Genomic DNA, 56,458 nt, shown 5'->3' on the forward strand with positions numbered 1-56,458 from the left:
CCCCGAAATGGTGGCGTCGCTGAAAAAGACCGACGGCAAGGTCGCCGACGCCGAGTCCAAACGCAATCCCGAAGAATTCACGCCCGAATACGCCCGCAACGAATGGCGCTCGCGCAAACCCGACATCCTGGTCGCCGTCGGCATCTGTACCCACCTCGGCTGTTCGCCCTCGTCCAAGTTCGCCCCCGGTCCGCAGCCGTCGCTGCCGGACGACTGGGAGGGCGGCTTCCTGTGCCCGTGCCACGGCTCGACCTTCGACATGGCCGGCCGCGTCTTTAAAAACAAGCCGGCGCCGGACAATCTGCAGGTTCCGCGCTACATGTTCTTGAGCGACAACAAGCTGGTCATTGGCAAAGACGAGAAAGGCGAGGCGTAAATCATGGCGGCTTTCAAAGAGACAAAACTGCCGGCGAACGCGCCGGTGGCACAAAAAGCACTAGGCTGGGTCGACGACCGCTTCCCCCTGACCAAACTGTGGAACGATCAATGGGGCAAATACTACGCCCCGAAAAATTTCAACTTCTGGTACATCTTCGGCTCGCTGGCGATGCTGGTGCTGGTGCTGCAGATCGTCACCGGCATCTTCCTGACCATGCACTACAAGCCGGACGCCAACCTGGCCTTCGGCTCGGTCGAATACATCATGCGCGAAGTGCCGTGGGGCTGGCTGGTGCGCTACATGCACTCGACCGGCGCCTCCGCCTTCTTCATCATCATCTACCTGCACATGACGCGCGGCTTGCTGTACGGCTCGTACCGCAAACCCCGTGAACTGATCTGGCTGTTCGGCTTCGCCATCTTCCTGTGCCTGATGGCCGAGGCCTTCTTCGGCTACCTGCTGCCATGGGGCCAGATGTCGTACTGGGGCGCCCAGGTGATCGTCAACCTGTTCGGCGCCATCCCGCTGATCGGACCGGACCTGTCGCTGTGGATCCGCGGCGACTACGTCGTCTCGGACGCCACCCTGAACCGCTTCTTCGCCTTCCACGTGATCGCCATTCCGCTGGTGCTGCTGGGCCTGGTTGCCGCGCACTTGATCGCGCTGCACGAAGTCGGCTCGAGCAACCCGGACGGCATCGAAGTCAAAGAGAACCTGGGCCCGGACGGCCACCCGGTCGACTCGATCCCGTCGCACCCGTACTACACGGTGCACGACCTGTTCGGCGTGTCGGTGTTCCTGCTGATCTTCAGCACCGTGGTGTTCTTCGCGCCGGAAATGGGCGGCTACTTCCTCGAGTACAACAACTTCCTGCCGGGCGACTCGCTGAAGACCCCGCTGCACATCGCCCCGACCTGGTACTTCACCGCGTTCTACTCGGTGTTGCGCGCCACCACCGCCGACTTCATGTGGGTGCTGATGTTCTTCGTGGCCGCCTACGTGGTGTTCGTCTGGCTCAAGTCCAACCTGCCGCGCCTGGTGAAGATCGCCATCGCCGTCATCGCGCTGGTGGCCATCATCGGCATGCTGCCGCAGATCCTCGACGCCAAGTTCTGGGGCGTGGTGTTCTTCGGCAGCTCGGTCGTGATCCTGGCCTTCCTGCCGTGGCTAGACAAGTCGCCGGTCAAATCGATCCGCTACCGTCCGACCTGGCACAAGTATGTGTATGCCGTGTTCTTCCTGTCGTTCCTGACCTTGGGCTACCTCGGCACCCTGGCGCCGACCGACGGCCGCACCCTGGTGTCGCAAGTGTGCACCCTGCTGTACTTTAGCTTCTTCCTGTTCATGCCATGGTGGAGCGCCATGGGCACATTCAAAAAAGTGCCCGACCGCGTCGTCTTCCACGCGCACTGACCGTACCTTGGCTAAAGTATATAAAGGACATGACATGAATTTTGCAAAGAAACTGCTCGCCGCGCTGGCCCTGCTGCCGGCCCTGGCGTTCGCCAACGAAGGCGGCGTCGCGCTCGACAAGGCACCGGACCGGTCGAACAACATGGCCGCGTTGCAACATGGCGCCAAGCTGTTCGTCAACTATTGCCTGAACTGCCACAATGCCTCATCGATGCGCTACAACCGCCTCAAGGACCTGGGCCTGAGCGAGGAGCAGATCAAATCGCACCTGCTGTTCACCGGCGAGAAGGTCGGCGAAATGATGACCACCACCATGCATCCGAAGGATGCCAAGGTCTGGTTCGGCGTCGTGCCGCCGGATCTGTCGGTCATTTCGCGGGCGAAATCGTCGGGCGCCGGTACCGGCGGTGACTACCTGTATACTTACCTGCGCAATTTCTACCAGGACGACACCCGCCCGACCGGCTGGAACAACCGCGTGCTGGAAAACGTGGCGATGCCGCACGTGCTGTGGGAGTTGCAGGGTGTGCAAAAGATCAAGATGGAAACGGTGCCCGATCCGCACGATCCGGCCAAAACGATCCATCAGTTCGCCGGCTTCGAGCAGGTCAAGGCCGGCAGCATGAACAAGTTGGAATTCGACACCGCGGTAGCCGACCTGGTCGGTTACATGGAGTGGATGGCGGAGCCTGCGGCGCAGACCCGCAAAAAATTGGGCGTGGCGGTGGTATTGTTCATGTCCCTGTTCGTCTTGCTGGCATGGCGCCTGAACGCGTCGTTCTGGAAAGAAGTTAAATAATCGAGAGCGCCGGCTGGCCCGGCGCTTGTTTTGCGATGCCCGCCGCTGGCGGGCGATCGATCCGGGGTGATCCGTTCGCGGGTTCACCCCCTTAGTTTTTAAGGAACTACAAAAAATGATGGTTCTCTACTCGGGTACAACCTGCCCATTTTCGCAGCGCTGCCGTCTGGTCCTGTTCGAAAAAGGCATGGACTTTGAAGTGCGCGACGTCGACTTGTTCAACAAGCCGGAAGATATCTCGACCATGAATCCGTATGGTCAGGTACCGATTCTGGTCGAGCGTGAATTGATTCTGTACGAATCGAATATCATCAACGAATACATCGACGAGCGCTTCCCGCATCCGCAGCTGATGCCGGCCGATCCGCTGATGCGCGCGCGCGCGCGCCTGATGCTGTTCAATTTCGAGAAGGAATTGTTCGTCCATGTGCACGTGCTCGAAAGCGAACGCGCCAAGGGCAACGACAAGAGCCACGACAAGGCGCGCGCGGAAATCCGCGACCGCCTGACGACCCTGGCGCCGCTGTTCCTGAAGAACAAGTACATGCTCGGCGACGAATTCTCGATGCTCGACGTGGCCGTCGCGCCGCTGCTGTGGCGTCTGGACCACTACGGCATCGAACTGTCGAAGACCGCCGCCCCGCTGATGAAGTACGCCGAGCGCATCTTCTCGCGCCCGGCCTACATCGAAGCGCTGACGCCGTCGGAAAAGGTCATGCGCCGCTGATCGGTTCGATCGCGGAAACGCCGATGTTTAGTTGAAATTATCGGCGCGCCCACCGTGTTGAACCGGGGGCGTGCCGTGTTTTACCGTAGTCTGGAATACCATGTCCGAAATCTCTACCAAGCCCTACATGCTGCGCGCCATTTATGAGTGGTGCACCGACAGCGGCTACACGCCCTACCTGGCCGTCAAGGTCGACGCCTCGACCACTGTGCCGATGGAATATGTGAAGAAAGGCGAAATCGTCCTCAACATCAGTTTCGGCGCCACGTCGGGGCTGAAGATGGACAACGACAGCATCCGCTTCCACGCCCGCTTCGGCGGTGTCTCGCGCGAAATCTACGTCCCGGTCAACAACGTGATGGCGATCTACGCCAACGAAAACGGCCAGGGCATGGCGTTCGAACCGCAGACCGGCGGGACCGAAGCGCCGCCGCAGGCCGAGGAGACGAGCGTGCCGGGACCGTCCTTGGCGGCCGTGCCGACGCCGGCGCCGGAGGGCAAAAACGAGGCGCCAAGCGCCCCGCAGGACGACAACGACCCACCCAAAAAGGGCGGGCGCCCCACCCTGACGCGGATTAAATAGCGTATAATTTGCCCCGTACAAGTTTCGCCGACTTAGCTCATTTGGTAGAGCAGTTGATTTGTAATCATCAGGTGGCCAGTTCGAAACCGGCAGTCGGCACCAATAAAATCAAGGGCTTACAGCGATGTAAGCCCTTTTTCTTTGTTAAGTGTCAACGGAATGTCAACGCCAGTTTGGCATCGACCGCTTGGCGTGCAAAAGCTATTTCAATTTTCACCCGACCCCGCCGGCGAGATGAGCTCGAGTCGATCAGGCAGCGCGGACCACGAGCATACAACAACCAAATTGGATTTTTATGAGCCGAGGATACCCTACGTACAGCAAGGCAGCACAAAAAGGCGACCGTGGCGTTGATCTAGTTTCTCGCGTGTTCAATGAGGAGTTTGGTTGGTTGTTTAAGAGAAATCATCAAGAGCATGATTTTGGCATCGACGCTCAAGTGGATATTGTTCTGGAAGATGGAACCGTGACAGGGCAACTACTTGCCCTGCAAATCAAATATGGAAAATCTTTTTTTGAAGAAAAAAATCAGTGGGGATACGTATTTAGAGGGGAAGTGAAGCATTTTAACTATCTCTCCAATTATCCGACACCTGTCCTAATTACAATTTGCCATCCGGACACGAAAGACATTTACTGGGTCGTTTTTGCCGCAGAGACGACTTCTAGAGCAGGCAGTAATTGGAAAATTACCATCCCTTTTGAAAACAAATTAAATGGGGCAAAACAACGAATCTCTTCATTGCTTCCTCCTCCGTCTGACATTCTCGATGAGATGCAAGATTTTTGGAACATCAACGAAGTTCTCGTAACTCATGAACATATCCATTTCATCATTACCCGCGACGAAGTAAAGAGTCTTGACGTTACTTCGATACGAAGATTCTTTGACCGGATACGTAGTACAAAAGAGCTTGCCTACCACTGCCAAGGAAAGGTGGAAATAAGCTTCCATGGCTATGACAGCGATCTGAGGGAATTGTTCGAGATCCCGGAAATGCGACGATTCGCACCTGTACTAGTGACAGCACTTCCTGAACTTTTATTCTTTGCCTATACGGGAGAACGTGCGGAAACACTTAAAGCATTAGCTCTATGCTTAACCACGGTGGAGGTTCGCTCACGAACACCAAACGAACACAAAAAAATACCTATTGAAGTAACAACAAAAGAAATTGGTGATTTCCTGTTTAGCCAGTTTCCTGGCTTAAATGAAATGACCGAATGGCTCGGCATGTCGGTTGAGGAAAATAAGCGCATCTCTTACAGAACCACGCGTGCAACGGGAATTAATCTTCCCGAAGATTTTGAAACTCTGTAAATTTAAACGACAATCGCCCGTGAACATTGAATACAGTGGGCTATAAATCTAAATTTTCTGCCGTCTTCTTGGTCCGCAGGCACAGACAGCAAGCAACAGACGGATCTTGTACTCGTGGTGTCTGTAATGACCCAACGAAATCTGCTCAACTTACGCGGCTAATGCAAAAGTAGCCGCCGGGGTTTGCATCCGCAGCGCCTGGTGCGGGCGCTTGTGGTTGTAAACTGTATCCAGTCGCCGATCACGCGGCTGGCGTGCTGCAATGTCTCGAAACGATGCCGGTGCGTGCATTGTTCCTTCAAAGTTCGGATTACCCGTTCCACCATGCCATTTTGCTGCGGACAGTGCGGCGTGATGAACTCCTGCTTGAGGCCATAGCCACGCACCAGGGCCGTGAAGCTGCGGCTGGTGAAGACCAAGCCGTTGTCACTGCGCAGCAGGAACGGCGCCGGCACACGGCCCAGCGTGCCAAAGCGGGCAATCAGAGCGTGTTCCAGCGCGCTTAAGGCCGTGCAGGCCTTGCCGCGCTTGACGGCCCAGGCCAGCGTTACGGCGCTGATGTACTCAGGGCCGTTATCGCACAACGAATGACCAGTGGCTTGCCTCGCCATTCAATGATCCTGTCGAGCGATCGGATCACCCGTTCAGAGGGCGGCGAAAAGTCGACCTCGATCCCGAGTCCTTCGCGGTTGTAGTCGTCGATCACGTTGAACAAACGGATGCTGCGGCATTCAGCAAGTTGGTCGTGCATAAAGTCCATCGACCAGGTCTGGTTGATCTGCGTGGGCACGGCCAACGGTAATGGTTTTTCCCGCACAAGGCGATGCCGCGGCTTGATCCGTAGGTTCAGTTCCAGTTCGCGGTAAATCCGGTAGACGCGCTTATGGTTCCAACTGAACGACTTCACGTTGCGCAGGTAGAGGAAGCACAGTCCGAAGCCCCAATTACGCTGACTGGTGGTCAGCCGCACCAGCCAATCGGCAATGACCTCATTGTGCGCGTTCAGCTTGGCTTCGTAGCGATAGCAGGTTTGGCTGATGCCGAAGGCCAGACAAGCGACCTTGACGCTCATGCGGCCGGCCTCAACGTAGTGACGCGCCATCTCACGCCGGCGAGATGGCTTCACCACTTTTTTGCCAAAGCCTCCGCAACGATCTCGGCCTTCAGGCGCTCCTCGGCGTACATCTTTTTCAGACGACGATTTTCGTCTTCCAACTCCTTCATGCGGGCCATCAGCGAGGTGTCCATGCCGCCGAATTTGGAGCGCCATTTGTAGAACGTAGCGTTGCTGATGCCGTGCTCGCGGCACAGTTCAGGGACTGGCGAGCCGCCCTCGGCTTGCTTGAGGATGGCGATGATCTGGCTATCGGTAAAGCGGGACGTCTTCATGCAGAACTTTCCAAATCTGAGTTTGGAAAATTCTACTTTTAAACGCGATCATTTGCTGGGGGATTACCAGATGAAGCGACAACTACGTTGACAAACACCGACTGTTAGCTGCGAAAATCAAATTTGGATTTTATCTAACTTCCCCTTTTGATTTGGGGAAGATTTGAAATGTCATGCAGTCTGAAACGGAAAGCGCACATGTCGTCCCGGCGGAGCCCGCGCCTACGGGCTTCTAACCCCCACTACTGCGCACTTTTTCTCGGCTCAGGAAGCTCATGCGAACCACATACCGCCAAACATGCGCACCGGTGAATTTTTCTTGCAAAGCACATGAATGCAAGATAATCTTGCGTTGTGGATGAATGCAAGATACAATGCCGGGGTTAACTTGGGGGTATTCAATGGACTCGACAGCAATCCGCTTTCGACTGCAAGCGTTGCGGGACAAAAACAAGATGACGCAGAGTCAACTTGCCGACGCTCTTGGCTTTAAAGATCGCCAGACGCTGTCGCAAATTGAGACTGGCGATCGAAAGCTTGGATTCGAAGAAATGGTCCGAGCCGCTGAAGTTTTCGGTGTCGGAGTGGATTACTTTACTGATCCCTTTGAACTCGCAGGCGAAGGCAAGTTTTCTTGGAGGCAAACGAATGCGGATGCTCAAGAGCTTGTTGAGTTTGAGCACACCGCCGGGAAATGGATTGCCGCGTTCAGGCATTTGGCGAGAGTACGGGGCGACTCAATTCACTCTTCATTGAAGCGAGTTGCGCTTACTCAAAAATCGACATTCGAAGATGCAGTGGCTGAGGGCGAGGCGATAGGGGCCGCCCTTGGGTTGGGCGACACACCGTCTTCTCGCCTCGCTGCCGCCGTGGAAGAAAAGCTGGACACCCTAGTTCTGTATGTCGATACAGTTACTGGTGTTTCGGGGGCGGCATGTCAACTGGATCAACTCAATGCAGTAATCGTTAATCGAAGAGAGCATGCCTCCCGAAGAGTTTTTGACCTTGCGCATGAGCTATTCCACCTTCTGACATGGCACACAATGCCTCCAAAGCATGTTGAGTCTGTTTCGCTTCCCACTGATAAAGGCGAAAAACGTGTGGAACAGCTGGCAGAAAATTTTGCTGCGGGGCTTCTGATGCCAACTAGGGTAATCAAAAGTTATATCGGAAGCAACCCAATGCCACAAGGTGTTGCGCTTGCTGCTTGGATTCGCGCGCTTGCATCCCACTTTGGCGTTAGTGGTCTCGCATTGAAGTGGCGCCTCGTAAATATGGGGCTTATAAAGAAGACAGATGTAGCGGATGAGTTTCTGCGAGGGAACGGGGACGATAACACCTCACATTTGCCAGCTCGGTACAGCAAGCGATTCGTCTCCGCTATTTTATGGGGCATTGATGAGGGGCATGTATCTACACGACGCGTTGCGCAGCTATTGAGGATTTCCGTGGACGACCTGCAAGATCTTTTTGCAGAGCATGGACTTTCCGCTCCATTTGACTTATAAGTGGTCGCATGACTTTCAGTTCAAAACAACGAGTTCTTGTCGATACCAATGTCATCATTGAAGCCCACCGAACAGGTTGTTGGAAGACGATTGCCGGATATTTCAGCCTAGAGACAGTAGAGAAGGTAATTGAAGAGACGCAAACAGGTTCTCAAAATCGGTCGCCGGAAACTCATATTGATGAAGCAACTCTGCGAAGTTCGATTCGTCACGTACAAATTATAACCAGCGAGATGCGTGCCAAATTTCACCAAACCTACCCAAACGTGCTGCTCGACGACGGGGAGCGTGATCTGTTGATCTATGCCGGCAGTCTTCCAGTCGGCGAAGTCTGGCTGCTGAACAGCCCCGATATGGCGGCCGTGCGGCACGCACATTCGCGTGGATGGATAGATCGGCTCGTCTCGTTAGAGACCTTGAACGGGCACTTGAAAGGCAAGCTTGGTGCCACGCTCAAGGAAAACTATGGTGAACGCTGGCTGAGTGTCCGCCGAACCCAGCTTCTTTTAGGGTAGTGGCAAAAAATTGCCATCTGAAGCTGCAACCCCTTGAAACTTATCGAACTTCGATTCAGGCAGTCGGCATCAGCAAAAACAATCACTTAGCCCAGCCCTTACCGGCTGGCTTTGTGTTCTAAAATCCGATGGATGCATCGTGCAGCTTTTTTTTTGCACGCCGGCCTCGATTGCGCTGATGTGAGCAAACCAGCGTGTTCAGCGCGCGCGTAACAGTAGGATCCGGCAGGCTCAAGCCGCCAAAGGCGCAGGTTGGACTTGCAACGGAGTTTTCGCGAAGCGCTGTTCAGCTTGCCACAAATCATATGCGCTCTGCTCCGCCAGCCACAGCCGCGCTTCGCCGCCCCGCTCTATGCCCAGCCATGCCTCGATACGCAAAGCCATCTCCGGCGAAATAGCAGCGTGCCCGTTTAGGACACGAGACAGCGTGACACGATTGACGTCCAGCTGCTGCGCGGCTTCAGTCACTGACAGACCCAGCGCTGGTAGCACGTCATCACGTAAAGTCAGTCCCGGATGTGGTGGGTTAAACATGCGTGCCATGATATTCCTAATGATAATCTTGATAGTCGACAAGGATGGCATCCGTCCCCTCGAATCTGAAGGTCAACCGCCAGGAATTAGCGCTTGCCATCCGAACTAGCCGCGCCGACACGCGCCAAACTTGCGCGCGCTCCGGCCACGGCTTGCAAGCGCTCTTGCAGGTAGGTGCTCAGGCGTGGATGCTGGCTAAAAGCGACGTTGAAACGGATGTGCCGGTCGGGTGTGTCATTCACCGAGAAGGCGGCGCCACGCATGAGCAGGATCTTGTTGCGGTAGGCGTCTTGCACCAGCAGATCAACGTCCAGGCCTTCCGGCATCGTACCCCACAAGAAAATGCCGGCGTCCCCAGGCTGCTCGAAACGCACGCCCGCCGCGCTCAATTGGCGCGTGCTAGCGTTGCGTGCCACCATGATCTTGCGTTGTAGACGATCCAGATGTTTGCGCAAGTTGCCGGCTCTGAGCACTTCCAGCAGCACATATTCATTCAGCGCCGGCGTCGTCATGATGGAATGGATCTTGGTCCGCATCAGCACTCTGAGCAAGGCGGGGGCGGCGGCGAGATAGCCCATGCGCAAGGCGGGGCTCAGCGCCTTGCAAAAGCTGGAGTAATAAATCACACCATCAAGCCCGGAGAGGGATGCCAGCCGCGTACTATGGCCTTGCTGAAAATGGCCATGCACGTCGTCTTCGGCGATCAAGAAACCGTATTGCTGCGCCAACATCAAGACCTTGTGCAAATTGGCGGCGCTGCTGCTCCAGCCTGTGGGATTATGCAAGGCCGTTTGCATGAACAGCAGGCGTGGACGGTGCTCGCGGCAGGCGGCCTCCAATTCGTCCAGATCGAGTCCATCGGGGCGCCGCTTGATGGACACCAAACGAATGCCGTCCTGGCGTAACCTGCCAAACATCAGAAAATAACCCGGGTCTTCCACTAACACGGTGTCGCCAGCTTGCAAAAAACTTCGGCAAATCAAGTCGATCGCATGGGTGCCGCCAAAGGTGGTGAGTATGTGGCCGGCGTCAAAGGGGGCGCCGATGCCGCGCAACAGCAGCGCGATGTGCTCGCGTAATTCCGGAAGTCCCTGAGGCGGACAGCGCGAGGCCATGCCGGCGGCGCTACGCGCCAAGGCCCTCTGCACGGCGGTGGCCGGTACCGCGTCTTGCAGCCAGGTCGGCGGCAATGCGCCACTGCTTGCCAGCAATATACCAGCGCGTTGGTCGTTTCCTTGCTGCGCCAACCAGACCGGCTCTTGCTCCTCGCCCGCTTCCAGCGCGACCTCATCGGGAAGCGATTTGCTGGTGTCGTTCCTTGTGGAGACAAAAAATCCCGCCGTGCCATGGGAATCAATGACGCCTGCCGCGACCAACCTGTCATAGGCCACCACGACGGTATTCGTGCTGACCGCCAACTGGGCGGCCAGCTGGCGTATCGACAACAGTTTGGCGCCTCCAGCCAGGGCCCGGCTCTCGACCATGTGGCGCAACTTTGCCTCAATCTGCTTGGACAAGGCGATGGGAGAGGAGCGGTCGATGGCGAACATGATGAAAGTCTAGCGTAAAAACATCGCGGCCAGCACGAGCAAGGTTGCGCCCATCGTTAAATTGAAGACGCGCTGCTTGCGCGGATCTTTTAGCAAGCGACGAATCGAGACGCCAAACAAGGCCCACATGACATTGCAAGGCATTCCCACCAGGGTGCCAATCACCGCCACCAGTAGCGCGCTACCGACCGTGTTGTGCCCCGCAGGCATGAAAACCGATGCCACGGTTATGGCCTTCAGCCAGCTCTTGGGGTTAAGCGCTTGAAATGCCGTAGCCTGGGCAAATGACACCGCCTTGGGTGCATGCGCTCCCCCCACCGATGCTCCACTGAGTTTCCATGCCAAAAACACCAGGTACAACGATCCCGCGATACGCAGCGCTTGTTGCGCCCACGGGTAGGCTATAAAAACACTTCCCAGCCCCACGCACATCAGCATGGTTTGCACGAACATGCCGACCTGGATGCCCAGAATGGCTGGCAGCGCGCCGCGCGCACCAAAATTGGCGCCAGTGGTGGCGAGCATGACGTTGTTCGGCCCGGGGGAGGCCGACATTACGAGGCAATAGCTCATCAAGGGCAAGAGTTCGATCATGGTGTGCAATTCGCGGCATGGGAATGGCACAAGTCTAGAAGTGCGGCGCGGCGGGGACAAGGCACAAGACAAAGGGGACAGACCCATGCTGTATCAATCGATGTACAGCTACAGTTGCCTCATCGATGGATGGCCCATCACACAAAACATTTCCTTCGCGGGCCAGCCACGCACGATTGACGACCGCCTGATCAGCATCTGCCAATTAATACTGATTCGGCCTCACCTCCCGCAATCTTGCTACAATCGTCCCATGCGACAGTTCCTTGCCATGATCATCGCGCTGGTCTTCGTGCTGCACAGCTCCCTGCTGGCGGCCGCGCCCGCTCGCATGTGCTGCAAGAACGCCGATTGTCCAGTGACGCAATGCGTGGCGATGGATTGTCTGCCGGCCGCGATGCCCGCCATCGCCGCCGATATCGCACTGTCCGCGCCGACGCTGACGCGCCTGCCAGCCCACTGCCCCGCCCCGACCATCTCTCCGGCACCGGTGAGAGATGTGTGGTGCCCGCCCGATTAGCACGCCGAAGTGATGTTACGAGCAGCTCAACTTCTAGCTAATAAAGGAAACACCATGAAATCAATCATCATCAAAGCAAGCGCCGTGACGGCCATCCTGCTGGCTTCGGCTGGCGCCTATGCGGCGACCACCATGGACTGCTGCGGCAGCCTGGAATGCTGCCTGAAGATGCTCGCCTGCTGCTTCTAACAGGTAGCAATTAAAAGGCCCGCCGGCGAGGGATCGCCGGCGGGCCTTTCGCCAATCTGCAAACACCTCGCGGGTTACTTGGCGCCGTCATCCGGGCATGGCATTCCCCCATCCGCCCATTTCTCCAATACCTGCACAAACTCCTCGTGCGACATCGGCGGTTGCGTGCGGTTGGCGCCGGGATTCCAGGCCCACAACACCAACGGATCGGTTTTCATATGTTCGATGACCTGCTCGCCGGTTTTGCGGTTGCCGTTGCGGACCGGATCGCGCATCTGCCGGCAGACTGCTTTCTTGTCCAACCCCTGCCAGCGCATGCTGAGCGGCGCCAGATGCCAGTTCGGCGCGCCAGGCACCTTGCCCTGCGCGGTGTTGGTAGCCTGGTGACAGGCGGCGCATTGCAGCACCGCCGAGCCATGGCCGTCTTTTCCCCGCACCACCTGCTGCGCGTGGAGCACCGCGAAATCCTTCTGGCGCGGGGCGTCGGCCTGATGGCAATTCACGCAGCGCGGCGTCATCACCACGCTGGCGACCGGGTCGAACAGCGCGCCGGGAGCCTTCTCCGGCGCGGCATGAGCCACGCCCACCGACCCAACCAGACCCACTCCCAAGGCCAGAAACAGCGCCAAACCCGCATGCCGCATCATGCCTGCCCCGCCGCCTTGTGGATCGCCGCGCGGATGCGCGGGTAGGTGCCGCAGCGGCAGATGTTGCCCGACATCGCCTGGTCGATATCCTTGTCGCTGGGTTTGGGGATCGCGCGCAACAGCGCGGTCGCCGCCATGATCTGGCCGGACTGGCAATAGCCACATTGCGGCACGTCGATCTCGGCCCAGGCGAGCGCCACGCGCTTGCCCACCGGCGTGGCGCCGATCGCCTCGATGGTCGTCACCTTCTTGCCCGCCGCCGCCGACACCGGCAGCACGCACGCGCGCGTCGGCTGGCCGTCGATGTGGACGGTGCAGGCACCGCACAGCGCCATGCCGCAGCCGAACTTGGTGCCGGACAGGTGCAGCTCGTCGCGCAGCACCCACAACAGCGGTGTGTCGGGTTCGGCGTGCACGGGGACGGCCTTGCCGTTGATGTTCAGTGAAATCATGTCTGCTCCTGTGGGGTTGCCTGCAACGCCGTGGCGATCGGCAGTTTGCGGATGCGTCGGCCGGTGGCGGCGTAGACGGCGTTGGCCAGCGCCGGCATCAGCGCCGAGGTGCCCGGTTCGCCCATGCCGCCGGGCGCTTCGTCGCTGGCGACGATGTGGGTTTCGATGACCGGCGTTTCGTGCATGCGCAGCACGCGGTAATCGTGGAAGTTGCTTTGTTCGACGCGGCCGTTCCGGAACGTGATGTCGCCCCACAGCGCGCCGGAGATGCCGAAGACGACGGCGCTTTCGACCTGCGCCCGCACGGTGTCGGGATTGACCACGATGCCGCAGTCGAGCGCGCAGACGACGCGCTGGACGCGCACCTCGCCATCCGCGATACGCGCGTCGACCACCATCGCCATATAGGTGCCAAAGGCGAATTGAAACGACAGGCCGCGGCCAATGTCGCCGTCGCGCGGGCCCCGCCAGTTGGCCTTCTCCGCCGCCAGCTTCAACACCCTTTCCGCGCGCGGATTCTTGTCCAGCAACGCCAGCCGGTAGCGCAGCGGATCGGCCTTGGCGGCAGCCGCCAGTTCGTCGATGAAGCTCTCGACCACGAACACATTGTGGCTCGGGCCGACGCCGCGCCAGAACGCGGTCGGTATCATCGGCGGTTCGTGCCGCGTGTACGCCACCTTGATGGCCTTGAAGGCGTAGGGTGGCGCCTCGGCGCCGTCGACGGTTTCCGTGTCGAAGCCGTTGTTGAAGGCCGGCGGCAGGAAGCGCGCCAGGATCGACGAACCCGTCACGTGATGCGACCACGCCACCGGCATGCCCTGCTCGTCGAGGCCGGCGCGCATGCGGTCGTAGAAGTACGGACGGTACATGTCGTGCTGGATATCCTCCTCGCGGCTCCAGATCACCTTGACCGGATGCCGGACCGCGCGCGCGATGCGCACGGCGCGCTCGACGCCGTCGATTTCCAGCCGACGCCCGAAGCCTCCGCCGAGCAGAAAGTTATGGACGGTGACGTTCGCTTCCGGCAGGCCTGTGACCTTGGCGGCCACGGCCACGGCACGGGTGACGACCTGGGTGCCGGTCCAGACGTCGCAGCGGTCCGCCTGCACGTGCACGGTGCAGTTCATCGGTTCCATCGGCGCGTGCGCCAGGAAGGGCAGCTCGTAGACCGCTTCCACCACGTGCGCCGCTTTGGCAAAGGCCTGTTCCGGTTCGCCGTCGCTGCGCACCTTGGCCGCGCCCTGGCCGGCGGCACGGGCCATGTCGGCGACGATGTCGGCGGTGGACAGATGCGCGTTCGGGCCATCGTCCCAGCGCAACGCCAGCAGCGACAAACCCTTCTGCGCCGCGCCGTAGTTGTCCGCGACCACGGCGGCGCAGTCTTCCAGGCGCACCACCTGGCGTACGCCGGGCACCTTGAGCGCTGCCGCCTCGTCCAGGTCCAGCAAGCGGCCGCCATAGGCCGGCGTGATGGCCAGCGCCGCCACCTTCATGCCCGGCAGCTGTACGTCGATGCCGTACCGTGCCGAGCCATCGAGCTTGCCCGGCGTGTCGAGGCGGCGCGCGGCCGTGCCGATCAGGCGGAAGTCCTTCGGCTGCTTCAATACGATCGCCTCGGGCGCGGGCAATGGCAGTTTGGCCGCCGCCGCCGTCAGCGCCCCATAACGCAGCCTGCGGCCGCTGGCCGCGTGGATCACCGCGCCCTTCTGCGCGCGACAGCTTGCGGGATCGACGCGCCACGCTTCGGCCGCCGCCCGCACCAGCAGCATGCGCGCGGCGGCGCCGGCCTGGCGCATCGGCAGCCAGGCGGCGCGGATCGTGGTCGAACCGCCCGTCACCTGGAAGCCCAGCGCCGGATTGATGTAACGCTTATCGTCGGCGCCGGCGTGTTCAAGTACGACGTCGCGCAAATCGACCTCAAGCTCCTCGGCAATCAGCATCGGGATCGAGGTATACGTGCCCTGTCCCATCTCGACATAGGGCATCGTCATGTGGACCTTGCCGTCGGCGGCGATGCGCACCACCGCGTTGGCTTCCCAGTCCGCAGTGGCGGCGCTGTCGCGCGCGCGGACGGACGGGATGGCGACCTGCAGCAGCAGGCCGCTCCCCGCCGCCACGGCTTTGAGAAATAAACGGCGATCGGTCATGCAAACTCCTTGCGCGGCGCGCTCATACTTTGGTGGGTGCTCAATGGCCAACGGGGATCGGATTGTCTTTGAGCGACTGGTTGAAGGCGTTGACGAACGCGTGTTCACCGGAGCCCGGGTTGTCGCGCAGCGCCCGCACCTGCTCGACGTAGACCTCATCCTTGCCGCTGGCCAGGCCCGCCATGGTGGCGGCGACGAAATCCGGCAGCGGCATGGCGCGCGCATCGCCGCTCTTGTAGACCAGGTCGGTATCGACCCACGGCGGCGAAATCTCCACCACGCGCACACCGCTGCCGGCCAGCATGAAGCGCTGCGACAGCGCATACGAATGCATCGCGGCCTTGGTGGCGGAGTAAACGGCCGTGCTGGCCAGCGGCACGAAGGCGAGCACCGACGAGTTGTGGATCACCAATGCGTCCTTCTGCCGCTTGAGGTGCGGCAGCAGCGCCGATGTCATGCGCACCGGACCGAGCAGGTTGGTGGTGACCGTCTGCACGGCGGCGGCGTCGTCGATCTCGCCGGCGGCGTCGTCGAAGGGCATGATGCCGGCGTTATTGAACAACACGTTCAGTGCGGGGAAGTCCTTGACCAATTGGGCGGCCACCGCCCTGATCTGTTGCGGATTCTGGATGTCCAGTTGCACGCCGTGCATGCCAGGGTTGGCCTTGGTCACTTCGTCGAGCAGCGCCGCGCGGCGGCCGCTGATGATGACCTGGTTGCCGAGGCGATGGAATGCTTCGGCGATGCCGCGTCCGATGCCCGACGTGCCGCCGGTGATGAAGATCGTATTGCCGCTCGGTTTCATGATGCCTGCCTTCGTTCGGTTGGTTGGGTGCTTGCAATTCTGAACGCACTTCACCGCCCGCAGCGGACGTACTTCCCGCAATAAAAGACATCTTGGAATCAATGTCCGAAAGCGAGGGTTTCCTGTCCGTTTCGGTGGCGCGGGCGCTCCTATAATCGGTGGCACTATCGATTCGAAAGGAAATCATGCACACGCTGCTCGACAAAATCATCGAAGCACACGGCGGCACGGCGCGCTGGAACGGATTCAGCACCTTGTCGGCGCATCTGTCGCAGGGGGGTGTCATCTGGCCGCTCAAAGGCAAGCCGGGCTTGCTCGACGAAGTGGACGTCCAAATCAAACTGCATCAACCGTGGACGTCGCACAGCCCGTTCGGCGCTGCGGCGCGCACCGAAGTGACGCCGCAGCGTGTCGCGCTGGTCGGCGCGGACGGCGCGCTCATCGAAGAAGCCCTGGCGCCACGCTCCAGCTTTGCCGGCCACCAGCTCGACACGCCGTGGAGCAATACGCAGTTGGCTTATTTTGTTGGCTATGCGATCTGGAACTATTTCACGATGCCTTTCATGCTTGCTGGTCCCGGTTTTTCACTATCGGAGCTGTCTTCCTGGGAAGAAAACGGCCAAGTGTGGCGCCGGTTGCAGGCCACCTTCCCAACCGACCTGGCGACCCACAGCCCGGTACAGACGTTCTATTTTTCCGACGACGGCTTGCTGCGCAGGCATGACTACGACGTCGACATCAGCGGCGGCGCGCCGGCGGTGCACTATCTGTCCGAACATGTGGTGGCGCAAGGCATCACGGTGCCGACGCGGCACATGATTTACGTGCGCGACGCCGACGGCGGCCATCAACCCGAGCCCCTGGTGGTATCGATCAGTGCCAGCGACATCCGGTTTGCCTGAATCGGCGGCGCGGCTGGTCCACGTCCACATCCGCCACCCGGAGGCCATCGTCAGCGCCGGCCTGGCCGCGCTGCTGGCGGATTGCCCGCATGCCCGGATTGCGGACCAACCGCCCGGTCGGCGCGGCGGTGTGGACGTGGTCGTCACCGATTACGCCGATGCCATGAACCGCTTGCCCGGCGCGATCGAGCGCGGCGAGCGCATCATGATCATCAGCCAGCGCGAGCGCGAATGGGATGTGCGCGCCGCGATGGCGGCCGGTGTCCATGGCTATGTTCCCCAGCGCTGCGATGTGGCCGAGCTGCATGCCGCCTTGCGCGCGCTCGGCGAGGGGCAACGGTATTTCAACAAGGAGCTGCTGGCGCGCGCGACGCAGAATCTCTCCGCCGGCGCGCTGACGTCGCGCGAGGGCGAAGTGTTGGAGCTGCTCGCCCTGGGATCGTCCAACAAGCGCATCGCCATCACGCTCGACATCGGCGTCGGCACGGTCAAGAGCCACATCAAATCACTGTTTTGCAAGCTAGGCGCCACGGCGCGGACCCATGCGGTCGTGCTGGCAACGCAGCGCGGGTTGGTGTCCTACCGGAGCGGTCTTTCCCTGCAAGCGTCGGTGGTCAGACTGCCGGATTGAAGCGCGTAGAATATGGCGTTCATCTTATCAACTTACCGGTTTCCAGCGAGGCATCCGTGGCAGCAAAAGTGGCATTGGTGGTGTTCCCCGATTTTCACATACTCGACTTGTCGATCCTGTCGGTGCTTGGCATCGCCAATCATTTCGTTCCGGACAGCTACGACGTCGAAATTGTGTCGATGACGGGCGGGCTGATCCCCAGCAAGACCGGCCTGAGCATCGATACCAAGGTCTTCGCCGACCAGGTGTACGACACGGTGATCGTGGGCAGCTCGCCCGGCATACCGGCGGCGTACCCGCTCATGGTGGAGCGGCTGAAAGCCGCCGCGGCCACGTCGCGCCGGATCGCCAGCATTTGCACCGGTGCCTTCATTCTGGCCGAGGCCGGCGTGTTGAACGGCCGCTCGGTGACCACCCACTGGTACTTCGCGGACGCCTTGAAGGCCCAGTTTCCCCACACCAAGGTCGATCCCGACAAGATATTCATCCGCGATGGGAACGTCTGGAGCTCGGCCGGCATGACCGCCTGCATCGACCTGGTGCTGGGGTTGGTGGAGGCCGACCTCGGACACGATGTCACCAAGCAGATTTGCAAGACGATGGTCCTCTACCATCGCCGCTCCGGCGGGCAGAGCCAGTTCTCCTTGCTTGCCGAGATCGACCCGAAACAGGAGCGCATTCGCCGCATACTGTCCTTCATCAAGGATAATTTGAGCGAACCGCTGAGCATCCAGCAGCTGGCCGACCAGGTCAACTGGAGTCCGCGCCATTTCAGCCGCGCGTTCCAGGCCGAAACCGGGATGTCGCCCGCCAAGGCGATCGAGAAGCTGCGAGTGGAAGCGGCGCAGGCGCTGATCGAGAGCGGCCACACGTCGGCGTCGCGCATCGCGGTGCAAACGGGGTTTGGCGACGACGAGCGAATGCGCCGCGCCTTCGCACGCGTGCTGGGCGCGTCGCCCCGCGACCTCGTGCGGGAGTCACGTTCGAGCAAGATCGCGGTCGGCCGCTGACGGCGGCCTTTGCACGCGAGCTCCCTTTTTACGATCCGCCATCGATGATCGTCCCGATTCATCCGGCCGCCACAGCGCAGCCAGCATCCGCCCGCCTGCGTCGCGTTGATTAACGAGTTCTTAAAAACTCGAATAATTCATTAATCCCACCTCGGCAATATCCATCTGGTAGGCGTGTCTTCCCGACCAACGCCTATGGCTTCGACACGCCCGCTAACCTCATTCGCCATGGGTACCCTGCCTATGGCAAAGGATCTTTCAGATGAAAATTATCCAATCCCTCGTGCTTGCGGCGATCGTGCTGGGCACCAGCGCATGCGCCAGCACTGCCACCAAGCAGCAACCGACGGCTTCCCCATCCGTCATGGAATCCGCCGCCGTGACGCCCGCCGCCACCCCGGCCGACGCCACCCAAGCCAACGATCCGTGGGAAGGCTACAACCGCAGCATGTACAGCTTTAACACCAAGGTGGACAAGTACGTCATGCGTCCCATCGGCGTGGCCTACGACAAGGTGATGCCGGACGTGGTGCAGCGCCGGATCACGTCCTTCTTCGCCAACCTGCAGGAACCGCGCACGATGGTCAACCAGGTCCTCCAGGGACGCCCCGTCGGCGCCGCCAAAACGCTGGGCCGCTTCGTGGTCAACACCACCGCCGGCGTCGGCGGCATCTTCGACCCGGCCAGCGACTTGAAACTCGACCGCGCCAACGAGGATCTGGGCCAGACGCTGGCGGTGTGGGGATGGGAAGACTCAAGATACTTTGTCGCGCCACTCCAGGGTCCAAAGACGGTGCGGGACTTCGTCAGCGGGTTCGGCGACAAACCATTGAACCCCACCGGATACATCGACGATAGCGGCGTAAGCATGGCCGTCACGCTGCTCAAGATCGGCAGCATGCGGGCCGCCGCCCTACCGCTGGACGAGATGCGCGCCGGCGCGCTTGACGAGTACGCGTTTGTGCGCGACATGTGGATGAAGAAACGCCAGTCCCAGATTCAAGCGCACTGACTATTCGGCGCTACCGCTGTTGCGGCGGGCGGCGGCGCCGTTCCCGGCGCCATGTCCGCCAACGTCTCCGCCAGCTCAAGCGTGAGCGTCGCCAGCTGCGGCCTCACCGTGTCCAGCTCGCCGGCATCAGCCAATTGCTCGATCAGCGCGCATCGCGCACGCAATGCATCCGCGCCGAGAAACGCGGCCCCGCCCAACAAGCTGTGCGCGGCCAGCGCGACCGCCAAGGCATCGCCCTCGTCCAGCCCCTGCCACGCCACCGCCAGCAGGCGCGGCCCTTCGATCACGAAGGCCGAGCGCATGGCGCGGTGCAACCTGGCGTCCGCCTCCGCCGATCGCACGCCGGCGGCGGGCAACTCCGCCACGCCGAACATGTCGTCCAACTCGCTCAACGCCGGCGCGCCCGCCGCCATGGCGCGCTGCTCGCCGATCAATGGCCTGCCGTTCGCCAGCAGCGCTTCGAGCTGGCGCGCGATCTCGGTGTGCAGTGCGATCTCATCGATAGGCTTGGCGAGGAAGCCGCTGGCGCCGGCCGCCAGGAAGCGTTGCCGCTCCTCGGCCGTCGCGTTGGCAGTCAGCGCGATCACGGGCACGGCGGCGTCGCGCACGCCGTCCAGCCCGGCGCGCAGGCGCTGCAACGCGGCCATGCCGTCCATGCGCGGCATGCGGCCGTCCATGATCACCAGGTCGTAGTTGCGCGCGGCCAGTTCCTCCAGCGCCGCCAAGCCATCCTCGACGATGGTGAGGGTGTGGCCCATATTGCTCAACAGCTCGGTCAAGATAACCTGGTTGGTGCTGCCGTCCTCCGCGCACAGCACGGCCAGGCGGGCCGCGTGCGGGCGGCGCGCTTCCTCCTCCTGCACAGCAACCGGCGCGCCGCGCTCCAGCGGCAGGCGCACGCGGAACACGCTGCCGAAGCCGGGTTCGCTAGTCGCCTCGATGCGTCCGCCCATGGCGGTGACGATGTTCTTGCAGATGGCCAGGCCCAATCCGGCGCCGCCGTATTTGCGGGACGTGGCGGCGTCGGCCTGCTCGAACTTCTGGAACAGCCGTCCGAGCGCCTCGGCCTCGATGCCGATGCCGGTGTCGCGCACGGTCAGGACGATGCCCCGCGCGCCGTCCTCCGCCACGTTTACGCGCACCTCGCCGCGCTCGGTGAACTTGACGCCGTTGCCGACCAGGTTCACCACCACCTGCCGCAGCCGCGTCGGGTCGCCGCGCCACCAGGCGGGCATCCCGGGGGCGAACTCGGCGATGAGCGAAACGCCCTTGGCCTCGGCGCGGTCGGCCAGCAGGCCCACCACGTCGTTGAGCAGCCCGGCGAGGTCGAAGTCCAGCACCTCCAGCGGCATCTTGCCAGCCTCCAAGCGGGAGAAGTCGAGGATGTCGTTGATGATTTGCAGCAGCACCTCGGCGTTGCTCAGACTTAGGCGCAGCTTGTCGCGGGTGTTGGGCGCCACGCCGGCGTCCTTCATGGCCGAGCGCAGCATGCCGATGACGCCGCCCAGCGGGGTGCGCACTTCGTGGCTGATCATCGCCAGGAAGTCGCTCTTGAGCTGGTTCGACACTTCCGCCGCCCGCTGCGCCGCCAGCGATTCGGCCTGGCTCACCTGCGAGGCGCGCAGGTCCGCCTCGCGTGCATGCAGGGTGGCGATCTGCGCCTCGAGGATTTGCCGGTAGCGGATTTCATTGTCGTGGCTGCGGGCATGGATGACGCGCTGGCGCGCCAGGGCGCCGTCGAGCCCGTGCAGCAGGTAGGTGCACGACACCGTCAACACGGACGAGACCAGCAGGAAATTCACGCTCAGGATGAACCAGTGCGCCAACATGCCGACCTCCACCACGGCCAGGCCGGGCTCTATCCCGCCCATATAGCCGGCCAGGAACAAGGTGGCGCCACACCACAGCAGCGCCAGGATGGCGGCCCTGCTGCCGATCAGCACCGTGCACAGCACCGGGACGGCCATCAGATAAATCTGCGACAACGGCCCGAGGGAAAACAGCAGCACCACGGCGATCATGTAGGCGATGCCGAGAAGCAAGCCCGCGCGCCACTGATACGCGATGCCGCGCTGATAGTGCAGCCAGCCTATGCCGGCCAGGGCGATGACATCCGTCGCCACCATGGGCAAGCGGCCTTGTTGCAAGCCGGCCCACATGCTGGGCACGAAGGCCATCAGGCCCAGCCAGAAGGCGACGGCGCACAAGCCGTTCAGCAGCCGGTTGCGCCAGCCCTGCAAGTCCTGGTCGCCGTGCTCCGGCCGTTCCATGCGCCGGTACAAGGCGGCACGCAGGGCGCGTACCGATGGGCTGTCGATCAAGGGGCTCTCGCAGTAAATGGAAATTGGCGCGATTCTACTACTTTTCGTCACCAATTATCATTTCGATATGAAATCCGCGACGATGATTGCCCCGATGACCTCACTTGTCGAGAATGACGATCGGCTTGTTCTTTTCCACCAAGTAGGTGGCCAGTTCCGACGTGGTGCCGGTGTCGATGTTCTTCGCCGAATGTACCGCGCCGGCCGGGATGTAAATCGACTCGCCCGCCTTGAGGCGAACGACCTTGCCTTCCAGTTCGTATTCTATGGCGCCGGTCAGCACATAGGCGATCTCGACACCCGGGTGGGAGTGTTTCGGGAACGCCGCGCCCTTGGCGAAATCGACGCGCACCTGGATCGCCTCCCTCGTGCTGTCGAACTGGCTGCGCACGGTTTCGGTACGGGCGATGCCCTTGGCATCGAACTTGGGGGCGCCCAGCGGCGCGGCCGACACGTGGTCGTGGGCGGCGGCCGGCGATTGCGCCTGGGCTTGCTGACAGAATACCGAGGCAGCGGCGATGGCGATTGCGGCGATTGATTTCATGATGTTTCCTTGATGAGTGAGCGGCATGACGCCGAAAGCTACTTCTGGTTATATGGCACGATACGACGACCGGTCGTCGATTGCCGCTGTTGTACAACTTGTATTACACTGCGCGCAGCCCACCCGCCACCCCCACGGAGCACACGTGTCGAGCAGTACCGAACCAAGCAGCAAGCCAGTCCGCATCCTCCTCGTCGACGACCATCCGATGATCCTGGCGGGACTGGCCGACACCATCGCCAACCAGCCCGATCTGCAAGTGGTGGGCGAACTCGACGATGGCGCCGGCGTGCTCGAGTCATACGAGGCCTTGCGGCCGGACCTGACGATCATGGATATCGCCATGCCCGGGCTGGACGGCCTGCAGGCGCTCGAAGCGCTGCGTCGGCGGCACGGCCAGGCGCGCGTGATCATGCTGACGACGCTGAGCGGCGACCACCAGATGCGCCGCGCGCTCGAACTGGGCGCGGCCGGCTTCCTGATGAAACACAGCCTGCGCAAGGACCTGGTCGACGCGATCCGGGCGGTACATGCCGGCCGTCGCTGGATACCCGCCGACGTGGCGCGCACCCTGGTCGAACGCCTGGGCCAGCCAAACCTGAGCGAGCGGGAGATGGCGGTGCTGTCGAGCGCCGCCGCCGGCAACGGCAACAAGCAAATCGGCGTGCACCTCGGCATCGCCGAGGACACCGTCAAAGCCCACATCCGCACCATCCTCGCCAAGCTTGACGCGCATGACCGCACCCATGCGGTCGCCATCGCGGTCAAGCGCGGCATCATCTCCCTCTAGCGCCGGGCTTAGCCCTTGATGAACGCCAGCAGGTCGTTGTTGACGCGGTCCTTGTGGGTGTCGGTCAAGCCGTGCGGCGCGCCCGGATACACCAGCAGCTTGGCGTGCTTGACGATCGCGGCGGCGGCTTTGCCGGAGGCGTCGATCGGCACGATCTGGTCGTCGTCGCCGTGGATGATCAGGGTCGGCTTGTCGAACTTTTTCAGGTCGGCGCGGAAGTCGGTCTCCGAGAACGCCTTGATCGAGTCGTAGGTGTTCTTGTGGCCGGCCTGCATGCCCTGCGCCGTCCACGAGTTGATCAAGCCTTGCGAGACCTTGGCGCCCGGACGGTTGAAGCCGAAGAACGGCCCCGACGCGATGTCGATGTAGAGCTGGGCGCGGTTGGCGGTGGAGCCGGCGCGGATGCCGTCGAACACTTCCATCGGCAAACCGCCTGGATAATCCGCCTTCTTGAGCATCAGCGGCGGCACGGCCGACACCAGGGCCAGCCCGGCGACGCGTTTGGTGCCATGGCGGCCGACGTAGCGCGCCACCTCTCCGCCACCGGTAGAAAAGCCCACCAGCACCGCGTTCTTCAGATCCAGCGCCTCGATCACCTGGGCCAGGTCGTCGGCGTAGTGGTCCATGTCGTTGCCGTCCCATGGCTGGCTCGAGCGGCCGTGGCCACGGCGGTCGTGGGCGATGCAGCGGTAGCCGCGATCGGCCAGGAAGATCATTTGCGATTCCCAGCTGTCCGAGTTCAGCGGCCAACCGTGGCTGAAGACGACCGGCTGGCCGTTCTTCGGCCCCCAATCCTTGTAGTACAGCTCGACGCCGTCGCGCGTGGTCAGCGTGGAGACCTGGCGGGTCTGCTGTTTCGATGGCGTGGCGGCGGACGCGTTGAGCGAGACGCCGGCGGCGGCAGTGCCGGCTGCTGCCGCCGCCGTGGCGGCGCTCATCAGCACATTGCGGCGGCGCTGGTCGGGATTGGTGTGGTTGGTCATGCTTTCCTCTCTTCGGGTATCAATGGTGGGCACGATGAACATGCCAGCCAAAGCGTACCGTGGAGCGTCGCCGCCGCCATCGCCATGACGGGCGCAGACGCGCTAGCTCTTTCGAGCTAGCGTCCGCTAAGCGGCCTTCGCCTGGGGTCGCCGGCGCTGGCGCAACCGGGCGAACAGGGCCGCCGAGCGGCCTCCCGCGTAAGCGTGTTCGGCCGGGATGTCCAGTTGCATCGCGGTGCCCTCGCCGGGCGCCGAGACCAGCTGGTAGCGCGCACCGATGGCCTTGGCGCGCTCGCCCATGCCGACGATGCCGTAGTGGTTCGGCCGCCCCGTGCCGCATGACAAGGCCGCCGGCATGCCGCAACCGTCGTCGCGCACCAGCACCGACAGGCCGTCGGCACGGTAATCGATGATCAGCTCCACCTTGTCCGCCCGGGCATGGCGCGAGGCGTTGAACAAGGCTTCGCGCGCGATCGCCTGCACCTCGTCGCGCAGCCGTGGACAGAGCGCGCGCGGCGTGCCGTGGATGCCCGCGCTGAAGCGCTGCTGCAGCAGCACTTGGCCATATTGCGCGAGCGCCTGGCCCAGCTCGCCCGGTTCGCCGCCGGTACGCAGGTCCGCGATGCAGTCGCGCCCCTCCGCCATCAACTCGTCGGCCAGGTCCAGGGTTTGTTCGAGCTTGCCGCGCTCGTCGGCGCTGATCGGCAGGCTGCGTGCTTGCTGGTGGAACAGCATGATCAGGCCCTGCACGCTTTGCAGCACGGTGTCGTGCAGGCCGCGCGCGATGCGCTCGCGCTCGGCCAGGCGCTGCTGCATGCGGTCGCGCATGCGCGCGGTCAGATGCCGGACCCGCAGCCGATACAGCCCGCCCAGCAACAGCGCCGCCAGCACCGCCATCAGCGCCGTGAACCAGCCGGTCTCGACGAAGCGCGGCGGCAAGGTCAACGCCAGCGTGGCGCCGGTCTCGTTCCACACGCCGTCCTCGTTGGCGGCGATCACGCGGAAGCGGTAGTCGCCGGGACCGAGGTTGGTGTAGACCGCTTCGCGGCGCATGCCGGCTTCCTGCCAGTCCTCGTCATAGCCTTCGAGCTTGTAGCGGAAGCGCACCCGTTCCGGCAGCGCCAGGGCCAGCGCCGTGTAGGCGATGCGCAGGTCGCGCCGGCCGCTCGGCAGCCGCAAATCCGGCGGCGCCGAATAAGTGAAGGAATGGCTAACATCGCCCGCGCGCAGCGACAGCACCTGCACCGGCGGCGCCAGCGGATTGCGCGCGATGGCGGCCGGATCGAGTACGGCCACTTCGCTGCCGGTGGTGAACCACAGCCGGCCGTCGGTGCTCTGCGCCATCGACGGCAAGGGACGGTACTGCTCGGCGCCGCCGACCAAACCGTCGAGCGCGTCGAAGCGCTCATATGGCAGCGGCCATTCCGGCTCGCGCAGCAGCCGCTCGACATCCCCGGCGGCGATGCGGCTAATGCCCTCGGAACCGTACAGCCACAGCTCGCCAGTACCGGTCCGCACCATGCCGGACAAGCCGCGCAACTGCCGCCCGCCGGCCGGGGTCACGCTGTGCCAGCGCTGGCCGTCGTGCCACGCCAGCCCGTTCTGGCCGCCGGCCCAGACGCGCGGACCGTCCACCAGCAGCGATTGCACGTTGCCCAGCCGCATACCGTCGGCCTCGCCGAAGACCCGCGACCGCTGGCCGTCGATCAGCGCGACCCGGTTGTGCAGATAGCCCGCCCACACGCGCCCGGCGCGGTCGGTCGCCAGCGACAACGCGAGCTGTTCGGGCAGTCCGGGCAAGCCGCCGTCCTTGCGCCAGGCGCCGTCCTCGATCATGAACAAACCCTGGCGCGACAGCGAGATCCACATGCGGCCCCTGGCGTCGATGGTGATGGCCTGGGTGTCATGGCCGACCAGGTGCGGCGGATGCGGGAAGCGTGTCAGCGCGCCCGACGTGGCGCGGTGCCAGCGCTCTGCGTTATTGGCCAGCCACAGGCTGCCGTCGGCGGCGCGGTAGGCGCCGGTGAGCTTGAACCGCCCCACCTCCTCCTGCGGGCCGGCGGCGGCGGTGTAGCGGCGCAGCGGGTGGCGCCAGTCGCCGATGATCACGCCGCCTCGATCGTCGGCGATCACGCCGGGACGATCGAAGGCGGTGGCGACCGGCACCCCGCGCAGGCGGGTACGGCGCAGGCGGTCCAGGCCGGCCGAGGTGCCGATCCACAGGTTGCCTTCGCGGTCCTCGAACGCCGTTTGCGGCAGCGGGCCGCTCATGCCGTTTTCCCTGGTCATCTGGCGCGCGTCGGCGGCCTTGCCGACATACGGCGCCTGGCGGCGCTCCAGCGCGTTCACCTTCAAAATCCACATGTTGCCATCGCGGTCGAACAGCGCGCCGTTGCCGCCCAGTTCCGCGCGCGGCGCCGGATTGCCCGGTGGCGGCGCGGACAACACGCGGTAATGTTTGTTGACGCCGTCCGATCCCCACAAGGTGCCGTCCGGCGCCTCGGCCATCGCCATCATGTCGATATACGGCCATGCGCGCCGGTAGCGCGGCTGGCCTGGATCGCGGAAATAGATCCCCCCTTCGACCGAGACCCACTGGCGGCCGTCGCGGCCATACAAAACCTGCCGCGCGTGTTTTTCCGGCAGGCCTTCCCTTTCGCCGACCCGGCGAAAGCGCGTCGCGCCGGGCGCCAGATGGCCAAGGCCGCTGCTGGTCGCGGCCCAGACGCCGCCATCGGGTCCCTCCGTCATGGTGAAAATGGCGCCCTTCGGCAAGCCGTCCGCCTCGGTGAACAGGCGCGCGCTGTTCGAGCCGTTCGCGCCGAACACGCTGATGCCGCCGAAGCGTCCGCCCACCCACAAGCGCCCGTCGCGCGTGGTGAGCAATCCGAGCGTGCTGTTGGTGTGCAGCCGATGGCCTTGCACGCTGTCCATCCGTTCGAAATCGACGCCGTCAAAGCGGAACAGGCCATTGGGCGAGCTGATCCACAGCCAGCCGTCCAGGGTCTGCGTGAACTGCAGGACGTCGGCGGGCGCGCCGCGCTGGCCGTTCCAGCCGGTGTGGGCGTAATTGACCAGCGCGGGCATGGCGGCGACGGCCGCCTGAGACAGCGCGAGCGCGAGCGCGCCCAGCATGATCACGTGGCGCGGCCAGGCCGGGGCAAAGGTCGCGAAGCGGCGCACCAAAGCGATCGCGCTCTTCAACGAGGGTCCGTTTTCATAAGGTTATTCAGGGGATGGGAACCGCGTCGAGTGCGCGATATGCCGCAGTGTTGCTTCAATTATAAGTTGATCGGCGGTTTGGGTAAAGCCGCCGCCCGCCGGCGGGCCTGTTCACTTCTGCTGCGGGTAATTCTTGAGCAATTCGACCAGCTTGCGGGTCGAGTTCTCGCCCCACCAGTTCCACAACGCCTCCATTTGTTCGCCGTTCCGCTCGAAGTAGGCATTGCTGGCCGACAGCCACAAGGTCGAGGTCCGCACCGGCATCGCCATCCGGGTCAGGCTGGTGCCGTAGCGCGCGGCGATGGCGGCTTCCATCGCCGCGATGTTGGCGATCGAAAAGGCGAAGCCGTCGGCGCGCCGCAACGCCACCTTGTCCATATTGCTGTACGTGTCGAGCGAGCCGTCGTCGACTTTGAAGCCTTCGTCCCTGAGCTGCTCGCCCAGCGGCGAACCCTGGTTGGTCACCAAGGTGCGGCCCTTGAAATAGGTGCGTGGATCGGTGTGGGGTGCCAGGCCATCGGCCGTGCGCACATACACCACCGCCGTCATTCGCAAACCACGGCGAATGTCGAGCTGACCCGCCCTCATGGGCAGGGCCGAGTATGGCTGCTCGCCGTCGCGAAGATCGACCGGGGCCAGGTCTGCGCTGCCATTGATCAGCGCCAGCTTGATTCTCGCGTTCGGCAAGCGGATCATTTCAGGCGTGCAGCCGACACTGCGGACCGCCAATCGGAGCAGATCGACGCCGGCGCCGGGGGGCTCCGGCACCACCGCGCCGTTACCGAAGTAGTAAGGCGGGCGCTCGCGATCGGGATAGGCAACACGGATCACGCAGTCGCGGGCATAAGTCTGACCACACAGCAGCAGCAAGGTAGCGGCACATGCCATGACATTCATGCAAAACTCCGGTTGACAGGCTGGAGTATAACGTCACAGCGGCGGACTTCGATCACTCGAAGCCCGCCGAGCCCGGATTTGCGACAAATCAGGATTTGGCGAACGCCAGGAAATCGGCGTTGAACTTGTCCTTATGCGTGTCGGTCAGGCCGTGCGGCGCGCCGGGGTAGACGATCAGCTTGGCGTGCTTGACGATCGCTGCGGAGGCCTTGCCGGCGGCGTCGATCGGCACGATCTGGTCGTCGTCGCCGTGGATGATCAGGGTCGGCTTGTCGAACTTTTTCAGGTCGTCGCGGAAGTCGGTCTCCGAGAACGCCTTGATCGAATCGTAGGTGTTCTTGTGGCCGGCCTGCATGCCCTGGGCGTACCAGGCGTTGATGATGCCTTGCGACGGCTTGGCGCCAGGGCGGTTGTAGCCGTAGAACGGACCCGAGGCGATGTCCAGATACAACTGGGCGCGGTTGGCGACCGAGCCGGCGCGAATGCCGTCGAACACTTCGATCGGCAGGCCGCCGGGGTTGGTGGCGGTCTTGAGCATCAGCGGCGGCACCGCCGAGATCAGGCCCAGCTTGGCGATGCGCTTGGTGCCGTGGCGGCCGACGTAACGGGCCACCTCGCCGCCACCGGTCGAGAAACCGGCCAGGATGATGTTTTTCAGGTCCAGCTTTTCGATCAGCTGCGCCAGGTCGTCGGCGTAGTGGTCCATGTCGTTGCCGTCCCATGGCTGGCTCGAGCGGCCGTGGCCGCGGCGGTCGTGGGTGATGACGCGGAAGCCGTTGTTGGCCAGGTGGAAGGCGGCCGATTCCCAGCTGTCGGCGTTCAGCGGCCAGCCGTGGCTGAGCACGACAGGTTGGCCGGTGCGCGGACCCCAATCCTTGTAGTAGATCTCGACGCCGTCGCGGGTGGTGATGGTGCTCACCGAGTGGGCTACCGGGCCGCCTTTGACGACCGGCGCGGCTTCGGCGGCGGCGGAGGTGCTGAGCGCGGCCAGCGGCACGGCCACGGCAGCGGCGGCCGCGCCGACACTGCTGAACAGGGCGGTACGACGGGAAAGGCTGACTGCTTGGTTTTGGGTGTCTTTGCTCATGATTGGCTCCTGGTTTATTTAGATAACTGACGATTTAGTAGCTCACTATGCGATTCCTGCTTGTTTCGCTGTTGAGCCGCCGATGTGAGAACTATATATCGCTCGCTATTCGATAGCAAGCGATATTTGTAAATATTTTTACCTGTCCTTTGGGGTGGGCCGCCACCGGGCGGCCCACCCGCCGCGATCAGGACTTGGCGAACGCCAGGAAATCGGCGTTGAACTTCTCTTTATGCGTGTCGGTCAGGCCGTGCGGCGCGCCCGGATAGACGATCAGCTTGGCGTGCTTGACGATGGCGGCCGAGGCTTTGCCGGCGGCGTCGATCGGCACGATCTGGTCGTCGTCGCCGTGGATGATCAGGGTCGGCTTGTCGAACTTCTTCAAGTCGTCGCGGAAGTCGGTCTCCGAGAACGCCTTGATCGAGTCGTAGGTGTTCTTGTGGCCGCCCTGCATGCCCTGGGCGTACCAGGCGTTGATGATGCCTTGCGACGGCTTGGCACCCGGACGGTTGTAGCCGTAGAACGGGCCCGAGGCGATGTCCAGATACAACTGGGCGCGGTTGGCGACCGAGCCGGCGCGGATGCCGTCGAACACTTCGATCGGCAGGCCGCCGGGGTTGGTGGCGGTCTTGAGCATCAGCGGCGGCACCGCCGAGATCAGGCCCAGCTTGGCGATGCGCTTGGTGCCGTGGCGGCCGACGTAACGGGCCACCTCGCCGCCACCGGTGGAGAAGCCGGCCAGGATGATGTTTTTCAGGTCCAGTTTTTCGATCAGCTGCGCCAGGTCGTCGGCGTAGTGGTCCATGTCGTTGCCGTCCCATGGCTGGCTCGAGCGGCCGTGGCCACGGCGGTCGTGGGTGATGACGCGGAAGCCGTTGTTGGCCAGGTGGAAGGCGGCCGATTCCCAGCTGTCGGCGTTCAGCGGCCAGCCGTGGCTGAGCACGACAGGTTGGCCGGTGCGCGGCCCCCAATCCTTGTAGTAGATCTCGACGCCGTCGCGGGTGGTGATGGTGCTGACCGAGTGGGCCACCGGGCCGCCTTTGGCGACCGGTGCGGCCTCGGCGGCGCCGCCCATCGTTGCCAGCGGCACGGCGACGGCGGCGACAGCGGCTGCGGCGGCCCCGGCGCTGCTGAACAAGGCGGTGCGGCGGGACAGGTTGACAGTAGTGGTTTCAGCGGCGTTGTTCATGATGGTCTTCCTTTTAGTTGATGTTTGGATATAAATGTCTGTGCTACGATTCTTTGCAAGTTTGGCCTTGCGATGGGATGAATCTTAGGCCCGCCACCGCGTTTGTGGAACAGACAGCCATGCAAGCCCACTTTGCAGAAATGCACAGCCCCCCACATCACCCCTACGCCGACACAGATGCCAAGCAGTAACGACTTCGACTGGAACGACATCCCGCTGATCCTGGCGCTGGCCCGCAGCGGCAGCATGAGCGCCACCGGGCGCCAGCTGGGCGTGGACGCGTCGACCATCAGCCGCCGCATCGCCGCCGCCGAGAAGGCCCTGAAACTGCGCCTGTTCATCCGCGACAACACCGGCTACCAGCTGACCGACGCCGGCCGCGTCTTCGTCGCGCACGGCGAAACCGTCTACGGCAACGTCGAGGGCATGCTGCAAGCCTCGTCGCAGGAGGCGGACGCCACCGCCGGTCCGGTCAACATCACCTCGATCGATTTCCTGTTCGACTACTGGCTGCTGGACCACGTGCCAGAATTGCACGCGCAACATCCGCACCTGCAACTAACCTTGCAGGCGGAAAACCAGAACCTGTCGTTTACACGGCGCGAGGCCGACTTCGCCCTGCGCATGGGTAAGCCGGGCGAGGACGCGGCGCTGGTGATGCGCAAGCTGGGCGACCTCGGCTTCGCCGTCTACGGCCACCCGCGCTACGCCGACACCCCGCGCGCCTGCTGGGGCACGCAGCCGTGGATCGCCTACGACGACGCGCTGGCCGGCACCGGCGAAATGCAATGGCTGTCGGCGATGGAGCCGCAGCCGCGCCGCGTGCTCAAGGTCAACAGTCTGAGCACGATGGTGCGCGCCTGCCGCGCCGGCGTCGGCATGGCGCTGCTGCCGTGCATCATGGGCGAGCCGGAAGGCTTGCGCCGCATCGGCGCCGGCGTCGAGGTGCAGCGCGACATCTGGCTGCTGAGCCATCGCGACGCGGGATCGATCGCCCGCTTCAAGGCCGTCTCCACCTGGCTGACGCAGCTCTACGCCAGCCACCAGGACGTGCTGTGCGGTGCGGGCCTCAACCACCGCTAGAGCGGCCGCCCGCTTATCCTACCGCGGCGTATAAGCCGCCAAAACGCAGTCTGCCCCCTCCTTTTTGCAGTTCGTCACATCCCGGTGGATGTACAGATGGCCCTTGTCTATAGTTCACTCAACGCAACGAACTATTCAACCCAAGGAGCTCAAAATGAACATCGCAAAAAACATGGAAGCCATCTTCATCGCCGCCGTCGTCGTCGCCGGCGCCACCACCTTCGCCACGGCCGCCGTGCCGGCAACGCGCGCCGCGACTCCGGTCGCCGCAGCGGTCGTCGCCAAGGCCGACACCAGCGCCATGCAAGTGGTGACGGTCACCGCCAAGCGCCTGACCGCCGCCGAAAAAGCAGCCCTGTAATCACACCGAAGAAGATGGAGCGCATCATGAAAAAATATCTGAAGGCCGCGATGCTGGCCACGGTGTTGTGCAGCGGCGCCAGCGCCGCGCTGGCCGCGGACATCATCAGCGAGAGCCGCAGTGTCGATGCGCGCGCCGTCAACGTCGATCTCGATGGCGTCATCAGCCTGAAGATCAAACAGGGACCGGTCGCTTCGCTGACCTTGTACGGCGACCCGGACGCGCTGAAAAAAGTGACGGTGCAGCAGAGCGGCGACACGCTGCGCATCGCCACCGTCAAGACCAACACCATCAGCATCGGCGGCAAAAAGGATCTGCGCGCCGAGCTGACCTTGCCGAATCTGCGCGCGCTGACATCGGGCGGCGTGGGCGCCACCGAGGTGGCGGGATTCAGCGGCGAGAACTTGCGCCTGGCATTGGAAGGCGCCGGTTCGGTGAAGGTCAACGCGCAATACCGCAATGTCGACGTGAAGCTGGGCGGCGTGGGCGGCATGACCGTCAACACCGGCAACAGCGACAACGTCGAACTGCATCTTAACGGTGCTGGCCGCATAGAGATGATCGGCCAGACCAAGCAATTGAACGCCAGCCTGGGTGGCGTCGGCAGCCTCGATGCGCAGCAGCTGCGCGCCGAAACGGTCGACGTCAACATGTCGGGCCTGGGCAGCGCGTCGGTCTATGCACGCAACACCGCGAAACTTAATTTGAGCGGTCTCGGTTCAGCCACCGTGTACGGCAACCCGACCAATCGAAAGTCTTCCGCGAACGGCTTGGGCAGCGTGAGCTGGCAGTAAGGAATGCGCCAGGCGCTCGTGTAGCGCTGGCCGCAACAGGAAACACATGGGTGTGTTTTTTTCCGTCCGGGAGGATGATCTCCACCCGGACGGTTTTTTTTATTTGAAGCGGCCGCCCAGGCTGGCGTCGTGTCCAAGCACGATGCGCATGTCGGCGCGGGGCGACTTCGCGTTTTGCGCTTTCAGCGGCAGGCCCAGTCGCTCCGACAGCGATTCCGCCATCACTTGCTGCTCCCGCTGATATTCGATGCGGCTGATCGGCACATCGAAGTTTTTCATGTTCGTCAGCCGCACGGTCTTCAATCCCTCCACGCTCAACGAGCGCGCCAGCCGGGCGGCGGCGCCGTTGATGCCATTGCCGTTGCTGATTTCAAGGCGCACCGGCGCGGGCAGGACCGGCATCGCCGCCGTTGGGTTGGCCGGCCCGGCCGGAGTTGGCGGCGGCATCGCTTTCATCGTCGCCGCCGGCGCGACACGCAGCACCTCCACCAGTGCCGCGCCGAGCTGCCGCACCTCGGTGCGCGGCATCGACGCGGAAGAAGCCGGTGCGGGCGCGGGCAGCTCGGCGGCTTTTTCCCGCAGTAGCGCATAGTCGCGTCGCACATCGTGTGCGCGCAAAGTGGCCGCCTGCTCGTACATCGTGCGCGCCCGTTCACGCTGGCCGTCCGCTTCCAGCGCCGCCGCCAGCGCCTCCCATTTTTCCGCGTCCATCGGGTCGGAAAGGCAGGCCCGCTCCAATGCCGTGATGGCCTGGCCACCCGGCGTAACGGCGGCTGGCGGTTGGATCGCTGGGGCCTGCGTCCGCATGTCGCCGCATGCGATCAGCAGCAAGCCGGTGGCCGTCGCCAGTAGTGATTTTTTCATCTCGAACCTCCTGTCAACGCGCCATGCCTGGCAACACCGAGCGATAAATCTGGATCCCCGCTGGGCCGATCAACACCAGCATCAACGTCGGGAAGATGCAGAAGATCAGCGGAAACAGCAACTTCAGCGCGATCTTCGCCGCCGCCTCCTCGGCCTGCACGCTGCGTTTGCCGCGCAGGTTATCCGAATGCACGCGCAGCGAATCGCCCATGCTGGTGCCGAACCGCTCCGACTGGATCAGCATCGCCACCAGGGTGTCCACATCTTCGACGCCGCTGCGCAGGGCCAGGTTGCGCAACGCCCGCTCCTTGCTGAAGCCGGCCCGCATCTCCATCAGCACCAGTTGCAGCTCCTGCGCCAGCGCCACGCTCTTGATGTGAATCTCGCCGGCCACCTTGGCCAGCGCGCGTTCCAGACTCAGCCCGGCCTCCACGCATACGGTCAGCAGGTCCAGCGCATCGGGAAACGTCTCGAAGATCTCGCGGCAGCGGCCGGCGGCTTTGCGCGACAACACAAAGTTGGGCAGGTAGTAGCCGATGCTGGCCGCCAGCAGCAGCATGAACATGAAGCCCTTCTGCGGCACGGCGCTCAGCATCGTCATCGCCAGCAGCGCGGTCACGCCGGGCAAACCGAGCGCCAGCACCGTCTTGGCGGCGAAGTACAGCGAGGGTGCCGACGGGCTGCGCCAGCCGGCGTTCATGAAGCGGGTGCGCAATGGCGAGCGCTCCCACCCCTCGTCCGGCAACGAAAGGCGCGAAAACGGCTGCGCCACGTGCGCCACCTTCTCGACCCAGCCCCCGGTCACCTCCGGCATGGTGAGCTCCGGCTCGACCACCTCGGTCAGACGCTCGCGCACCTGCACCGGCGAAAAGATTTTCAACGCCAGCATCGCGATGCCAACGACGACGATGAACACTATCGCCAGGAAGAGTATGTGCTGTCCGTCCATGCCGTGCTCCTTTTATATCCGGATGCGTATCAGTTTGCGCATCCAGAAAATGCCGCCCACGGCGACCGCGCCCGAATACCACATCAGCCGAACGCCGATTGGATCGGTCCATAGAACCCGGATGTAGGCCGGATTCGATATCGACATCAACAACAGCACCGCCAGCGGCAGGATGCCCAGGATCCAGGCCGACATACGGCCTTCGGCGGACATCACGCGCACTTGTCCCAGCAACTTCAGGCGGGCGCGTATCAGGCGGCTGATGTTGCCCAGTACCTCGGCCAGGTTGCCGCCGGACTCGCGCTGTATCAGCACCGCGATGACCAGGTAGCGCAGGTCCGTCAGCGGCACGCGTACCGCCAGGTTGTGCAGCGCCTCGTTCATCGGCACGCCGTAGTTGATCTCCTCGTAGGCGAACTTGAACTCGCCGGCGATCGGCTCCGGCATTTCCTCGCCCACCATTTGCATGACGTTGGCGAAGGAATGCCCGGCGCGCAGCGCGCGGCCGAGAAAATCCGCGGCCTCCGGCAATTGCTCCTCCAGTTTGGACAGGCGCTCGCGCCGCGTGCGCATCAACAATATCCATGGCACCGCCATCGCCAGCGCCACCACGCCGCACGCCGCCAGCAACGGCATGTCCAGAATGCGCGCACCCGCCAGGCCGACCACCAGCATCACCAGCGAGCACCCAAGGAACTGCGCCACCGACCACCGGACGCCGGCCTGCAGCAGCAGGTTGTCGAGCGCCCCCAGACGGGCGATGCGGCGCAGTTGCTTTTCCAGCGCCGGCGAGCGGCTATAGGTGCGCCGTTTGAGGATATCGACACGTTCGACGCCGCCTTCGCCCCGCTCGGCCATCAAGCGTAACCGCTTGGCGATGCGCCGCGCGCCGCTGCCGTGGGCGCCCGACCACCACAGCCACGCGCCCTCGACCAGCAGGATCACCGCCGCGAACAGCAGCACCACGAAGGCTGAGAAGATGCCGTCCATGGCGATTACTCGTAGATCCGGTCGGGATCGAAGACGGAATCGGGCACCGGCACGCCGAACATGCGCAGGCGTTCGGCAAAGCGCGGCCGCACACCGGTGGCGGAAAAGGCCCCCTGCACCTTGCCGTTGGCGTCGACGCCCTTTTGCTCGTAGCGGAAGATCTCGTGCATGGCGATCACCTCCCCTTCCATGCCGGTCACCTCCTGCAGGCTGACCAGCTTGCGCGTGCCGTCCGTCAGGCGCGACACCTGCATCACCACCGTCACGGCGGCGCAGATCTGCTGGCGCGTGGCGCGCGAGGTCAGGTTCACGCCGGCCATGCTGACCATGTTCTCCAGCCGCGCCAGGGCGTCGCGCGGCGTGTTCGAGTGGACGGTGGCCAGCGAGCCTTCGTGGCCGGTGTTCATCGCCTGCAGCATGTCGAGCGCCTCGGCGCCGCGCACCTCGCCGAGGATGATGCGGTCGGGCCGCATCCGCAGCGCGTTGCGCACCAGCGAGCGCTGATTGACCTCGCCCTTGCCCTCGATGTTGGGCGGGCGCGTCTCCAGCCGGACCACGTGCGGCTGGCGCATCTGCAGCTCGGCCGCGTCCTCGATGGTGACGATGCGCTCGGACGCCGGAATGAACCCGGACAGCACGTTGAGCATGGTGGTCTTGCCGCTGCCGGTGCCGCCGGAGATCAGGATGTTGATCTTGGCGTGGCCCAGCGCCTTGAGCACCTGCACCATGGGCGGCGTCAGGCTGCGGTTGTCGAGCAGGTTTTCGATCGTCAGCGGGTTGACGGAAAAGCGCCGGATCGACAGGATGGGACCATCGATCGCCAGCGGCGGAATGATGGCGTTCACGCGCGAGCCATCCGGCAGGCGGGCGTCGACCATCGGGCTCGATTCGTCCACCCGCCGGCCCACGCGCGAGACGATCTTCTCGATGATCTTCATCAGGTGGGCGTTGTCGTTGAAAGTGACGCTGGTCAGCTCCAGCCGGCCGGATCGCTCGACGTACACCTTGGCGTGGGTGTTGACCAGGATGTCCGACACGCCGGGATCGGCCAGCAGCGGCTCCAGCGGGCCGAAGCCGAGCATCTCGTGCTGGATGTCTAGCACGAGGTTGTGCCGCTCGTGCTGATTCAGCACGATGCGCTCCTCCTCGATGATGCGCTGGACCAGCAGCGCCAGCTCGTGCTTGAACTGCTCAGGCGTGAGCCGCTGCAGGCGTTCCAGATCGATCCGGTCCATGATCGTCTGGTGCATGCTCTTCTTCAGTTCCTGGTAGGCCGCCGCGGCCAGGCCGGGAGGACCGTTGCCGCCCTGCCGCCCGTCTTCGCCACTGGCCAAACGCTCGCGTAAGCTCATTTTCTGCTCCGGAAATCAATCGTTGTCGGTGCGCCCGAACAGGCGGTCGAACAGGCCCTTGCTTTCGGAAACGCGGCGCGCCGTCACCAACTCCACCAGGTCGGCCAGGCTGCGTGCGACGGCGCTGCTGCGCGACAGCTGCAGCACCGGTATGCCCTGGTTGACCGAGTCCGTGGCCGACATATAGTCGTTGGGCACCGTGTGCATCACTTCCGCGCCCAGCGCCTGCTCCAGGTCCATCAGCCGCAGCTTGCCGCCCTTTTCGTAGCGGTTGACGATCAGGCGGGTGCGGTCGCTCGGATAGCCCAGCGAGCGGAAGATGTCCAACAGGCGGCGGCCGTCGCGGATGTCCGGCAGCGCCAGTTGCAGCACCGGGTAGATGGCGTCCGCCTGATCGAGCGCGCGCAGCGAGATGGCGTCGATCTGGCGGCCGACATCGAGCACGATGTAGTCGTAGTGCTGGCGCGCCACGCGCAGGATGGTGTCCATGTGCTCCGGCTTCATGTCGACCAGATGGTTGGGATCGTCGGCCGCCGCCAGCACGCCGAAGTTCGAGGCCACGTGCACCAGGCAGGAATCGAGGAAGGAGCCGTCCATCCGGCTGATCTGGCCGCAGATGTCGGACAGCGTCATCGCCGGCTTCTGGTCCGACACGTACAAGGTGGCGTCGCCGAACTGGCCGTGCAGGTCGATCAGCAGCACCTTCTTGTCGGCCAGCGCGGCCAGCGCGTAGCCGAAATTGGTCGACAAGAACGTGGCGCCGCTGCCGCCCTTGCAGGAGATGAAGGCCAGCACCTTCCCGTCGCGCATCTGGCTCACACCCGCCGCCACTTCGATGCGGTCCATCGACTCGTGGAAGGCCTTGTGCACCAGCGGCAGCTGCAGCACTTCGCGCATGCCGGCCCGCATCGCGCGGATCAGCAAATCCTGCTGCGGCTCGCGCGTCAGCAGCATGAACGAGGCCGAAGGATAGGTCTTGCCCAGGCGTTCGACCAGGTCGGCCTCGCCGGGTTCGACGTCGCTGGCGTCGAAGATCACCAACTCCGGCGACTCCGGCAACTGGCGTTCGACGGCGTCGCGCAGGCCGTTGCGCGACGCCACCAGTTGCACCGCCGGCATGCGCGCCGAACCCTGTGCGGCGATTTCCGCATGTAGCAGGCTGTCCCTGCTGATCATCAGTGCTTTCATGGTGGGGCCTTATTTAGCGTCGCCGCTGATCATGAACTTCGGCGCCAGCGGAGCGGTGCCGCTGAAGGTGCGCTGATAACGTTCGTAGGCGCCCTGCGCGGCCTTGCCGTCCATGCCGGCCACCGGGTCGGTGTTGCGGCGCGCCTGGGGATCGATGATCTGCCGCGCCATCGCGGTGCGGGTGCTGCCGCCGAACTGCTTGTCCCATTGCGGCGTGGTCTTGCCCAGCGGCGTGTTGACGCAGGCGGCCAATGTGCATACCGCCAGCATGCTGAATAAAATTCGCATAGTGATTCCTAAGAGGTGATTAACGTTTTTCAGTCGTCGGCAACGGAGCGGGCACCGGCGTTGGCTCTGGCGGCGGCAGGCCTTCCATTTTCCCGCCGAGGAAGAGCCGCGCGCGGCTTGGCGCCGTGGCGCCGTCGGTCGGCAGCTTGTAGTCGGCCGGCAGCGGCTTCACCAGGTGCGGGGTGACCACGAACAGCAATTCGGTGCGGTCCTGCTGGAAGTCGGTGCTGCGGAACAGCGCACCGAGCACCGGTATCTCGCCCAGTATCGGCAGGCCATGGATATTGGTGGTGCGGTTGTTCTTGATCAGGCCACCGATGGCGAAGCTCTGGCCGTCGAACAGTTCCACCGTGGTGGATGCGCGCCGCGTCGTGATCAGCGGCAGGACGGCGCCGCCGGAGAAGCCGACCGCTGTGATGCCGATGCCCTCGCGCGATATCTCCGACACTTCCGGCGCCACCCGCAGGTTGATGCGGCCGCCGGCCAGCACCGTCGGTGTGAAGCGCAGGCCGACGCCGAACTCCTTCTCTTCCAGGGTCACCTTGTTGTTGTCCTGCGCTACCGGGACGAAGATCTTGCCGCCGGCTAGAAAGCTGCCTTCCTGGCCGCTGATCGCCATCACCGTCGGTTCGGCCAGGATGCGTACCATGCCCTCCTGCCGGTCCGCTTCGACGCCCACACGGTTTCCGTCCGGGCGGCCCATACCCAGCAACCCTTTCAACGTGCCGCTGAAGAAGTTCGCCGCCAACGTGGTTTGCCAGCCGCCGCCGCCCACGCTCACCAGCAGCCCGGCCTCCAGCTTGTCGAGCAGCGTCTTGGAGACTTCGGCGATCTTCACTTCCAGCATGACCTGCTGCGGCGCGCCGATGTTGAGGAAATTGACGATGCGCGTGCCGCCCGTCGTGGCACCGCCCTTGGCCTCGGTGGATGGTGGCGGCGCGCCTTTTTCTGCCACGGCGACCGGCAAGGGCTGCGCCGGCCGGCGCACGAAGGCGGCCGCCAGGTCCAGCACGCGGGCGGCGGTCTGCGCGTCGTCGACCATGCCGCTGATGACCAGGGTGTCGCCGGCGGCGCTGATGTGGATGTTTTTCTCCTCGGGCATCAGCGCGGCGATCGAGGCCTGCAGCGCCGATGGATCGATGCCGACCACCACTTCGACCACGTTGCACATGCCGCTGCGGCCCTGCACGATCATGTTGCTGGTGCCGATATCGACACCGACCACATACAAGGTATCCGGCGCCACCAGCATCGCCTGCAGCACGGCCGGATTGCCGACGCTGCGCGCCTGCACCGTCTCGGGCATGCGCATCAAGGTCGACTTCCCCAACTGCAGCGTCATGTTGCCCGGCGCGGCGGCCTGGCCGCTGCAGCGCAAGCCCTTGCCTTCGGCCGGGGACTCGGGGGTGGTTTTGACGGCGCTCGCGGTGGCGGGTTTTGCGACGGCTGCGGCCGCGGCTTTCGGCGCCGTCACGGGCGCGGACGCGGGCGCGGTTGCCGGTCCCAGGACGGCCGGCGTCACCGCGTGTAGCGGGAGCGTTGCCGCCGCCAGTATCAGCAGCGTCGAAGTGCGGAGTGGATTTTTCATGGCGTCCTCACAGACATTCCTGCGTGCGCTGCGTGCCGACGATAACGCCGACACAAGCGCGCGCGCGTGGGGCGGCCGCCACCTGCGGGCGGGGCTTGGCCGCCACCGCCGGTTCGGGAGCGGGCGCCGGCTCGGCAGGCTTGGCGACGACGCCGAGCAGCGAGGACTTGGTGGCGCCGTCGGTGACACCCGGACGCGGATCGACCTGATTGCGCAGCACCAGCGACAAGGTGCCGACGCTGCGCGCCAGATCCAGGTTCTCCGCCTGCGAAGGCGTCACTTCCAGCGTGACGGCGTTGACCACGCGGGGCTTGGTCTCGTCGCGCCCCACATCCTGGGCGACGGCCAGCACGAGTATCCGCTCCAGCACGATCTTGGAGATGGCGTTCTCGTTGCCGTGGCCCGACGACTGCGTGTTGACGAGGATGTCGACGAAATTGCCCGGCAACGCGAAGCCGGCGACGCCCACCACGTCGTTGACGCGCACCGTGATGGCCCGCTTGCCTTCGGTGATCAGCGCCGACAGCCCGCCCACCGTGCCGGCCGGAGCCAGCTTCAATTCGCTCAATGGTTCGTCGCGCAGCACGCTGGTTTTCAGCACACGGCCCACCAGTTTGGAAGCGTCGTGCAGCGCGCCGCGCGGCAGGTTGTCGGCCGGCCAGTCGAGCGATTTCATCATCTCCGGCGTCAGCCGCTGACCGAGGCTGACATCGGCGGCGGCCACCACGATGCGGTTGGCCGTCGTCGGCGTCTGCCGCAGCAGCCAGCGCGACGCCATCAGCACCGCCCCCAGTCCGAATATGACGGCCAGCGCCATCATCCACAGTGCGCGCCGGTTTTTCATAGGATGTGTTGGGCCAGTTGGTCGAGGGTGTCGCCGTCGTCGATGGTGGCGGCCTGCTGTCCGCCAGCGGCGAACATGCTGCTCCAGGCCTGGTCGATGGTGGCGACGGTCAGGCGCGGCGACTCGCCGTTGAAGCCGGCGAAATCGACGATGCGGCCGATGATCTCCTGCGGGCCGCTGGCCAGCAACGGCAAGCCGCTGCCCGCGTGCAGTTCGTCGACCAGATAGCGCAGCGACGGCTCGTCGTAGGCCACGCCGGCGCTCAGGCAACGCTGGCGGAACAGCGTGCGATAGTTGGCCGCGCTCAGCGCGCCGACCGCGATCTTGTAGCCGACGCGGCGCAGCGCCGAGGCGTCGAGCAGCGCGCCCGGCGCCTGGCTGGTGGCGAACAGGAGCCGCATCCGGCACGGCGCGCTGAAATGGTAGCCGCCCGCCAGCGACAACTGGCTGCGCTGCAGTTCCTGCGCCTGCGAGAAACGGTTGAACAAATCGTTGGACGACATGCGCTGGCGGCCCAGGTCATCGACGATCAACAGGCCGTTGTTGGCCATCAGCTGGGGCGGCGCGCGGTAGCAGCCGTTGGGCGTGTCGGGCTGCGGGTCGAGCATGTCCTCGCTCAAGTCGCCGTCGAGCGCCACCACGGGCCGCTGGCACAGCACCCAGCGCGGATCGCTGCTGCGCCGCTCGGGCGCCTGGCGCACCTGGCGCGGCAACGGCGCGCGGTGCAACGCCGGATCGTAGACCTGGATGATGTCCTGTCCCACCATCAGCGCGTGCGGCACGGCGACCAGGCCTTGCTGCATGGCGCCGAGGCGGCGTGCCAGGGTCGACTTGCCGCCGCCCGACGGGCCGTAGAGCAGCATGGTGCGGCCCGAGTACATGGCCGCGCCGAGCATCTGCTGCACCGACGGCGGCAAAAAATCGTCGGAGAACTCGGCGGCCAGATCGTCCGCGCACAGCTGCGGCGCCTGGCCGGCCTGGCGGTCGACCATGGCGCGGTAGGCCTCCAGGGTGACGGGCGCCGGGCCGACGTAGCGGCAGCGCTCCATCCACCCGCCGGCGCGCTGCTTGCCGGCAGCCGTCAACTGGTACTGGACGTCGATGTCGGATTCGCCGCGCCACGCCACCTCGGCCACATGCTCGGCCACCAGGAAGTCGAGCGCCTCGCGCAGCACGTTGATCGACAGGTGCAGCTTGGTGGTGAGCACCGGCAAATGGGTCCTGCCGCCGACGTAGATGGCCTTGGCGATCAGCTCGACGATCAGCTGTTGCGGCAGGCCGGTGTCGCGCAGGGTTTTGGGCTGCGGCGGCAACGCGTGGCCCGGCTCCGTCTCCGCAGTGGATGCATAGGGTGAGGGATCGAGGCTGAGCATGGAGGTCTCCGCGGGACTGAATTGTTTCATTGAGGAATTAAGTTTATCGGGCGAGGCCCGGCGGGCATTGATGCGCAGCAAAGTCGGACCAAGCGTGCCGATCAGCGATGCGCCCACGCCACAAAGCCGCCGGTCCCCAGCGCGATGGCCACGCCATAGGGGATGCCGCCGACGCTGCCGATGGCGGCCATCGGCACCGGGGCCAGCGGCAGCCCGAGCAGGCGCCACATCAACGGTTTGCAGATCAGCACGACATTGCGCCAGCTCTCGCGCCAGCGGCCGCTATACAACAGCATCAGCACCGCCATGACGCCGCCGATCAGGTAGGCCAGCACGCCGATGTGCAACGCCGCCTGCGGCCCGACGAAGGCGCCGACCATGGCCATCAGCTTGACGTCGCCGGCGGCCATGCCGCGCAGCAAGTACAACGGGAGGAATAAAAAAAAGCCGGCCAACGTGCCGGCCAGCCATTGCGATACGGGTGCCCAGTTCTGCCCGCCGATCAGATGCAGTATCATCGCCAATAGCAGGCCGCTCAATATGAGGACGTTGGGAATCTTGCGCGTGGCCAGATCGGTCACCGCGGCCTGCGCGACCAGACAGATCAGGATGACTTCGATGGCGTTTAACATGGGGGGACTTTCGGACCGAAAAAAGGCTTTCCAGCCGGGGGCGGCTGGAAAGCCAGGCGGTTTACGTGGTTGCGTCGGTGATCTTCGTACCGATGGCCTCGAACGCATCCTCCAGCACCGGCGTCAGGAAAGCGAACGCGGCGACGACCGCGGCGACCATGGTCGCCGCGATCAGGCCGTACTCGATGGCCGTGATCCCCTGTTCGTCCGACGCAAACGCCTTTGCTGCTGCGATAAGTGAGTTCATGATGTACTCCCTAGTTGAGTCGATTAAGAAAAACCCTCTGATACGGACAGCCGGCCTGCAGACCGCCGTTTCCGCGCCATTGGAATCACTATACGACTAGCAGCTTTATAGGAATTGACTTGACGCAAGTTTTCCACATGGAACTATTTTGGTGCTTTTGATCAAACAAGCGGCGCTCGGCGGGCCGTGGCACTGGCCTAAGTCAACCCGCTGGCTGTTGCCCACTAGTAAGCTAAAAGTGGCCCGGGACTCGGCTCTGATGTAGGAAAATGGTTGTAATAAGCTCCAAGGACATTTTTTTTCGCACACAAGAATTGCCTTGATTGCAAAAAGCTATTATCCTGCTTAGCTGTTCTTTGGAAAGGCCCCGTACTGCTTCTTTACCGTGCGCCTGACTATCAGAGAAATCGTGCTTGATAGGCGTGAACAAAAGCGTGGCTGACCGCAAGGTTGTGTGTTAATTTTCCAGAGAAGAAAATGGATTCCCTACTGAAACACATGGTGGACATGACTGGCCACCGAGATCACATGATGCTCGACATCTCCGTGATTTCGGCGGTGCAGGAGCTTGCCCGCGCCAGTCAGGCCCGCGTGCTGACCCTGGCCACCGTGCGGGGCAAGGTGTTCGTGCGGCCGCGCGCCATCATCGTCGCCGGCGAGCCGGCCTGCATGGTCGATACCACCGACCTGCACAACCCGGGCGAGCCGATCGAGAATTTCCCTGCGCTGGCGCACTGCATCGCCCAGCACGAGTCCGGCGCCGACGTCGCCAACGAGGCCGGCGAGCACACGCTGTGGCTGCCGATCTGGCTGGGCGACAAGGCCGACACCTGCCTGGAGATCGTCAATCCGACGCCGTACACCAGCGACACCATCCATATCATCGGCGGCATCGTCAGCGTCTACCGCAACTTCCAGAACCTGCTCGACTACAGCGAGCGCGACTCGCTCACGGGCCTGCTCAACCGCAAGACCTTCGACGACCAGCTCGCCAAGATGCTGGCCGCCAGCATCGAGCAGGATTCGGTCACCCTGCCGGGCGAGCCGGAGCGCCGGCACCACGGCGAAGAGGAAAAGCAATGGCTGGCGGTGGTCGATGTCGACCATTTCAAGCACGTTAACGACCGTTTCGGCCATTTATACGGCGACGAGGTATTGATCCTGATCGCCAACCTGCTCACCTCGTCGTTCCGCGCGCAAGACCGCGTGTTCCGCTTCGGCGGCGAGGAATTCGTCGTGCTGCTGCGCTCGACGACCCTCGACAACGCCAAAAAGATCATCGAGCGCTTCCGCATGAACGTGGCGTCGCACGATTTCCCGCAAGTGGGCAAGGTGACGGTGAGCGTGGGCTTTGTCAGCATCAGCGCGCTGGAGGCGCCGGTGATCATCCTGGGCCACGCCGACCAGGCGCTGTACTACGCCAAGAGCCACGGCCGCAACCTGGTGTGCCATTACGACGAGCTGCTCAGCGGCGGCCTGCTGCAGACCACCGCCTCCAACGACACGGCCGAATTCTTCTAATGCGCCGCTAAACGCCGCTAGGCCAGCGTCAAAAACCGCATCGGGTCGACATTCCATTTGGCCGCCGACTCGTGGCCGACGATCTTGTCGCCGCCGCCAAATCCCAGTCCCCGCGACAAATCGACCGTCTCCGGCTTGATATACAGATTCTGCTTGGTATTGAAAAAGACGTTGACCTTGGGCGCCAGCAGATTGGTTTCGTGTGGCTCGATCACAACACCGAGCCGGCCCGACTCCAGCATCACCATCGTCCCCACGGGATAAATACCGACACAGCGCATGAACTCCTGCGCGTACTGCGGGTTGAAGTGGAACTTGCTCCACTCATAGATCTTGCGCAGCGCCGCCGCCGCCGACATGCCCTTGTGATAACAACGATCGGCGGTGATGGCGTCATAGACGTCGACGATGGCGGCCATTTGCGCCAGTTCACTGATCTGCTCGTTGGCCTGCTTGCTGGGATAGCCGCTGCCGTCGCGCCGCTCGTGGTGGTGCAAGGTGATGTCGAGCGGGATGGGACCCACCTCTGGTGTTTTCCGCAAGATGTCATAACCGTCGCGCGGATGGCGCTTGATGATGGCGAACTCCTCGTCGGTCAGCGGTCCCGGCTTGTTGAGGATGGAATCGGGCACCAGGGCCTTGCCGGTGTCGTGCAACAAGCCGCCCAGGCCGGCCTGATGGGTCACGTCGGCGGCGATGTTGCGCGAGCGGCAAAACGCCACCAGCAGCGTACAGACGCTAACGGAGTGCAAAAAGGTGTAATCGTCCTTGGTTTTGATGCGCAGCAGCCCCACCAGCGCCCCCGGATTGCGCAGGATGGACTCGGTGATGGCCTGCACCACCGGCTCGACCTGATCGAGTTCGATCGCCTTGCCCAGACGGGCGTCCTGCATCACCGTGCGCACCAGGGTCGAGGCCTGATGGCGGATCTGCACCGCGCGCCGCATCTCATCGCCCAGCGATACGCGAGTGACGACGGGCGTCTTGGCGGCGATTTCAACGATTTCGCGCTCGGTCGCCGCCTGCGCCTCGGCCAGCGACGGCGCATCCTGCACGTCCAGGCCCTTGCCGCTGTCTATGACAACGTCATGGATGCCGGCGTTGAGGATCTTGCGGATTTCATCTTCGCTGGTCAGCAAAAACCGGTTGCGGACAAACGGGTGCGTCATCCAGTCGCAACTCAGGTCATGTATATACATGCCCACTTTTAGTTGGGATGAGTCGACTTTCTTTAACATACATGCACCCGCGAAAAGTCTGGAAGGAGGACGGTTTGATTTGAGTATAACAAATAGTTTCCTGTCAGGATCATATTTGCAAGTGCTAACATGGTGTTTGTCCATGACTATCCCGGGTCAAGCGCCGCGCCCCCACTCTATGGAACTACGCCAACTTCGTTACTTTGTCGCCATCGTCGATCATGGGTCGCTATCGCGGGCGGCGCTGGTGTTGCACGTCGCACAACCGGCGCTGACGCAGCAACTGCGCCAGCTCGAGGAGGAACTGGGCGTGCAACTGCTGCACCGCTCGGCGCAGGGCGTGCTCAGCACCGACGCCGGCAAGATCTTCTACGAACACGCGCAAGCCATCCTCAAGCAGGTGGCCGATGCCCGCTCGGCGGTCACGCAATCGGCGGAGCGGCCCAGCGGCGGCGTCACGCTCGGGCTGCCGCACAGCATCTCGGGCGCGCTGGCGCTGCCGCTGCTGACGGCCGCGCGCACCACCTACCCGGAAATCACGCTGCAATTGACGGAGGAATTGACCGGCAACCTGAGCGAGCAGCTCAAATCGGGCCGCATCAACCTGGCCGTGCTGTTTGATGACGGCCAACTGGCGCAATTTGCCACCACCCCGCTGGTGGAGGAGGAGTTGCGCTTCATCTGCCGCGCCGACGCCGCCTTCGCGCTCGGCCAGCAGACGCTCACCCTGGAGCAGACCCTGGGCACCACCCTGATACTGCCGGGACTGCAGCACGGCGTGCGTCCCCGCATCGAAAGCATGGTGCGCGCGGCCGGGCTTAAGCTATCGAACGTCATCGAAATCAACTCCATCGCCATCCTTAAATCGGCGATCCTGGCCGACATGGGCGCGACCTTGCTGCCTGCCGCGCCGGTGCTCGACGAGCTGCAACGCGGCACCATGCGTTCCCATCCGATCCGGCAGCCGGCGATCTCGCGCACGGTGGTGCTATGCGCCTCGAAGAACATCCCCCTGACCAACGCCGCCAGCGCCATCAGCCGGCTGGTGCAGCAAGTCAGCGTCCAGCTCTGCCAGTCCGGCACCTGGCCAGGCGCCACCCCGCTCCCCTAAATAGTTGCTTTGGGGGGTATCAGTTTTTCTTATGCCCCGATTGGCAAACACTATTTCCGTATACGTCAACTCGCGCCCATACTAGGCACAATTCCGCTCACCATGCGGCCCTGGCCCGATCCTGGCGCGCCTACCCGGCGCGATCAAGTTCAGGTGCGATCTGATACCAAAAACGGAGACCTCCCATGCCCGATACCACGGCACCCGGCCCTGCAACGTCCGCCAGAGACGACAGCGCCCGACTGACCACCGTCAGCCTCGACGACAAATACACAGCGACCCACGGCGACATCTTCCTGTCCGGCATACAGGCGCTGGTGCGCCTGCCGATGATGCAGCGCGTGCGCGACCAGGCGGCCGGCTTGAACACGGCCGGCTTCATTTCCGGCTACCGCGGCTCGCCGCTGGGCGGCCTCGACGAGAACCTGTGGAAGGCCAAGCCGCACCTGGAGGCGCACCACGTGCAGTTCGTGCCGGGCGTGAACGAGGACCTGGCGGCGACCGCCGTCTGGGGTTCGCAGCAGGTCGATTTGATCGGCGAGGCCAAATACGACGGCGTCTTCGCCATGTGGTACGGCAAAGGCCCTGGTGTGGACCGCTGCGGCGACGTCTTCAAACACATGAACCACGCCGGCACCTCGAAGCACGGCGGCGTGCTGCTGGTGGCGGGCGACGACCACGGCGCCTATTCGTCGACGTTGCCGCACCAGTCGGACCATCTGTTTTCGGCGTCGATGATCCCCGTGCTCTATCCCTGTAACGTGCAGGAGTACCTGGACCTCGGCATCCACGGCTGGGCGATGTCGCGTTTTTCCGGCTGCACGGTGGCGTTCAAGGCGCTGGCCGACACGGTCGAATCGTCGGCCTCCGTCGATGCCGATCCGTTCCGCGTCGATGTCAAAATCCCGCTCGATTTCGTCATGCCGGAAGGCGGCCTGAATGCCCGCCTGTCGAGCATTCCGCTGGGCCAGCAGGCGCGCAATCAGGAAGCGCTGATGCAGGACTATAAAATCTACGCGGCGCTGGCGTACGCGCGCGAGAACAAACTCAATCACACCACCATCACCAGCCCGAACGCGAAGCTGGGCATCATCGCCTCCGGCAAATCGTATCTGGACGTGCTCGAGGCGCTGGAGGAACTGGGCATCGACGAGAACATGGCGGCCGACGTCGGCCTGCGCCTGTTCAAGGTGGCGATGCCATGGCCGCTCGAGCCGGACAGCGTGCGCGAATTCGCCCAGGGCCTCGACGAGATCCTGGTGGTCGAGGAAAAGCGCCAGATCGTCGAGTACCAGTTGAAGGAACAGCTGTACAACTGGCGCGACGACGTGCGCCCGCGCGTGATCGGCAAGTTCGACGAAAAAGGCGAGTGGGTGGCCCCGCGCGGCGAATGGCTGCTCACCTCCAAGGCCGACTTCTCGGTGTCGCAGGTGGCGCGCGTGATCGCCTCGCGCGTCAAGCGCCTGATCTCCGACCCGGTCACCTGCGACCATATCAAGGCGCGCCTGGCCTTCCTCGACGCCAAGGACGCGGTGCTGAAGAAGGCCATCAGCACGCCGTTCCGCCCCGCCTTCTACTGCTCCGGGTGCCCGCACAATACGTCCACAAAAGTCCCGGAGGGCAGCCTGGCGCTGGCCGGCATCGGCTGCCACGTGATGGCGACGTCGATCTACCCGGAGTTCAACAAGCTGACCACGCACATGGGCGGCGAAGGCGCGCCATGGATCGGCCAGGCCGCGTTCTCGAAGATCCCGCACGTGTTCCAGAACCTCGGCGACGGCACCTATTTCCACTCCGGTTATCTGGCGATCCGCGCGGCGGTGGCGGCCAAGGTCAACATGACCTACAAGATCCTCTACAACGACGCGGTGGCGATGACGGGCGGCCAGCCGGTCGACGGCATCACGTCGGTGCCGATGATCGCGCAGCAGATGGCCGCCGAGGGGGTGAAACGCATCGCGCTGGTGACCGAGGACCTGGGACGCTACACCGACCGTGGCGCGCTGCCGTCGCTGGTCAGCCTGCACGACCGCAAGGACATGGACGCCGTTCAGCGCGAGCTGCGCGAAGTCGAAGGCGTGTCGGTGCTGATCTACGACCAGACCTGCGCGGCCGAGAAGCGCCGCCGCCGGAAGAAGAACGAATATCCCGATCCGGCCAAACGCATGGTCATCAACGAAGCCGTGTGCGAAGGCTGCGGCGACTGCGGCGTGCAGTCGAACTGCACTTCCATCCTGCCGAAGGAAACGGAGTTCGGCCGCAAGCGCACCATCGATCAATCGTCGTGCAACAAGGACTATTCGTGCGTGAAAGGCTTCTGTCCGAGTTTTGTCACCGTCGAAGGTGGAACGCTGAAGAAAACCAAAACCGGGGTTGGCAAGTCGGACGCCGATGACGGCTTCGGCGCGCTGCCGGAACCCGAACTGCCATCGTGCGAGCAACCCTACAACATCCTGATCAACGGCATCGGCGGCACCGGCGTGATCACCGTCGGCGCCCTGATGGGCATGGCCGCGCACCTGGAAGGCAAAGGCGCATCGGTGCTGGACATGACCGGCATGTCGCAGAAAAACGGTTCGGTCACCTCGCACGTGAAAGTGGCGAAAACCCCGGCGCACCTGCGCGCGCAGCGCATCGCCACCGGCGAGGCGGATGTCATCCTCGGCTGCGACATGCTGACCGCCGGCGCCGCCGACGCGGTATCGAAAATGCGTCCCGGCCGCACTCTGGCCGTGATCAACCTGCACGAACAGCCGCCCGGCACCTTCGCGCAGAACGCCGACTGGCAGTATCCGGTCGCGGAAGTACGCGCGCTGATCGAGGAATCGGTCGGCGGCCCAGGCGCCGCCGATTTCATCGACGCCACCAAGCTGGCCACGGCGCTGATGGGCGACTCCATCGCCGCCAATCTGTTCATGCTCGGTTACGCCTGGCAGCGGGGACGCATTCCGCTGACCGAGGCGTCGCTGCTGCGCGCCATCGAACTCAATGGCGTCGGCATCGCGTCGAACAAAAAGAGCTTCCTGTGGGGCCGCCGCGCGGCCGTGGACCTGAAGCGCGTCGAGCGCGTGGCCACGCCGACGCAGGCGATCGTGGTGCAGATGCCGCAAAGCCTGGAGAACATCGTCGCCAAGCGCGTGCAGTTCCTGACCGAATATCAGAACGCCACCTACGCCGCAGTCTACGAACAACTGGTGTCGCAGGTGCGCGCCAGGGAGACCGCGCTGGGACTGGGGAACAAGCTGTCGACCGCCGTGGCCAAGTACTACTTCAAGCTGATGGCGTACAAGGATGAATACGAGGTCGCGCGCCTGTACACCGACGGACGCTTCGTCGAGCAGCTCAAACAGCAGTTCGAGGGCGACTTCTCGATCAAGTTCAATCTGGCGCCGCCGCTGTTCGCCAAAAAGGACGCCAAGGGCCATCTGGTCAAGGCGGAATTCGGTTCGTGGATGTGGAGCGCCTTCAAGCTGCTGGCCAAGTTCAAAGGTCTACGCGGCGGCGCGTTCGATGTCTTCGGCCGCAGCGACGAGCGCAAGATGGAGCGCGCGCTGATCGTCGAATATCGCGGGATGGTCACCGCTTTGATCGGGCAGCTTACCGTGGAAAACCACGCGCTGGCCGTCGAATTGGCGGGTTTGCCTGAAAAAGTACGCGGTTACGGTCATGTGAAGGAGAAGGCGGTTGCGGTCTTCCACGCCGAGAAGGCACGATTGATGGCGCAATTCAGCCAGCAGCGCGCCGCCTGACCCCACGGCAGCACTGTTGGCTTGACGTTTACGTAAACGTCATATAATAGAAACACGACACAGATCGACGCACAGAATAGAAGGGACACCATGAACGACCTCTCCGCTCCGACCATCGCAGCAGTGCCGGACCAGCCGCGCCTGAACAACAAAATCCGGTTCGTCACCGCCGCCTCGCTGTTCGACGGCCACGACGCCTCGATCAACATCATGCGCCGCATCCTGCAATCGAACGGCGTGGAGGTGGTCCACCTGGGCCACAACCGCTCGGTCGACGAGGTGGTCACCGCCGCGCTGGCGGAGGATGTGCAGGGCATCGCCATCTCCAGTTACCAGGGCGGCCATGTCGAATACTTCAAGTACATGATCGACCTGCTGCGCCAGCGCGGCGGCGCACATATCAAGGTATTCGGCGGCGGCGGCGGCGTCATCGTCCCCGACGAAATCGCCGACCTGCACGCCTACGGCGTCACCCGGATTTTCAGTCCGGAGGACGGCCAGCGCATGGGCCTTGTCGGCATGATCCAATGGATGGTGCGGCAGTGCGACATCGACCTGTCGCAGTATTCCCCGACGTCGCTGGCGCCGCTGCGCGACGGCGATGTGGCCTCGCGCCACCGCCCGCTGGCGCAGTTGATCACCGCGTTGGAAAACGACAAGGCCGCGCCGGCGCTGCGCACCGAAATCCTGGCCGCCGCCGAAGGCCTGCCCGTGCCGACCCTGGGCATCACCGGCACCGGCGGCGCCGGCAAATCGTCGCTGACCGATGAACTGATACGCCGCATCCGCCTCGACCAGGCCGACGCGCTCAATATCGCCATCATCTCGATCGACCCGTCGCGCCGCAAATCCGGCGGAGCGCTGCTGGGCGACCGTATCCGCATGAACGCGATCAATCCTTGGGCAGGCCAAACACGGGTATTCATGCGATCGCTGGCCACGCGCGAGGCGGGCTCCGAAATCTCGGAGGCGCTGCCGGACGTCATCGCCGCCTGCAAGGTGGCCGGCTTCGATCTGGTCATCGTCGAAACCTCCGGCATCGGCCAGGGCGACGCCGCCATCGTGCCGCACGTGGACGTGTCGATGTATGTGATGACGCCGGAATTCGGCGCCGCCTCGCAGCTGGAAAAAATCGACATGCTCGATTTCGCCGACTTCATCGCAATTAACAAATTCGACCGCAAGGGATCGCAGGACGCGCTGCGCGACGTCGCCAAGCAGTACCAGCGCAACCGCGAACTGTGGAGCCAGCGCCCCGAGGAGATGCCGGTCTACGGCACGCAAGCGTCGCGCTTCAACGACGACGGCGTCACCGCGCTGTACCAGGGCCTGCTGCCCAAGCTGGCGCAATTCGGCTTGCCGACGAAACCGGGCAAGCTGCCGGCGGTGGCGCTGCGCCACTCCAGCGGCAAAAACGTGATCGTGCCGCCGGCGCGCGCGCGCTATCTGGCGGAGATCGCCGACACCGTGCGCGGCTATCATCGGTTCACCCGCAAGCAGGTGACCTTGGCGCGTGAACGCCAGCAGCTGACGGAATCGAAGCGCATGCTGGCGCTGGCGCATAAAACCGCGGATTTCGACGATGTCATCGCCGACCGCGACGCGGCGATGGACGCCGGCGCGAAGAAGCTGCTGGCCGGATGGCCCGAGATGCAAGCCGCCTACGCCGGCGACGATTACGTCGTCAAAATCCGCGACAAGGAAATCCGTACGCGTCTGGTGCAGCACACGCTGTCCGGCACCAAGATCCGCAAGGTCGCCCTGCCCCGCTACGAGGACCACGGCGAGATCCTGCGCTTCCTGATGCTGGAGAACGTCCCCGGCTCCTTCCCGTTCACGGCCGGCGTGTTCCCGTTCAAGCGCGAAGGCGAAGACCCGACCCGCATGTTCGCCGGCGAAGGCGACGCCTTCCGCACCAACCGCCGTTTCAAGCTGGTCTCCACCGGCATGGACGCCAAGCGCCTGTCGACCGCTTTCGACTCGGTGACCTTGTACGGTGCCGATCCGGCGCCGCGTCCCGACATCTACGGCAAGGTCGGCAACTCCGGCGTCTCGATCGCCACGCTGGACGACATGAAGGTGCTGTACGACGGCTTCAACCTGTGCAGCCCGAGCACCTCGGTATCGATGACCATCAACGGCCCGGCGCCGACCATCCTGGCGATGTTCATGAACACCGCCGTCGACCAGCAGATCGACCGCTTCGTCGAAGAACACAAGCGCCAGCCGGACGCCGACGAAGCGGCCAAGCTGCGCGAATGGGTGCTGCAAAACGTGCGCGGCACCGTGCAGGCCGACATCCTGAAGGAGGACCAGGGCCAGAACACCTGCATCTTCTCGACCGAATTCTCGCTGAAGGTGATGGGCGACATCCAGCAGTACTTCGTCGAGCACCAGGTGCGCAACTTCTACTCGGTGTCGATCTCCGGCTACCACATCGCCGAAGCCGGCGCGAACCCGATCTCGCAGCTGGCGTTCACCTTGTCGAACGGCTTCACGTTCGTCGAAGCGTATCTCGCACGCGGCATGAACATCGACGACTTCGCCCCCAACCTGTCGTTCTTCTTCTCCAACGGCATGGACCCGGAATACACGGTGCTCGGCCGCGTCGCCCGCCGTCTGTGGGCGGTGGCGATGCGCGACAAGTACGGCGCCAACGACCGCTCGCAAAAGCTCAAGTACCACGTGCAGACGTCTGGCCGCTCGCTGCACGCGCAGGAGATCGACTTCAACGACATCCGCACCACTTTGCAGGCGCTGATCGCCATCTACGACAACTGCAACTCGCTGCACACCAACGCCTACGACGAAGCGATCACCACGCCGACCGACGAATCGGTGCGCAGGGCGTTGGCGATTCAACTGATCATCAACCGCGAATGGGGACTGGCCAAGAACGAGAACCCGAACCAGGGCTCGTTCATCATGGAGGAGCTGACGGACTTGGTGGAAGAAGCGGTACTGCAGGAGTTCGAGCGCATCGCCGAGCGTGGCGGCGTGCTGGGCGCGATGGAGACCGGCTACCAGCGCGGCAAGATCCAGGAAGAGTCGATGCTGTACGAGCACCAGAAGCACGACGGCACCCTGCCCATCATCGGCGTCAACACCTTCCGCAATCCGAAGGCCACCGGCGAGCCGCAGAAAATCGAACTGGCCCGCTCCACCGACGACGAAAAGCAATCGCAGCTCAAGCGGCTGGAGGAGTTCCACAGCCGTCACGCGGCACAAGCACCGCAAGCGCTGGCGGCCTTGCAGCAAGCCGCGATCGACAACGAAAACGTATTCGAAAAGCTGATGGAAGCGGTGCGCGTCTGCTCGCTGGGGCAGATCACGACGGCGCTATTCGAAGTCGGCGGCCAATACCGCCGCAACATGTAAGAGAACGGGGCAGCGGCACCGAAGGCCACTGCCCCCGACATACCGAGGAAACACGTAGGGCGGATTAGCGCAGCGTAATCGGCCATGCATACGCCGTCGGCGGCGCAAAACCGCAGGCCACCAACCCCGCTACGCCTCGAAGTGCGGCCCCGCCCCCTCCCGCGCCAACGCATCCTGCGCATTCCGAAGCGGACAAGCCCTCAACGACAAGCACCCGCAACCAATGCACCCATCCAGCTGATCGCGCAACTGGGTCAGCGTGCGAATGCGCGCCTCCAACTCCAGCTTCCACGCCGCCGACAGCCTGCGCCAATCCGCCACGGTCGGCGTACGCCCCGACGGCAGCGCATTCAACGCCTCGGCGATAGCCGCCAACGGCATACCGACCCGCTGCGCCACCTTGATCACCGCCAGCCGGCGCAGCACCGAGCGCGCATAGCGCCGCTGGTTGCCGCCCGAGCGCACCGAATGGATCAACCCCTTGGCCTCATAAAAGTGTAGTGCCGATACGGCCACGCCGGCCCGCTCGGCCAACTCGCCGACGCCCAGCTCCTTCGGTGGAGACGCCATATAAAATCCTTGACCTCAAGTTAAGTTGAGATTTTATAGTGTTCGCACACTTCTCACACGAAAGGCCTCCATGACCCAGCTTTCCTTCATCAACCCACCCGGTTTGTACGACCCGCGTCCCAACGGTTACAGCCACGTCGTCGTCGCCCAGGCGCCGGCAAACATGATCTACATCGCCGGCCAGGGCGGCGAAACCGCCGATGGCGTACTGCCGGAAGATTTCGAAACACAAGTGAAGCAGGCGCTGGACAACCTGCAAACCGCGCTGACGGCGGCGGGCGCCGGACTCGCCAACGTCGCCAAGCTCACCGTGCTGATCGTCGACCATAGCGAAGAGCGTCTGCGCATTTTCGGCGGCGCGCTTAGCGCCGCATGGGGCGACAACCCCGCGCCAGCGTGCACGTTGATTCCGGTGCCGCGCTTGGCGCTGAACGGCATGTTGTTCGAGATCGAAGCCACAGCAATACAATAGGTTGCGCAGACACATGTAGATAAATAGCCCGTCGGAATGAGAGCAGTCGAGGCAGCGCACCGCGCCCATGTGGTAAACGTTCGCTTTTCCCCTCGCTTTTCTTCTCTTTTCCTCTTTTTAGATCGCTAATTTCAAAAAGAGCCCAAACGAGAGAAAAAAGAACAAAAGAGAAGCCGAAAGAGACGGTTTACCACACGGAGTTTATATCGCCAGCCCTCTCCAGTGAGCGCCATCTGCATTTGGGGATAGGCGTTCTTTTTGTCGCATTAAATCCAATAGTCAACTTCTATTGGAAATAGATAATTTATTTATTGCTATCTTTTTATAAAATATGCAAGACTACCCTTGAAGGTGCGAAAAAATAACTATCCAATGAAACCAGACTAGGGGATGCAAGATGGATTTGATCGATCAGCTCAGGGCACTCGCAACGCGCGTCGCGGCCGCAAAGGACATGATTCAAACGGAGGAGGCAACAAAGAATGCGATGATTATGCCGTTTATCCAGCTGCTCGGATACAACGTCTTTGATCCGCTGGAAGTCACTCCCGAACTTGTCGCCGACGTCGGTACAAAAAAAGGCGAGAAAGTGGACTACGCCGTTTTGCGGGATGGTAAGCCAATTATGCTTTTTGAGTGCAAGAAGAGCGGAGCGGATCTTCACATCAATCACGCCAGCCAGCTGTTCCGGTATTTCCACGTGACCGAAGCACGATTTGGTGTACTCACAAACGGCCTTACCTACAAATTTTTTACCGATCTTGAACAACCAAACAAAATGGATGAGAAGCCGTTTTTTGAGTTCAACATTCTGGACTTCAAAGAGCGCGACGTCGATGAATTGAAAAAATTCGCCAAGACAATGTTTGATCTCGACACGATCCTTACCACAGCAAATGATTTGAAATATACCCGGGCAATTCAGAATCGGCTCGCTGAATGGATGACCAATCCGGCTGAAGACTTTGTCCGCCTATTGTCATCTGACCTGCTTGCTGGCAAGCGCTTCACACCCACCGTCAAGGATCAATTCACCATCCTCACCAAGAGGGCTTTCGAACAGTTGCTGGGCGAACGCATCAATGATCGTCTTAAAGGTGCGATGACTCCCGAATCCTCGCCTGCACAAGAGCAAACCCCTGTCATGGTGCCGGCAGGTTTGGAGGAAACGCTTATCGTCACGACCGCCGAAGAGATCGAGGGCCTGCATATGATCAGGTCGATTCTTCGCGATGTCGTCAATCC

The 56,458-nt window shown here is 63.2% G+C and carries 51 protein-coding genes, 1 tRNA gene and 1 pseudogene (2 of these 53 cut by a window edge); 25 read left to right on the forward strand and 28 right to left on the reverse strand.

Features of this window, described 5'->3' with window-relative positions; all coding sequences use genetic code 11:
* The 7 genes from petA to AC07P1_RS06090 all read left to right on the forward strand — a co-directional run.
* Positions 1-376, forward strand: partial view of a ubiquinol-cytochrome c reductase iron-sulfur subunit gene (petA, locus tag AC07P1_RS06060; RefSeq protein WP_090325520.1) — the 3' portion only. Its footprint begins 233 nt before the window's first position; the window shows 376 of its 609 coding nt (coding positions 234-609); its start codon lies beyond the left edge, outside the window; its stop codon occupies positions 374-376.
* Positions 377-379: 3 nt separating this feature from the next.
* Complete coding sequence (locus AC07P1_RS06065; protein WP_494694942.1) at positions 380-1,792, forward strand: cytochrome b; 1,413 nt, start codon at positions 380-382, stop codon at positions 1,790-1,792.
* Between the two features lie 34 nt (positions 1,793-1,826).
* A complete protein-coding gene (locus AC07P1_RS06070) occupies positions 1,827-2,591 on the forward strand; it encodes a cytochrome c1 (RefSeq protein WP_494694943.1) in 765 nt (254 codons plus the stop codon).
* Between the two features lie 115 nt (positions 2,592-2,706).
* On the forward strand, positions 2,707-3,318 hold the full coding sequence (locus AC07P1_RS06075; protein WP_017877976.1) for a glutathione S-transferase N-terminal domain-containing protein: 612 nt from the start codon (positions 2,707-2,709) through the stop codon (positions 3,316-3,318).
* Between the two features lie 100 nt (positions 3,319-3,418).
* Positions 3,419-3,901, forward strand: coding sequence for a ClpXP protease specificity-enhancing factor (locus AC07P1_RS06080; protein WP_494694944.1), 483 nt, complete (start codon positions 3,419-3,421; stop codon positions 3,899-3,901).
* A gap of 26 nt (positions 3,902-3,927) precedes the next feature.
* Positions 3,928-4,003: transfer RNA gene (locus AC07P1_RS06085), tRNA-Thr, on the forward strand.
* Between the two features lie 193 nt (positions 4,004-4,196).
* On the forward strand, positions 4,197-5,222 hold the full coding sequence (locus tag AC07P1_RS06090; RefSeq protein WP_494694945.1) for a DUF4365 and DUF1817 domain-containing protein: 1,026 nt from the start codon (positions 4,197-4,199) through the stop codon (positions 5,220-5,222).
* Between the two features lie 150 nt (positions 5,223-5,372).
* Here the strand turns inward: AC07P1_RS06090 and AC07P1_RS06095 are convergent.
* Positions 5,373-6,611: pseudogene (locus tag AC07P1_RS06095) on the reverse strand (IS3 family transposase).
* 401 nt (positions 6,612-7,012) lie between these two features.
* Here AC07P1_RS06095 and AC07P1_RS06100 point away from each other — a divergent pair.
* A complete protein-coding gene (locus tag AC07P1_RS06100; protein ID WP_494694946.1) occupies positions 7,013-8,119 on the forward strand; it encodes an XRE family transcriptional regulator in 1,107 nt (368 codons plus the stop codon).
* A gap of 8 nt (positions 8,120-8,127) precedes the next feature.
* A complete protein-coding gene (locus tag AC07P1_RS06105) occupies positions 8,128-8,634 on the forward strand; it encodes a hypothetical protein (protein ID WP_494694947.1) in 507 nt (168 codons plus the stop codon).
* A 231-nt stretch (positions 8,635-8,865) separates the two neighbouring features.
* Here the strand turns inward: AC07P1_RS06105 and AC07P1_RS06110 are convergent, their stop codons facing one another.
* The 3 genes from AC07P1_RS06110 to AC07P1_RS06120 all read right to left on the reverse strand — a co-directional run bounded on the left by AC07P1_RS06110 (position 8,866) and on the right by AC07P1_RS06120 (position 11,312).
* On the reverse strand, positions 8,866-9,177 hold the full coding sequence (locus tag AC07P1_RS06110; protein ID WP_494694948.1) for a HigA family addiction module antitoxin: 312 nt from the start codon (positions 9,175-9,177) through the stop codon (positions 8,866-8,868).
* A 77-nt stretch (positions 9,178-9,254) separates the two neighbouring features.
* The gene (locus AC07P1_RS06115) at positions 9,255-10,718 is read right to left on the reverse strand and encodes an aminotransferase-like domain-containing protein (protein WP_494694949.1); all 1,464 of its coding nucleotides are present in this window, start codon (positions 10,716-10,718) and stop codon (positions 9,255-9,257) included.
* Positions 10,719-10,727: 9 nt separating this feature from the next.
* Positions 10,728-11,312, reverse strand: coding sequence for a LysE family translocator (locus AC07P1_RS06120; protein ID WP_494694950.1), 585 nt, complete (start codon positions 11,310-11,312; stop codon positions 10,728-10,730).
* Between the two features lie 253 nt (positions 11,313-11,565).
* Here AC07P1_RS06120 and AC07P1_RS06125 point away from each other — a divergent pair, with 253 nt between their 5' ends.
* A complete protein-coding gene (locus AC07P1_RS06125; protein WP_494694951.1) occupies positions 11,566-11,832 on the forward strand; it encodes a hypothetical protein in 267 nt (88 codons plus the stop codon).
* 54 nt (positions 11,833-11,886) lie between these two features.
* Positions 11,887-12,021 carry a hypothetical protein gene (locus AC07P1_RS06130; protein ID WP_363499331.1) on the forward strand — a complete coding sequence of 45 codons (135 nt, stop codon included), beginning with the start codon at positions 11,887-11,889 and terminating at the stop codon, positions 12,019-12,021.
* 74 nt (positions 12,022-12,095) lie between these two features.
* On the opposite strand, the gene AC07P1_RS06135 is transcribed toward AC07P1_RS06130, so the two are convergent.
* From AC07P1_RS06135 to AC07P1_RS06150, 4 genes are read right to left on the reverse strand one after another with little or no spacing between them, the layout of a single operon-like run.
* Positions 12,096-12,668 (reverse strand): hypothetical protein, encoded by a 573-nt coding sequence (locus AC07P1_RS06135; RefSeq protein WP_494694952.1) that lies wholly within the window; start codon positions 12,666-12,668, stop codon positions 12,096-12,098.
* On the reverse strand, positions 12,665-13,120 hold the full coding sequence (locus AC07P1_RS06140) for a (2Fe-2S)-binding protein (RefSeq protein WP_494694953.1): 456 nt from the start codon (positions 13,118-13,120) through the stop codon (positions 12,665-12,667). The genes AC07P1_RS06135 and AC07P1_RS06140 overlap by 4 nt, the downstream gene beginning before the upstream one ends.
* Positions 13,117-15,267, reverse strand: a complete 2,151-nt coding sequence (locus tag AC07P1_RS06145) for a xanthine dehydrogenase family protein molybdopterin-binding subunit (protein ID WP_494694954.1) — start codon at positions 15,265-15,267, stop codon at positions 13,117-13,119. Before AC07P1_RS06145 ends, AC07P1_RS06140 begins: the two co-directional genes overlap by 4 nt.
* A 40-nt stretch (positions 15,268-15,307) precedes the next feature.
* Positions 15,308-16,072, reverse strand: a complete 765-nt coding sequence (locus tag AC07P1_RS06150; protein WP_494694955.1) for an SDR family oxidoreductase — start codon at positions 16,070-16,072, stop codon at positions 15,308-15,310.
* Between the two features lie 185 nt (positions 16,073-16,257).
* Between AC07P1_RS06150 and AC07P1_RS06155 the strand changes: the two genes are divergently transcribed.
* The 4 genes from AC07P1_RS06155 (at position 16,258) to AC07P1_RS06170 (ending at position 19,627) form a co-directional block, all read left to right on the forward strand.
* Positions 16,258-16,974: a hypothetical protein gene (locus AC07P1_RS06155; RefSeq protein ID WP_494694956.1), complete on the forward strand. Its 717-nt coding sequence runs from the start codon at positions 16,258-16,260 to the stop codon at positions 16,972-16,974.
* Complete coding sequence (locus AC07P1_RS06160; protein ID WP_494694957.1) at positions 16,967-17,605, forward strand: response regulator transcription factor; 639 nt, start codon at positions 16,967-16,969, stop codon at positions 17,603-17,605. Before AC07P1_RS06155 ends, AC07P1_RS06160 begins: the two co-directional genes overlap by 8 nt.
* Positions 17,606-17,661: 56 nt before the next feature.
* Positions 17,662-18,615 carry a GlxA family transcriptional regulator gene (locus AC07P1_RS06165; protein WP_494694958.1) on the forward strand — a complete coding sequence of 318 codons (954 nt, stop codon included), beginning with the start codon at positions 17,662-17,664 and terminating at the stop codon, positions 18,613-18,615.
* A gap of 262 nt (positions 18,616-18,877) precedes the next feature.
* Positions 18,878-19,627, forward strand: a complete 750-nt coding sequence (locus AC07P1_RS06170) for an MlaA family lipoprotein (protein WP_494694959.1) — start codon at positions 18,878-18,880, stop codon at positions 19,625-19,627.
* Here the strand turns inward: AC07P1_RS06170 and AC07P1_RS06175 are convergent.
* Positions 19,615-21,948 (reverse strand): ATP-binding protein, encoded by a 2,334-nt coding sequence (locus AC07P1_RS06175; RefSeq protein ID WP_494694960.1) that lies wholly within the window; start codon positions 21,946-21,948, stop codon positions 19,615-19,617. The genes AC07P1_RS06170 and AC07P1_RS06175 overlap by 13 nt on opposite strands.
* Before the next feature lie 100 nt (positions 21,949-22,048).
* The gene (locus tag AC07P1_RS06180; RefSeq protein WP_494694961.1) at positions 22,049-22,492 is read right to left on the reverse strand and encodes a cupin domain-containing protein; all 444 of its coding nucleotides are present in this window, start codon (positions 22,490-22,492) and stop codon (positions 22,049-22,051) included.
* A 145-nt stretch (positions 22,493-22,637) separates the two neighbouring features.
* Here AC07P1_RS06180 and AC07P1_RS06185 point away from each other — a divergent pair, with 145 nt between their 5' ends.
* Positions 22,638-23,282, forward strand: a complete 645-nt coding sequence (locus tag AC07P1_RS06185) for a response regulator (RefSeq protein ID WP_494694962.1) — start codon at positions 22,638-22,640, stop codon at positions 23,280-23,282.
* A gap of 8 nt (positions 23,283-23,290) precedes the next feature.
* Here the strand turns inward: AC07P1_RS06185 and AC07P1_RS06190 are convergent, their stop codons facing one another.
* From AC07P1_RS06190 to AC07P1_RS06210, 5 genes are all read right to left on the reverse strand, one after another.
* Positions 23,291-24,265 carry an alpha/beta fold hydrolase gene (locus AC07P1_RS06190; RefSeq protein WP_494694963.1) on the reverse strand — a complete coding sequence of 325 codons (975 nt, stop codon included), beginning with the start codon at positions 24,263-24,265 and terminating at the stop codon, positions 23,291-23,293.
* A 126-nt stretch (positions 24,266-24,391) separates the two neighbouring features.
* On the reverse strand, positions 24,392-27,469 hold the full coding sequence (locus tag AC07P1_RS06195) for a sensor histidine kinase (RefSeq protein WP_494694964.1): 3,078 nt from the start codon (positions 27,467-27,469) through the stop codon (positions 24,392-24,394).
* 129 nt (positions 27,470-27,598) lie between these two features.
* Positions 27,599-28,384: a hypothetical protein gene (locus AC07P1_RS06200; protein WP_494694965.1), complete on the reverse strand. Its 786-nt coding sequence runs from the start codon at positions 28,382-28,384 to the stop codon at positions 27,599-27,601.
* A gap of 88 nt (positions 28,385-28,472) precedes the next feature.
* Positions 28,473-29,471 (reverse strand): alpha/beta fold hydrolase, encoded by a 999-nt coding sequence (locus AC07P1_RS06205; protein WP_494694966.1) that lies wholly within the window; start codon positions 29,469-29,471, stop codon positions 28,473-28,475.
* A gap of 187 nt (positions 29,472-29,658) precedes the next feature.
* The gene (locus AC07P1_RS06210) at positions 29,659-30,660 is read right to left on the reverse strand and encodes an alpha/beta fold hydrolase (RefSeq protein WP_494694967.1); all 1,002 of its coding nucleotides are present in this window, start codon (positions 30,658-30,660) and stop codon (positions 29,659-29,661) included.
* Between the two features lie 177 nt (positions 30,661-30,837).
* Between AC07P1_RS06210 and AC07P1_RS06215 the strand changes: the two genes are divergently transcribed.
* From AC07P1_RS06215 to AC07P1_RS06225, 3 genes are all read left to right on the forward strand, one after another.
* On the forward strand, positions 30,838-31,743 hold the full coding sequence (locus AC07P1_RS06215) for a LysR family transcriptional regulator (protein ID WP_494694968.1): 906 nt from the start codon (positions 30,838-30,840) through the stop codon (positions 31,741-31,743).
* Positions 31,744-31,897: 154 nt separating this feature from the next.
* Entirely contained in the window at positions 31,898-32,104 is a 207-nt protein-coding gene (locus tag AC07P1_RS06220; protein ID WP_494694969.1) for a hypothetical protein, read from the forward strand.
* A gap of 26 nt (positions 32,105-32,130) precedes the next feature.
* Complete coding sequence (locus AC07P1_RS06225) at positions 32,131-32,898, forward strand: GIN domain-containing protein (RefSeq protein ID WP_494694970.1); 768 nt, start codon at positions 32,131-32,133, stop codon at positions 32,896-32,898.
* A gap of 99 nt (positions 32,899-32,997) precedes the next feature.
* Here the strand turns inward: AC07P1_RS06225 and AC07P1_RS06230 are convergent, their stop codons facing one another.
* From AC07P1_RS06230 to AC07P1_RS06280, 11 genes are all read right to left on the reverse strand, one after another.
* The gene (locus tag AC07P1_RS06230) at positions 32,998-33,762 is read right to left on the reverse strand and encodes a LytR C-terminal domain-containing protein (protein WP_494694971.1); all 765 of its coding nucleotides are present in this window, start codon (positions 33,760-33,762) and stop codon (positions 32,998-33,000) included.
* A 13-nt stretch (positions 33,763-33,775) separates the two neighbouring features.
* Complete coding sequence (locus tag AC07P1_RS06235; protein WP_494694972.1) at positions 33,776-34,711, reverse strand: type II secretion system F family protein; 936 nt, start codon at positions 34,709-34,711, stop codon at positions 33,776-33,778.
* 12 nt (positions 34,712-34,723) lie between these two features.
* Positions 34,724-35,701 carry a type II secretion system F family protein gene (locus AC07P1_RS06240; protein ID WP_494694973.1) on the reverse strand — a complete coding sequence of 326 codons (978 nt, stop codon included), beginning with the start codon at positions 35,699-35,701 and terminating at the stop codon, positions 34,724-34,726.
* Between the two features lie 5 nt (positions 35,702-35,706).
* The gene (locus AC07P1_RS06245; protein WP_494694974.1) at positions 35,707-37,053 is read right to left on the reverse strand and encodes a TadA family conjugal transfer-associated ATPase; all 1,347 of its coding nucleotides are present in this window, start codon (positions 37,051-37,053) and stop codon (positions 35,707-35,709) included.
* A gap of 15 nt (positions 37,054-37,068) precedes the next feature.
* Positions 37,069-38,241, reverse strand: a complete 1,173-nt coding sequence (locus AC07P1_RS06250) for a CpaE/TadZ family protein (protein ID WP_494694975.1) — start codon at positions 38,239-38,241, stop codon at positions 37,069-37,071.
* 9 nt (positions 38,242-38,250) lie between these two features.
* Positions 38,251-38,529 (reverse strand): hypothetical protein, encoded by a 279-nt coding sequence (locus AC07P1_RS06255; RefSeq protein ID WP_494694976.1) that lies wholly within the window; start codon positions 38,527-38,529, stop codon positions 38,251-38,253.
* A gap of 19 nt (positions 38,530-38,548) precedes the next feature.
* Positions 38,549-40,117 carry a type II and III secretion system protein family protein gene (locus AC07P1_RS06260; RefSeq protein WP_494694977.1) on the reverse strand — a complete coding sequence of 523 codons (1,569 nt, stop codon included), beginning with the start codon at positions 40,115-40,117 and terminating at the stop codon, positions 38,549-38,551.
* Between the two features lie 7 nt (positions 40,118-40,124).
* Entirely contained in the window at positions 40,125-40,961 is an 837-nt protein-coding gene (gene cpaB / locus AC07P1_RS06265; protein WP_494694978.1) for a Flp pilus assembly protein CpaB, read from the reverse strand.
* A complete protein-coding gene (locus AC07P1_RS06270) occupies positions 40,958-42,334 on the reverse strand; it encodes a DUF8689 domain-containing protein (RefSeq protein WP_494694979.1) in 1,377 nt (458 codons plus the stop codon). The genes cpaB and AC07P1_RS06270 overlap by 4 nt, the downstream gene beginning before the upstream one ends.
* 101 nt (positions 42,335-42,435) lie before the next feature.
* On the reverse strand, positions 42,436-42,966 hold the full coding sequence (locus AC07P1_RS06275) for an A24 family peptidase (RefSeq protein WP_494694980.1): 531 nt from the start codon (positions 42,964-42,966) through the stop codon (positions 42,436-42,438).
* Positions 42,967-43,027: 61 nt separating this feature from the next.
* Positions 43,028-43,213, reverse strand: coding sequence for a Flp family type IVb pilin (locus AC07P1_RS06280; protein ID WP_494694981.1), 186 nt, complete (start codon positions 43,211-43,213; stop codon positions 43,028-43,030).
* 477 nt (positions 43,214-43,690) lie between these two features.
* On the opposite strand from AC07P1_RS06280, the gene AC07P1_RS06285 reads away from it, so the two are divergent.
* On the forward strand, positions 43,691-44,734 hold the full coding sequence (locus AC07P1_RS06285; RefSeq protein ID WP_494694982.1) for a GGDEF domain-containing protein: 1,044 nt from the start codon (positions 43,691-43,693) through the stop codon (positions 44,732-44,734).
* Between the two features lie 17 nt (positions 44,735-44,751).
* Here the strand turns inward: AC07P1_RS06285 and AC07P1_RS06290 are convergent, their stop codons facing one another.
* The gene (locus tag AC07P1_RS06290; RefSeq protein WP_494694983.1) at positions 44,752-45,972 is read right to left on the reverse strand and encodes an HD-GYP domain-containing protein; all 1,221 of its coding nucleotides are present in this window, start codon (positions 45,970-45,972) and stop codon (positions 44,752-44,754) included.
* Between the two features lie 139 nt (positions 45,973-46,111).
* Between AC07P1_RS06290 and AC07P1_RS06295 the strand changes: the two genes are divergently transcribed.
* The 3 genes from AC07P1_RS06295 to icmF all read left to right on the forward strand — a co-directional run bounded on the left by AC07P1_RS06295 (position 46,112) and on the right by icmF (position 54,171).
* Positions 46,112-47,044 carry a LysR substrate-binding domain-containing protein gene (locus AC07P1_RS06295; RefSeq protein WP_494694984.1) on the forward strand — a complete coding sequence of 311 codons (933 nt, stop codon included), beginning with the start codon at positions 46,112-46,114 and terminating at the stop codon, positions 47,042-47,044.
* 185 nt (positions 47,045-47,229) lie between these two features.
* Positions 47,230-50,793, forward strand: coding sequence for an indolepyruvate ferredoxin oxidoreductase family protein (locus AC07P1_RS06300; RefSeq protein ID WP_494694985.1), 3,564 nt, complete (start codon positions 47,230-47,232; stop codon positions 50,791-50,793).
* A 90-nt stretch (positions 50,794-50,883) separates the two neighbouring features.
* Positions 50,884-54,171, forward strand: coding sequence for a fused isobutyryl-CoA mutase/GTPase IcmF (gene icmF, locus AC07P1_RS06305; RefSeq protein WP_494694986.1), 3,288 nt, complete (start codon positions 50,884-50,886; stop codon positions 54,169-54,171).
* Between the two features lie 129 nt (positions 54,172-54,300).
* Here the strand turns inward: icmF and soxR are convergent, their stop codons facing one another.
* A complete protein-coding gene (soxR, locus tag AC07P1_RS06310) occupies positions 54,301-54,741 on the reverse strand; it encodes a redox-sensitive transcriptional activator SoxR (RefSeq protein WP_494694987.1) in 441 nt (146 codons plus the stop codon).
* A gap of 70 nt (positions 54,742-54,811) precedes the next feature.
* On the opposite strand from soxR, the gene AC07P1_RS06315 reads away from it, so the two are divergent.
* A complete protein-coding gene (locus AC07P1_RS06315; RefSeq protein ID WP_494694988.1) occupies positions 54,812-55,213 on the forward strand; it encodes a RidA family protein in 402 nt (133 codons plus the stop codon).
* A 397-nt stretch (positions 55,214-55,610) separates the two neighbouring features.
* Positions 55,611-56,458 carry the 5' portion of a type I restriction endonuclease gene (locus AC07P1_RS06320; protein ID WP_494694989.1) on the forward strand. It continues 241 nt past the right edge of the window, so 848 of the gene's 1,089 nt are visible here — the first part of the coding sequence; the start codon lies at positions 55,611-55,613; its stop codon lies beyond the right edge, outside the window.

The organism is Duganella sp. GW821-FHT07F09 (assembly GCF_059418705.1).

What these genes read in the sequence shown, in the direction of transcription:
- AC07P1_RS06065 (WP_494694942.1), top strand. Translation starts at nt 380, where the DNA reads ATGGCGGCTTTCAAAGAGACAAAACTGCCGGCGAACGCGCCGGTGGCA.
- AC07P1_RS06070 (WP_494694943.1), top strand. Translation starts at nt 1,827, where the DNA reads ATGAATTTTGCAAAGAAACTGCTCGCCGCGCTGGCCCTGCTGCCGGCC.
- AC07P1_RS06075 (WP_017877976.1), top strand. Translation starts at nt 2,707, where the DNA reads ATGATGGTTCTCTACTCGGGTACAACCTGCCCATTTTCGCAGCGCTGC.
- AC07P1_RS06080 (WP_494694944.1), top strand. Translation starts at nt 3,419, where the DNA reads ATGTCCGAAATCTCTACCAAGCCCTACATGCTGCGCGCCATTTATGAG.
- AC07P1_RS06090 (WP_494694945.1), top strand. Translation starts at nt 4,197, where the DNA reads ATGAGCCGAGGATACCCTACGTACAGCAAGGCAGCACAAAAAGGCGAC.
- AC07P1_RS06100 (WP_494694946.1), top strand. Translation starts at nt 7,013, where the DNA reads ATGGACTCGACAGCAATCCGCTTTCGACTGCAAGCGTTGCGGGACAAA.
- AC07P1_RS06105 (WP_494694947.1), top strand. Translation starts at nt 8,128, where the DNA reads ATGACTTTCAGTTCAAAACAACGAGTTCTTGTCGATACCAATGTCATC.
- AC07P1_RS06110 (WP_494694948.1), bottom strand. Translation starts at nt 9,177, where the DNA reads ATGGCACGCATGTTTAACCCACCACATCCGGGACTGACTTTACGTGAT.
- AC07P1_RS06115 (WP_494694949.1), bottom strand. Translation starts at nt 10,718, where the DNA reads ATGTTCGCCATCGACCGCTCCTCTCCCATCGCCTTGTCCAAGCAGATT.
- AC07P1_RS06120 (WP_494694950.1), bottom strand. Translation starts at nt 11,312, where the DNA reads ATGATCGAACTCTTGCCCTTGATGAGCTATTGCCTCGTAATGTCGGCC.
- AC07P1_RS06125 (WP_494694951.1), top strand. Translation starts at nt 11,566, where the DNA reads ATGCGACAGTTCCTTGCCATGATCATCGCGCTGGTCTTCGTGCTGCAC.
- AC07P1_RS06130 (WP_363499331.1), top strand. Translation starts at nt 11,887, where the DNA reads ATGAAATCAATCATCATCAAAGCAAGCGCCGTGACGGCCATCCTGCTG.
- AC07P1_RS06135 (WP_494694952.1), bottom strand. Translation starts at nt 12,668, where the DNA reads ATGATGCGGCATGCGGGTTTGGCGCTGTTTCTGGCCTTGGGAGTGGGT.
- AC07P1_RS06140 (WP_494694953.1), bottom strand. Translation starts at nt 13,120, where the DNA reads ATGATTTCACTGAACATCAACGGCAAGGCCGTCCCCGTGCACGCCGAA.
- AC07P1_RS06145 (WP_494694954.1), bottom strand. Translation starts at nt 15,267, where the DNA reads ATGACCGATCGCCGTTTATTTCTCAAAGCCGTGGCGGCGGGGAGCGGC.
- AC07P1_RS06150 (WP_494694955.1), bottom strand. Translation starts at nt 16,072, where the DNA reads ATGAAACCGAGCGGCAATACGATCTTCATCACCGGCGGCACGTCGGGC.
- AC07P1_RS06155 (WP_494694956.1), top strand. Translation starts at nt 16,258, where the DNA reads ATGCACACGCTGCTCGACAAAATCATCGAAGCACACGGCGGCACGGCG.
- AC07P1_RS06170 (WP_494694959.1), top strand. Translation starts at nt 18,878, where the DNA reads ATGAAAATTATCCAATCCCTCGTGCTTGCGGCGATCGTGCTGGGCACC.
- AC07P1_RS06180 (WP_494694961.1), bottom strand. Translation starts at nt 22,492, where the DNA reads ATGAAATCAATCGCCGCAATCGCCATCGCCGCTGCCTCGGTATTCTGT.
- AC07P1_RS06190 (WP_494694963.1), bottom strand. Translation starts at nt 24,265, where the DNA reads ATGACCAACCACACCAATCCCGACCAGCGCCGCCGCAATGTGCTGATG.
- AC07P1_RS06200 (WP_494694965.1), bottom strand. Translation starts at nt 28,384, where the DNA reads ATGAATGTCATGGCATGTGCCGCTACCTTGCTGCTGCTGTGTGGTCAG.
- AC07P1_RS06205 (WP_494694966.1), bottom strand. Translation starts at nt 29,471, where the DNA reads ATGAGCAAAGACACCCAAAACCAAGCAGTCAGCCTTTCCCGTCGTACC.
- AC07P1_RS06210 (WP_494694967.1), bottom strand. Translation starts at nt 30,660, where the DNA reads ATGAACAACGCCGCTGAAACCACTACTGTCAACCTGTCCCGCCGCACC.
- AC07P1_RS06215 (WP_494694968.1), top strand. Translation starts at nt 30,838, where the DNA reads ATGCCAAGCAGTAACGACTTCGACTGGAACGACATCCCGCTGATCCTG.
- AC07P1_RS06220 (WP_494694969.1), top strand. Translation starts at nt 31,898, where the DNA reads ATGAACATCGCAAAAAACATGGAAGCCATCTTCATCGCCGCCGTCGTC.
- AC07P1_RS06225 (WP_494694970.1), top strand. Translation starts at nt 32,131, where the DNA reads ATGAAAAAATATCTGAAGGCCGCGATGCTGGCCACGGTGTTGTGCAGC.
- AC07P1_RS06230 (WP_494694971.1), bottom strand. Translation starts at nt 33,762, where the DNA reads ATGAAAAAATCACTACTGGCGACGGCCACCGGCTTGCTGCTGATCGCA.
- AC07P1_RS06235 (WP_494694972.1), bottom strand. Translation starts at nt 34,711, where the DNA reads ATGGACGGACAGCACATACTCTTCCTGGCGATAGTGTTCATCGTCGTC.
- AC07P1_RS06240 (WP_494694973.1), bottom strand. Translation starts at nt 35,701, where the DNA reads ATGGACGGCATCTTCTCAGCCTTCGTGGTGCTGCTGTTCGCGGCGGTG.
- AC07P1_RS06245 (WP_494694974.1), bottom strand. Translation starts at nt 37,053, where the DNA reads ATGAGCTTACGCGAGCGTTTGGCCAGTGGCGAAGACGGGCGGCAGGGC.
- AC07P1_RS06250 (WP_494694975.1), bottom strand. Translation starts at nt 38,241, where the DNA reads ATGAAAGCACTGATGATCAGCAGGGACAGCCTGCTACATGCGGAAATC.
- AC07P1_RS06255 (WP_494694976.1), bottom strand. Translation starts at nt 38,529, where the DNA reads ATGCGAATTTTATTCAGCATGCTGGCGGTATGCACATTGGCCGCCTGC.
- AC07P1_RS06260 (WP_494694977.1), bottom strand. Translation starts at nt 40,117, where the DNA reads ATGAAAAATCCACTCCGCACTTCGACGCTGCTGATACTGGCGGCGGCA.
- cpaB (WP_494694978.1), bottom strand. Translation starts at nt 40,961, where the DNA reads ATGAAAAACCGGCGCGCACTGTGGATGATGGCGCTGGCCGTCATATTC.
- AC07P1_RS06270 (WP_494694979.1), bottom strand. Translation starts at nt 42,334, where the DNA reads ATGCTCAGCCTCGATCCCTCACCCTATGCATCCACTGCGGAGACGGAG.
- AC07P1_RS06275 (WP_494694980.1), bottom strand. Translation starts at nt 42,966, where the DNA reads ATGTTAAACGCCATCGAAGTCATCCTGATCTGTCTGGTCGCGCAGGCC.
- AC07P1_RS06280 (WP_494694981.1), bottom strand. Translation starts at nt 43,213, where the DNA reads ATGAACTCACTTATCGCAGCAGCAAAGGCGTTTGCGTCGGACGAACAG.
- AC07P1_RS06285 (WP_494694982.1), top strand. Translation starts at nt 43,691, where the DNA reads ATGGATTCCCTACTGAAACACATGGTGGACATGACTGGCCACCGAGAT.
- AC07P1_RS06290 (WP_494694983.1), bottom strand. Translation starts at nt 45,972, where the DNA reads ATGTTAAAGAAAGTCGACTCATCCCAACTAAAAGTGGGCATGTATATA.
- AC07P1_RS06295 (WP_494694984.1), top strand. Translation starts at nt 46,112, where the DNA reads ATGGAACTACGCCAACTTCGTTACTTTGTCGCCATCGTCGATCATGGG.
- AC07P1_RS06300 (WP_494694985.1), top strand. Translation starts at nt 47,230, where the DNA reads ATGCCCGATACCACGGCACCCGGCCCTGCAACGTCCGCCAGAGACGAC.
- icmF (WP_494694986.1), top strand. Translation starts at nt 50,884, where the DNA reads ATGAACGACCTCTCCGCTCCGACCATCGCAGCAGTGCCGGACCAGCCG.
- soxR (WP_494694987.1), bottom strand. Translation starts at nt 54,741, where the DNA reads ATGGCGTCTCCACCGAAGGAGCTGGGCGTCGGCGAGTTGGCCGAGCGG.
- AC07P1_RS06315 (WP_494694988.1), top strand. Translation starts at nt 54,812, where the DNA reads ATGACCCAGCTTTCCTTCATCAACCCACCCGGTTTGTACGACCCGCGT.